General features: G+C 72.5%; 55 protein-coding genes, 1 tRNA gene and 2 pseudogenes (1 of these 58 cut by a window edge). 13 read left to right on the top strand and 45 right to left on the bottom strand.

Annotated features, from left to right (window positions below):
* Together ACWCV3_RS04885 and ACWCV3_RS04880 are read left to right on the top strand one after the other, a co-directional pair.
* A protein-coding gene (locus ACWCV3_RS04885) for a universal stress protein (RefSeq protein ID WP_451218407.1) crosses the window boundary here: on the top strand, window positions 1-827 show its 3' portion. 100 nt of this gene lie to the left of the window's left edge; only the last 827 of its 927 coding nucleotides appear in the window; its start codon lies beyond the left edge, outside the window; its stop codon occupies window positions 825-827.
* Between the two features lie 17 nt (window positions 828-844).
* A complete protein-coding gene (locus ACWCV3_RS04880) occupies window positions 845-1,699 on the top strand; it encodes a universal stress protein (RefSeq protein WP_451218404.1) in 855 nt (284 codons plus the stop codon).
* Between the two features lie 7 nt (window positions 1,700-1,706).
* On the opposite strand, the gene ACWCV3_RS04875 is transcribed toward ACWCV3_RS04880, so the two are convergent.
* The gene (locus ACWCV3_RS04875; protein WP_451218401.1) at window positions 1,707-2,030 is read right to left on the bottom strand and encodes an STAS domain-containing protein; all 324 of its coding nucleotides are present in this window, start codon (window positions 2,028-2,030) and stop codon (window positions 1,707-1,709) included.
* A gap of 198 nt (window positions 2,031-2,228) precedes the next feature.
* Here ACWCV3_RS04875 and ACWCV3_RS04870 point away from each other — a divergent pair, with 198 nt between their 5' ends.
* A complete protein-coding gene (locus tag ACWCV3_RS04870; RefSeq protein WP_451218398.1) occupies window positions 2,229-3,296 on the top strand; it encodes an alcohol dehydrogenase catalytic domain-containing protein in 1,068 nt (355 codons plus the stop codon).
* 108 nt (window positions 3,297-3,404) lie between these two features.
* Here the strand turns inward: ACWCV3_RS04870 and ACWCV3_RS04865 are convergent, their stop codons facing one another.
* Window positions 3,405-3,671 carry a hypothetical protein gene (locus tag ACWCV3_RS04865; protein WP_451218395.1) on the bottom strand — a complete coding sequence of 89 codons (267 nt, stop codon included), beginning with the start codon at window positions 3,669-3,671 and terminating at the stop codon, window positions 3,405-3,407.
* 146 nt (window positions 3,672-3,817) lie between these two features.
* Window positions 3,818-3,973, bottom strand: coding sequence for a hypothetical protein (locus ACWCV3_RS04860; RefSeq protein WP_451218392.1), 156 nt, complete (start codon window positions 3,971-3,973; stop codon window positions 3,818-3,820).
* A 338-nt stretch (window positions 3,974-4,311) separates the two neighbouring features.
* On the opposite strand from ACWCV3_RS04860, the gene ACWCV3_RS04855 reads away from it, so the two are divergent.
* Window positions 4,312-4,575 (top strand): DUF3253 domain-containing protein, encoded by a 264-nt coding sequence (locus ACWCV3_RS04855; RefSeq protein WP_451218389.1) that lies wholly within the window; start codon window positions 4,312-4,314, stop codon window positions 4,573-4,575.
* A gap of 96 nt (window positions 4,576-4,671) precedes the next feature.
* On the opposite strand, the gene ACWCV3_RS04850 is transcribed toward ACWCV3_RS04855, so the two are convergent.
* A complete protein-coding gene (locus tag ACWCV3_RS04850; RefSeq protein ID WP_451218386.1) occupies window positions 4,672-6,303 on the bottom strand; it encodes an alkaline phosphatase D family protein in 1,632 nt (543 codons plus the stop codon).
* A 290-nt stretch (window positions 6,304-6,593) separates the two neighbouring features.
* Here ACWCV3_RS04850 and ctaD point away from each other — a divergent pair, with 290 nt between their 5' ends.
* Both ctaD and ACWCV3_RS04840 read left to right on the top strand, forming a co-directional pair.
* The gene (ctaD, locus tag ACWCV3_RS04845) at window positions 6,594-8,288 is read left to right on the top strand and encodes an aa3-type cytochrome oxidase subunit I (RefSeq protein WP_451218383.1); all 1,695 of its coding nucleotides are present in this window, start codon (window positions 6,594-6,596) and stop codon (window positions 8,286-8,288) included.
* A 14-nt stretch (window positions 8,289-8,302) separates the two neighbouring features.
* Entirely contained in the window at window positions 8,303-8,656 is a 354-nt protein-coding gene (locus tag ACWCV3_RS04840) for a cytochrome C oxidase subunit I (RefSeq protein ID WP_451218380.1), read from the top strand.
* Window positions 8,657-8,781: 125 nt separating this feature from the next.
* Here the strand turns inward: ACWCV3_RS04840 and ACWCV3_RS04835 are convergent, their stop codons facing one another.
* A complete protein-coding gene (locus ACWCV3_RS04835) occupies window positions 8,782-8,973 on the bottom strand; it encodes a hypothetical protein (protein WP_451218378.1) in 192 nt (63 codons plus the stop codon).
* Between the two features lie 108 nt (window positions 8,974-9,081).
* A tRNA-Pro gene (locus ACWCV3_RS04830) sits at window positions 9,082-9,155 on the bottom strand.
* 123 nt (window positions 9,156-9,278) lie between these two features.
* Here ACWCV3_RS04830 and ACWCV3_RS04825 point away from each other — a divergent pair.
* Both ACWCV3_RS04825 and ACWCV3_RS04820 read left to right on the top strand, forming a co-directional pair.
* On the top strand, window positions 9,279-9,977 hold the full coding sequence (locus ACWCV3_RS04825; protein ID WP_451218375.1) for a transketolase: 699 nt from the start codon (window positions 9,279-9,281) through the stop codon (window positions 9,975-9,977).
* 42 nt (window positions 9,978-10,019) lie between these two features.
* Complete coding sequence (locus tag ACWCV3_RS04820) at window positions 10,020-10,925, top strand: transketolase family protein (protein ID WP_451218967.1); 906 nt, start codon at window positions 10,020-10,022, stop codon at window positions 10,923-10,925.
* On the opposite strand, the gene ACWCV3_RS04815 is transcribed toward ACWCV3_RS04820, so the two are convergent.
* The 19 genes from ACWCV3_RS04815 to ACWCV3_RS04725 form a co-directional block, all read right to left on the bottom strand.
* Window positions 10,922-11,284 (bottom strand): MmcQ/YjbR family DNA-binding protein, encoded by a 363-nt coding sequence (locus ACWCV3_RS04815; protein ID WP_451218372.1) that lies wholly within the window; start codon window positions 11,282-11,284, stop codon window positions 10,922-10,924. The two genes, ACWCV3_RS04820 and ACWCV3_RS04815, sit on opposite strands and share 4 nt — an antisense overlap.
* Window positions 11,285-11,324: 40 nt before the next feature.
* Window positions 11,325-12,230, bottom strand: coding sequence for a LysR substrate-binding domain-containing protein (locus tag ACWCV3_RS04810; protein ID WP_451218369.1), 906 nt, complete (start codon window positions 12,228-12,230; stop codon window positions 11,325-11,327).
* 30 nt (window positions 12,231-12,260) lie between these two features.
* Window positions 12,261-13,460, bottom strand: a complete 1,200-nt coding sequence (locus tag ACWCV3_RS04805) for a glycine C-acetyltransferase (RefSeq protein ID WP_451218366.1) — start codon at window positions 13,458-13,460, stop codon at window positions 12,261-12,263.
* Window positions 13,461-13,489: 29 nt separating this feature from the next.
* The gene (gene tdh, locus ACWCV3_RS04800; RefSeq protein ID WP_451218363.1) at window positions 13,490-14,518 is read right to left on the bottom strand and encodes an L-threonine 3-dehydrogenase; all 1,029 of its coding nucleotides are present in this window, start codon (window positions 14,516-14,518) and stop codon (window positions 13,490-13,492) included.
* A gap of 193 nt (window positions 14,519-14,711) precedes the next feature.
* Complete coding sequence (locus ACWCV3_RS04795; RefSeq protein WP_451218360.1) at window positions 14,712-15,275, bottom strand: GAF domain-containing protein; 564 nt, start codon at window positions 15,273-15,275, stop codon at window positions 14,712-14,714.
* The gene (locus tag ACWCV3_RS04790; RefSeq protein WP_451218358.1) at window positions 15,272-15,895 is read right to left on the bottom strand and encodes a GTP-binding protein; all 624 of its coding nucleotides are present in this window, start codon (window positions 15,893-15,895) and stop codon (window positions 15,272-15,274) included. Before ACWCV3_RS04790 ends, ACWCV3_RS04795 begins: the two co-directional genes overlap by 4 nt.
* Complete coding sequence (locus ACWCV3_RS04785; protein ID WP_030816691.1) at window positions 15,873-16,244, bottom strand: DUF742 domain-containing protein; 372 nt, start codon at window positions 16,242-16,244, stop codon at window positions 15,873-15,875. The genes ACWCV3_RS04790 and ACWCV3_RS04785 overlap by 23 nt, the downstream gene beginning before the upstream one ends.
* 2 nt (window positions 16,245-16,246) lie before the next feature.
* Window positions 16,247-16,681 (bottom strand): roadblock/LC7 domain-containing protein, encoded by a 435-nt coding sequence (locus ACWCV3_RS04780; RefSeq protein ID WP_451218355.1) that lies wholly within the window; start codon window positions 16,679-16,681, stop codon window positions 16,247-16,249.
* Window positions 16,682-16,764: 83 nt separating this feature from the next.
* The gene (locus ACWCV3_RS04775) at window positions 16,765-19,074 is read right to left on the bottom strand and encodes an ATP-binding protein (RefSeq protein ID WP_451218352.1); all 2,310 of its coding nucleotides are present in this window, start codon (window positions 19,072-19,074) and stop codon (window positions 16,765-16,767) included.
* 521 nt (window positions 19,075-19,595) lie between these two features.
* Window positions 19,596-20,150, bottom strand: a complete 555-nt coding sequence (gene ssuE, locus ACWCV3_RS04770) for an NADPH-dependent FMN reductase (RefSeq protein WP_451218349.1) — start codon at window positions 20,148-20,150, stop codon at window positions 19,596-19,598.
* Between the two features lie 35 nt (window positions 20,151-20,185).
* On the bottom strand, window positions 20,186-21,253 hold the full coding sequence (locus tag ACWCV3_RS04765; RefSeq protein ID WP_451218346.1) for an LLM class flavin-dependent oxidoreductase: 1,068 nt from the start codon (window positions 21,251-21,253) through the stop codon (window positions 20,186-20,188).
* The gene (locus ACWCV3_RS04760) at window positions 21,250-22,575 is read right to left on the bottom strand and encodes an NtaA/DmoA family FMN-dependent monooxygenase (RefSeq protein ID WP_451218343.1); all 1,326 of its coding nucleotides are present in this window, start codon (window positions 22,573-22,575) and stop codon (window positions 21,250-21,252) included. Before ACWCV3_RS04760 ends, ACWCV3_RS04765 begins: the two co-directional genes overlap by 4 nt.
* Window positions 22,572-23,558 carry an LLM class flavin-dependent oxidoreductase gene (locus tag ACWCV3_RS04755; RefSeq protein WP_451218340.1) on the bottom strand — a complete coding sequence of 329 codons (987 nt, stop codon included), beginning with the start codon at window positions 23,556-23,558 and terminating at the stop codon, window positions 22,572-22,574. Before ACWCV3_RS04755 ends, ACWCV3_RS04760 begins: the two co-directional genes overlap by 4 nt.
* An 11-nt stretch (window positions 23,559-23,569) precedes the next feature.
* Window positions 23,570-24,550 (bottom strand): ABC transporter substrate-binding protein, encoded by a 981-nt coding sequence (locus ACWCV3_RS04750; protein ID WP_451218337.1) that lies wholly within the window; start codon window positions 24,548-24,550, stop codon window positions 23,570-23,572.
* A 36-nt stretch (window positions 24,551-24,586) separates the two neighbouring features.
* Entirely contained in the window at window positions 24,587-25,351 is a 765-nt protein-coding gene (locus ACWCV3_RS04745; RefSeq protein WP_451218334.1) for an amino acid ABC transporter ATP-binding protein, read from the bottom strand.
* On the bottom strand, window positions 25,348-26,346 hold the full coding sequence (locus ACWCV3_RS04740; RefSeq protein WP_451218331.1) for an amino acid ABC transporter permease: 999 nt from the start codon (window positions 26,344-26,346) through the stop codon (window positions 25,348-25,350). The genes ACWCV3_RS04745 and ACWCV3_RS04740 overlap by 4 nt, the downstream gene beginning before the upstream one ends.
* An 18-nt stretch (window positions 26,347-26,364) precedes the next feature.
* Window positions 26,365-27,315 carry an ABC transporter substrate-binding protein gene (locus ACWCV3_RS04735; protein ID WP_451218328.1) on the bottom strand — a complete coding sequence of 317 codons (951 nt, stop codon included), beginning with the start codon at window positions 27,313-27,315 and terminating at the stop codon, window positions 26,365-26,367.
* Window positions 27,312-27,875 carry a GNAT family N-acetyltransferase gene (locus tag ACWCV3_RS04730; protein ID WP_451218325.1) on the bottom strand — a complete coding sequence of 188 codons (564 nt, stop codon included), beginning with the start codon at window positions 27,873-27,875 and terminating at the stop codon, window positions 27,312-27,314. Before ACWCV3_RS04730 ends, ACWCV3_RS04735 begins: the two co-directional genes overlap by 4 nt.
* Entirely contained in the window at window positions 27,872-28,996 is a 1,125-nt protein-coding gene (locus tag ACWCV3_RS04725; RefSeq protein ID WP_451218322.1) for an LLM class flavin-dependent oxidoreductase, read from the bottom strand. Before ACWCV3_RS04725 ends, ACWCV3_RS04730 begins: the two co-directional genes overlap by 4 nt.
* 580 nt (window positions 28,997-29,576) lie before the next feature.
* On the opposite strand from ACWCV3_RS04725, the gene ACWCV3_RS04720 reads away from it, so the two are divergent.
* The 4 genes from ACWCV3_RS04720 (at window position 29,577) to ACWCV3_RS04705 (ending at window position 35,474) form a co-directional block, all read left to right on the top strand.
* Window positions 29,577-30,566, top strand: a complete 990-nt coding sequence (locus tag ACWCV3_RS04720; RefSeq protein WP_451218319.1) for an amino acid ABC transporter permease — start codon at window positions 29,577-29,579, stop codon at window positions 30,564-30,566.
* Window positions 30,563-32,560 (top strand): FAD/NAD(P)-binding protein, encoded by a 1,998-nt coding sequence (locus ACWCV3_RS04715; RefSeq protein WP_451218316.1) that lies wholly within the window; start codon window positions 30,563-30,565, stop codon window positions 32,558-32,560. Before ACWCV3_RS04720 ends, ACWCV3_RS04715 begins: the two co-directional genes overlap by 4 nt.
* 498 nt (window positions 32,561-33,058) lie before the next feature.
* A complete protein-coding gene (locus ACWCV3_RS04710; protein ID WP_451218313.1) occupies window positions 33,059-34,993 on the top strand; it encodes a hypothetical protein in 1,935 nt (644 codons plus the stop codon).
* A 34-nt stretch (window positions 34,994-35,027) separates the two neighbouring features.
* Entirely contained in the window at window positions 35,028-35,474 is a 447-nt protein-coding gene (locus ACWCV3_RS04705) for an SRPBCC family protein (RefSeq protein ID WP_451218310.1), read from the top strand.
* A 69-nt stretch (window positions 35,475-35,543) separates the two neighbouring features.
* On the opposite strand, the gene ACWCV3_RS04700 is transcribed toward ACWCV3_RS04705, so the two are convergent.
* Together ACWCV3_RS04700 and ACWCV3_RS04695 are read right to left on the bottom strand one after the other, a co-directional pair.
* Window positions 35,544-36,731 (bottom strand): MBL fold metallo-hydrolase, encoded by a 1,188-nt coding sequence (locus tag ACWCV3_RS04700; RefSeq protein WP_451218307.1) that lies wholly within the window; start codon window positions 36,729-36,731, stop codon window positions 35,544-35,546.
* Window positions 36,732-36,909: 178 nt separating this feature from the next.
* Window positions 36,910-37,695, bottom strand: coding sequence for an SGNH/GDSL hydrolase family protein (locus ACWCV3_RS04695; RefSeq protein WP_451218964.1), 786 nt, complete (start codon window positions 37,693-37,695; stop codon window positions 36,910-36,912).
* 259 nt (window positions 37,696-37,954) lie between these two features.
* Between ACWCV3_RS04695 and ACWCV3_RS04690 the strand changes: the two genes are divergently transcribed.
* Window positions 37,955-38,752 carry a tyrosine-protein phosphatase gene (locus tag ACWCV3_RS04690; RefSeq protein WP_451218304.1) on the top strand — a complete coding sequence of 266 codons (798 nt, stop codon included), beginning with the start codon at window positions 37,955-37,957 and terminating at the stop codon, window positions 38,750-38,752.
* A gap of 10 nt (window positions 38,753-38,762) precedes the next feature.
* On the opposite strand, the gene ACWCV3_RS04685 is transcribed toward ACWCV3_RS04690, so the two are convergent.
* From ACWCV3_RS04685 to ACWCV3_RS04600, 18 genes and pseudogenes are all read right to left on the bottom strand, one after another.
* On the bottom strand, window positions 38,763-38,885 hold the full coding sequence (locus tag ACWCV3_RS04685; RefSeq protein ID WP_451218301.1) for a DUF6126 family protein: 123 nt from the start codon (window positions 38,883-38,885) through the stop codon (window positions 38,763-38,765).
* A complete protein-coding gene (locus ACWCV3_RS04680; protein ID WP_451218299.1) occupies window positions 38,882-39,505 on the bottom strand; it encodes a helix-turn-helix domain-containing protein in 624 nt (207 codons plus the stop codon). Before ACWCV3_RS04680 ends, ACWCV3_RS04685 begins: the two co-directional genes overlap by 4 nt.
* A gap of 85 nt (window positions 39,506-39,590) precedes the next feature.
* The gene (locus tag ACWCV3_RS04675; RefSeq protein ID WP_451218296.1) at window positions 39,591-40,976 is read right to left on the bottom strand and encodes an aspartate aminotransferase family protein; all 1,386 of its coding nucleotides are present in this window, start codon (window positions 40,974-40,976) and stop codon (window positions 39,591-39,593) included.
* Window positions 40,977-41,457: pseudogene (locus ACWCV3_RS04670) on the bottom strand (transketolase C-terminal domain-containing protein); the annotation flags it as partial. It lies immediately after the preceding gene.
* 219 nt (window positions 41,458-41,676) lie between these two features.
* On the bottom strand, window positions 41,677-42,699 hold the full coding sequence (gene hpnH / locus ACWCV3_RS04665) for an adenosyl-hopene transferase HpnH (RefSeq protein WP_130329116.1): 1,023 nt from the start codon (window positions 42,697-42,699) through the stop codon (window positions 41,677-41,679).
* 5 nt (window positions 42,700-42,704) lie between these two features.
* Complete coding sequence (locus ACWCV3_RS04660; RefSeq protein ID WP_451218292.1) at window positions 42,705-43,346, bottom strand: phosphorylase family protein; 642 nt, start codon at window positions 43,344-43,346, stop codon at window positions 42,705-42,707.
* The gene (shc, locus tag ACWCV3_RS04655; RefSeq protein ID WP_451218289.1) at window positions 43,347-45,377 is read right to left on the bottom strand and encodes a squalene--hopene cyclase; all 2,031 of its coding nucleotides are present in this window, start codon (window positions 45,375-45,377) and stop codon (window positions 43,347-43,349) included. It abuts the gene before it with no gap.
* A gap of 118 nt (window positions 45,378-45,495) precedes the next feature.
* Window positions 45,496-46,629, bottom strand: a complete 1,134-nt coding sequence (locus tag ACWCV3_RS04650; protein WP_451218286.1) for a polyprenyl synthetase family protein — start codon at window positions 46,627-46,629, stop codon at window positions 45,496-45,498.
* Window positions 46,629-48,047 carry a hydroxysqualene dehydroxylase HpnE gene (gene hpnE, locus ACWCV3_RS04645; protein WP_451218283.1) on the bottom strand — a complete coding sequence of 473 codons (1,419 nt, stop codon included), beginning with the start codon at window positions 48,045-48,047 and terminating at the stop codon, window positions 46,629-46,631. Before hpnE ends, ACWCV3_RS04650 begins: the two co-directional genes overlap by 1 nt.
* Complete coding sequence (locus ACWCV3_RS04640) at window positions 48,044-48,187, bottom strand: DUF6380 family protein (protein WP_451218280.1); 144 nt, start codon at window positions 48,185-48,187, stop codon at window positions 48,044-48,046. The genes hpnE and ACWCV3_RS04640 overlap by 4 nt, the downstream gene beginning before the upstream one ends.
* Entirely contained in the window at window positions 48,187-49,137 is a 951-nt protein-coding gene (gene hpnD, locus ACWCV3_RS04635; protein ID WP_451218277.1) for a presqualene diphosphate synthase HpnD, read from the bottom strand. Before hpnD ends, ACWCV3_RS04640 begins: the two co-directional genes overlap by 1 nt.
* Entirely contained in the window at window positions 49,134-50,030 is an 897-nt protein-coding gene (hpnC, locus tag ACWCV3_RS04630) for a squalene synthase HpnC (RefSeq protein ID WP_451218274.1), read from the bottom strand. The genes hpnD and hpnC overlap by 4 nt, the downstream gene beginning before the upstream one ends.
* 359 nt (window positions 50,031-50,389) lie before the next feature.
* Window positions 50,390-51,169 carry an ABC transporter ATP-binding protein gene (locus ACWCV3_RS04625; protein ID WP_451218271.1) on the bottom strand — a complete coding sequence of 260 codons (780 nt, stop codon included), beginning with the start codon at window positions 51,167-51,169 and terminating at the stop codon, window positions 50,390-50,392.
* The gene (locus ACWCV3_RS04620) at window positions 51,162-52,091 is read right to left on the bottom strand and encodes an ABC transporter permease (RefSeq protein ID WP_451218268.1); all 930 of its coding nucleotides are present in this window, start codon (window positions 52,089-52,091) and stop codon (window positions 51,162-51,164) included. The genes ACWCV3_RS04625 and ACWCV3_RS04620 overlap by 8 nt, the downstream gene beginning before the upstream one ends.
* A 76-nt stretch (window positions 52,092-52,167) precedes the next feature.
* Window positions 52,168-53,040: a glycosyltransferase family 2 protein gene (locus tag ACWCV3_RS04615; protein ID WP_451218265.1), complete on the bottom strand. Its 873-nt coding sequence runs from the start codon at window positions 53,038-53,040 to the stop codon at window positions 52,168-52,170.
* Window positions 53,041-53,045: 5 nt separating this feature from the next.
* Window positions 53,046-53,825, bottom strand: coding sequence for a CDP-alcohol phosphatidyltransferase family protein (locus ACWCV3_RS04610; RefSeq protein ID WP_451218262.1), 780 nt, complete (start codon window positions 53,823-53,825; stop codon window positions 53,046-53,048).
* Complete coding sequence (locus tag ACWCV3_RS04605) at window positions 53,803-54,864, bottom strand: iron-containing alcohol dehydrogenase family protein (protein ID WP_451218259.1); 1,062 nt, start codon at window positions 54,862-54,864, stop codon at window positions 53,803-53,805. The genes ACWCV3_RS04610 and ACWCV3_RS04605 overlap by 23 nt, the downstream gene beginning before the upstream one ends.
* Window positions 54,852-55,030 (bottom strand): annotated as a pseudogene (locus ACWCV3_RS04600) (phosphocholine cytidylyltransferase family protein); the annotation flags it as partial. The pseudogene ACWCV3_RS04600 and the gene ACWCV3_RS04605, both read right to left, overlap by 13 nt.

Below are 55,030 nucleotides of genomic sequence, written 5' to 3'. Positions count from 1 at the left end.
GGCTCGTGCGGGTGTGGGAGCCGCTGCCGGACCCGCTGGCCCAGGCCCCGCTGCTGGGGGCCGAGGCCGAGCGGGACTGGATCGAGGGGGCGCCGGACGAGAGCGCGGAGGGACTGCGGCTGCGCCATCCCGGCCTGGAGGTGATCACCGAGCGGCGCACCGGCGATCCGGTGGACGTGCTGTGCGAGGCCGCCGGGGCGTCGGAGCTGCTGGCGCTCGGCTCGCGCGGCCTGGGCCGGCTGCACGGGTTCCTCGTGGGCTCGGTCGGCCTTGCGGTCGTCGGCCGTGCCGACTGCCCGGTGGCTCTGGTCAGGGCGGGTGAGCAGGCCGCCGACGAGCACCGGGCGGACCCCGCCGGCATTCCGTCGGCGGCGACCCCGTTCCGGCCGGTGGTTGTGGGCCTGGACATCACCGCGCCGAGCGCGGTCCTGCTGGAGTTCGCCTTCGGCACGGCCGCGCTGCGCGGCGCCCCGCTGCGGGTGGTGTACGCCTGGATGCCGCAGCCCCCGCCCCCGTACAGCAGCCCCGGTTACGCCTACGAGGCGGAGGCGGCCCCGGTGGTCGAGGAGTCGCTGGAGCCGCGTAACGCGTTCATGCTCACCCGGGCGCTCGAGCCCTGGCGGGAGGCGTTCCCGGACGTCGACGTGGCCGAGGCTGCCGTGGAGGGCAGCGCCGGGTCGGTGCTGGTGGACGCCTCCCGCGACGCCTGCCTGGTCGTGGTCGGCAGGCGGGTGCGCAAGGCCCGGTTCGGCACCCGTCTCGGGCATGTCGCGCACGCGATGCTGCACCACTCCCCCGCTCCCGTCGCCGTCGTCCCGCACACCTGACCGAAATGGAGAACCCGATGGACGAGCCGATCGTGGTCGGTGTGGACGGTTCCGGGCCCAGCCTGCGCGCGGTGGACTGGGGCGCCGAGGAGGCCGCGCTGCGCGGGGCGCCGCTGCGCCTGGTGTACGCCTCGCTCTGGGAGCGCTACGAGGGGGAACTGATCGCCCAGGAGCTGAACCGTCCCGTGGAGGAGGTCATGGCGAGGGACGTGGTCGGCACCGCGGAGGCGCGGGCCCGGTCGCGCCACCCCGGGGTGGAGGTCACCACGGATGTGCTGGCCGGCGAACCGGAGTACGCGCTGGTCCGGGAGAGCGCCGTCGCCCGCGCGGTGGTGCTGGGCAGCCGGGGCCGCGGCGGGTTCGCCGAGGCGCTGCTCGGCTCGGTCAGCCTGACGGTCGCCGGGCACGCGCACTGCCCGGTGTTCGTGCTGCGCGACGGACCCGAGGACGAGCCGGTCGGCTCCCCCCGGATCGTGCTGGCGGTCGGCGACAGACTCTCGGACACGGCCGCCGTCCGGTTCGCCGCCCAGGAGGCCGGGCTGCGCGGGCTCCCGCTGGAGGCGGTACGCGTCTGGCGGCGGCCCTCGGGGCCTCTCCCCGGCCACGGCGCGGGCGGGACCGACCCGGAGGAGGCCGCGCGGCAGCTGGTGGCCGAGGCCCTGCGGGACGTGCCGGAGGGGGCGGCGACGGTCGTCCGCACCCCCGAGGGCCACACCCGCGACGCCCTGGTGGAGGCGGCGCGGGGTGCCACCCTCCTCGTGGTCGGCGCACACCACCGGCACGGTGGCTTCGGCCTCCAGCTCGGCCGGGTCGCCCACGGCGTGCTCCACCGCGCCTCCTGCCCGGTCGCGGTGGTCCCGGAACCGGCGTAGCCGTGGCTCAGGCGGCCAGGCCGGCCGGCGCGGGCCCGGTCTGCACCTCGAAGGCGTCCCGCAGACCGGTGGCGTGCAGCAGCCAGAGGAAGGCGTCGCTCTCGCTGAGCAGCCGGATTCTGCCGTGCCGGGCCTCGGCGCGGTTGCGGGCGCGGCACAGCACGCCGAGGCCGGTGCAGTCGATGAAGCGGACCGGGCGCAGGTCAAGGACCAGGTCGGGGTGCGGTTGTGAGGTCAGCGCGTCGAGGGCGGCGATCACCTCGGGGGCGGTCAGCAGGTCGATGTCGCCGCTGAGGGCTACGACGGCCGGCTTGGTGTGGTTCTCGGCCATACGCTGAGCGAACCGTATGTGGCCTCGTACCGGGTAGGGCCGACCGGCCCCGGTCCGGCTACCTGCGGGGCGGGGCGCGGACCGACGCGGCCCGTGCGCGCGGGGGCCGCCGGGGCGAAGCTGGAGGCAGGGGCCGGTTCCGGGCCGTGACGGCAGGCGCGGGGTCAGCAGCGGGCCGGCCGAGAGGTGAGGAGCGTCATGAAGGGCTTCGTCTTTCGCGGACCGGGCGAGGCGTCCTGGGAGGACGTCCCGGACCCCGGCATCAAGGAACCGGCCGACGCGATCGTCAAGGTCGGCATGGTGTCCATCTGCGGGACCGACCTGCACATCCTGGGGGGTGACGTCCCCGAGGTGCCGCCCGGCACGGTGCTGGGCCACGAGGCGGTCGGCGAGATCGTCGAGGTGGGCAGCGACGTGCGTACGGTCCGGCCGGGCGACCGGGTGCTGGTCTCCTGCATCACGTCGTGCGGCCGCTGCCGCTTCTGCCGGGAGAGCCGGTACGGCCAGTGCCTCGGCGGGGGCGGCTGGATACTCGGCCACCTCGTGGACGGTACCCAGGCCGAGTACGTGCGGGTCCCGTTCGCCGATCTCTCCGTGCACCCGTTGCCGGCCGCCGTGCGGAGCGAGGACGCGGTGCTGCTGGCGGACATCTTCCCGACCGCCTACGAGGTGGGCGTGCTCAACGGCCAGGTCAGGGCGGGCGACACGGTGGTGATCGTGGGAGCCGGGCCCATCGGGCTGGCGGCCGTGGCCGCGGCCCGGCTCTACGCCCCCGAGCGGATCATCGTGGTGGACATGGCCAGGGTCCGGCTGCAGGCGGCCCGGCGGCTGGGTGCGGACGTCGTCGCCTTCGCCGGGGAGGACCCGCGGATGCTGGTGGAGGACCTCACGGGCGGGCTCGGCGCCGACGTGGCCGTGGAGGCGGTCGGTGTGCCGGAGAGCTTCGAGCTGTGCACCCAGGTGGTGCGGCCCTGCGGGCACGTGGCCAACGTCGGTGTGCACGGCTCCCCGGCGACGCTGCACCTGGAGAACCTGTGGATCAGGGACGTCACCATCACGACCGGTCTGGTGGACACCTACTCCACCCCGACCCTGCTGCGGATGGCGGCGGCGGGCCGGCTGCCGACGGCGGAGCTGGTCACGCACACCTTCCCGCTGAACCACATGGCGGAGGCGTACGACGTGTTCTCCCACGCCGCCGAGACCGGCGCGCTGAAGGTGGTACTGGGCGCGGACCGGCACGAGGTGGCCGTCCCGATGCCCTGAACGACTCGCGGGGCACACCGGCCCGCCCGGTTCTCGTCACGGAGCCTCTGCAGGGCCGTACGCGGGGCCGATACGGTGAAGCCGCTGCCCGGAGAGGCGTGAGCCGGGTCAGGGGCGCCAGAGGGCGACCAGGGCGGCCACGAGGGTGACCAGGGCTGAGAAGACCACCATGACGGTTCTGAGCCGGGCGGTGGCGGTCCGGCCCCGATCGGGCGATGGGCCGGGGGGCCGGTCGGCCGGCCGCAGGAGCAGCCGGCACCAGGGGCACTCGTCGTGGGGCCTGTGCGGCGTCAGCCACTGGATCTCCCCGCGCGGGGGCGGGCGGCGGTCGTCGGGCGGGTCGCTGTCGTCCCTGTCGTCCCGGTCGTCTCTCATGTCACTCCGTGAGCGCGGTACCGACCGCGTCATGGTTGCGAACCCTGGGCCTTCGCCTCACCTAACAGCCAGGCCCTGGGGAGAGGTTGCGGGTCGCTCCTGCCGCACTGCCGTTCTGCACATGTGCGAGCGACCGGCCCCGGCGGCTACGGCGCGGAGCGGGGCGCGCCACCGATGACGACCCCGTAGGTGACGGCACCGAAGACCAGGTGGGGCACCAGGTCGGACATCCAGTCCGTGGGAGACCACGTCCAGGGGTAGGTGACACCGAACCGCGTCATGGAGGCGTCCGTGGCGGCCATGGCGAGGACGCCGGTGGCCAGGCTCCCGCCGGCCGGATCGCCGTGGCCGCGCCCTGCCCGGGGGTGCTCGAGCCGGGGTGGCCGTCGAAGTCGGTGGCCACCGGGCCCGGGCATACGGAGTTGACCAGGATGCCGGTACCGGATCGCTCTGGGCCGCACGACGGCCGTCTACCCCGAGTCCGCGCGCGCCCGGCCGTGGTCCGAGCACGCCGCCGTACCGCTCACCGACGCGCCCCCGGTCGTCACCCGCACCGCCTGGCCCGAGCACAGCCGCTCGGTCGCCCTGGCCGCACTGATCCGTACGGCGACCCGGCTCCGAACGGTGCCAGACTGGTCGTGTGACGGACGTGGACCAGCGACTCGAGCAGACCATCATGCACCTGCTGGAACAGCGTGCCGACACGTCTTCGATCTGTCCCTCCGAGGCCGCCCGCGCGGCCTACGAGGGTGACGGCGACGGCTGGCGCGACCTGATGGAACCGGCCCGCCGGGCGGCCTGGCGGCTGGTCGCGGCCGGCGAGGTCGAGGTGACCCGGTCCGGGCGGCCGGTGAAGGAGTCCGAGGCACGCGGTCCCGTCCGTATCCGCCGCGCACGCCGGTAGCCCGTTCTCGCCCTTCCGCACCGGAACCGGGCCGTCGGGCCCGGGCACCAGTGCCCGTCTCGACGTCACCCTCCGGTGGAGCGGCCCCGAGTCGCCCTATGACAACTGACGCTCCATCACCTTCTCCAGGCGGGCCCGCTTCCCGTCGGTGGAGCGCGCCTGCTCCAGCAGCAGGCGGGCCGAGCGGCCCTTCAGGTTCAGGGTCATGAGCTGGTTGCCGAACCAGGGGCCGCCGGTGTGCCGCCAAACGACGGGGAGTTGGGCGCAGCGCCCGTGCCGTGCGAGTCCGCGTCCCAGGGCGCGCGCCGTCCGGCTCCAGCCGAAGCGGAAGCCGAACCGCATCGACCGGGGTACCGAGTTGTGCACGGGCGAGCAGGTGAGCTGTGTGACGCGGGAGTCGACCTTCGCGGACCGCCAGGCCGGCTCGGCCACGTAGGCGTGGTGGACGTCGCCGGACAGGACGCTGATCGTGGCCGGTGCCCCGGGGCCCGAGCCGGCCTCGGCGATCAGGTCGGCCAGCGCGGTGAACGAAGCCGGGAACGCAGCCCAGTGCTCCAGGTCCGCCGCCCGTCGCAGCCACTCACCGAACCTGGCCCAGCGCGGGCCGCGTTCACCCCGGCACAGGGCCGCGTCCCATGCCTCCGCGTCGTGCACGAGGTGGGGCATCAGCCAGGGCAGTGAGGTGCCGATCAGCAGGTGGTCGACGGACTCCCGGTCCGCCAGGGCCTGGTCCCGCAGCCAGCTCTCCTCATCCGGGTCGAGCATGGCCCGCTCGTCCTCGGCCAGCACCCGCGCCGCCCGCGAGTCCACGATCAGCACGCGCACCCGGCCGAAGTCGCGGCGATAGCTCCAGCGGGTGGAGGCCGGGTCGGCGTCGGCCTCGGCGGCGAAGGCTCGCAGCGCGTCGGTGCCGTCGGTGGCGGAGGTGACGGCGGTGTACAGCGGGTCGGCGGCCAGGTCGTCCGGGGCGAGGTTGCCGATGTGCTGGTAGACCCAGTAGGACATCAGGCCGCTGAGCAGCCGCTCGCGCCACCAGGGAGTGGCCCGCATGTCGGCCAGCCAGGCGGCGGAGGTGTTCCAGTCGTCGATGACGTCGTGGTCGTCGAAGATCATGCAGCTGGGTACGGTGGACAGCAGCCAGCGCACCTCCGGGTCGAGCCAGGACTCCCGGTACAGCCCGGTGTACTCCTCGTAGTCCGCCACCTGGGAACCGGGAGGTTCGTCCAGGTCGCGGCGGGCGGCGATCCGCTTCTGGGTCTCCTCGGAGGTCTCGTCGGCGTAGACCTGGTCGCCGAGCAGCAGAAGGACGTCGGGTCGTTCGCCGCCCGCGGCGAGCCGGGTGGCGAGGGTGTCCAGGGCGTCCGGACCGGCCGGGTCGTGGCCGCCGTCGGCGGGTGGCGCGGCCCAGCGACAGGAGCCGAAGGCGACCTTCAGGCCGTCGTCGGGGCCGGGCACGCGGATGCGGGACGGCGGGAAGGGCGAGTCGGGCAGCGGCCACACGGACTCGCTCTCCAGCAGCACCTCGTACTCCGCCTCGGTGCCCGGCGTGAGGCCGGTCACGGGTATCAGGGCGTAGTGGTGGCCCGCGATCCGGAAGGTGCGCGCGGCGCCCTTGGCGCCGTCGGAGCAGCGCACCTCGACGGTGCACGGCCCGCTCGTCTCGACCCAGACGGTCGCGGACGAACCGTCGACGTAGCGCAGCAGGGGACCCAGCGTCAGGCTCGGCAAGATGTCCTCCGTCCCGCCCCGGCCGGTGCGGGCGGGGCGGATCGTACGGTAGTCAACGAAGAACGGGGGCCGACAGTCCCCCCTCCTGAGCAGGCCGTGACAGCCGGCCGCCCGGTGCGCGGCTGTGCCGGCGGCGCCCTGCGGGCCCACTACTCCATGCGGGTGTCAAAACCCCCCGATCGGCGGCGTGTCGGCCGCACAGGAAGCCGGGGTCCGGCCCGAGCCGCAAGGATGGCCGTCACTGACGCCACGGCGCGGGTGGAACTCGAGCACCAGGAGAAACAGGACCTGTGACAATCATCAATCAGCCCGAGCCGGCGGCTGAGGACTCGAGCGAGAACGAGCTTCTCATCCACCGCAGGCAGCCCGGCAACATCATCGTGAAGTGGCTCACGACCACCGATCACAAGACGATCGGCACGCTGTACCTGTCGACGTCGTTCGCGTTCTTCCTCATCGGCGGCGTGATGGCCCTGGTCATGCGGGCCGAACTGGCCCGCCCGGGGCTTCAGATCATCTCCAACGAGCAGTACAACCAGGCGTTCACGATGCACGGCACCGTGATGCTGCTGATGTTCGCCACCCCTCTGTTCGCGGGCTTCACCAACTGGATCATGCCGCTGCAGATCGGCGCGCCCGACGTGGCGTTCCCCCGGCTGAACATGCTGGCCTACTGGCTCTACCTGTTCGGGTCGCTCATCGCGGTCAGCGGCTTCATCACTCCGCAGGGCGCGGCCGACTTCGGCTGGTTCGCCTACTCCCCGCTGACGGACGCGGTGCGCTCCCCCGGTGTCGGCGGTGACCTGTGGATCATGGGTCTGGCCTTCTCCGGCTTCGGCACGATCCTCGGCTCGGTCAACTTCATCACCACCATCGTCTGCATGCGTGCCCCCGGCATGACGATGTTCCGCATGCCGATCTTCGTGTGGAACGTCATGCTGACCAGCGTCCTGGTCCTGTTCGCGTTCCCCGTGCTCGCGGCGGCGCTGCTGGCGCTGGAGGCGGACCGCAAGTTCGGCGCCCACGTCTTCGACGCGGCCAACGGCGGACCACTGTTGTGGCAGCACCTCTTCTGGTTCTTCGGCCATCCGGAGGTGTACATCATCGCGTTGCCGTTCTTCGGCATCGTCACCGAGATCATCCCGGTGTTCTCCCGTAAGCCGATCTTCGGTTACATGGGTCTGATCGCGGCCACCATCGCGATCGCCGGTCTCTCGGTGACGGTGTGGGCGCACCACATGTACGTCACCGGCGGTGTGCTGCTGCCGTTCTTCTCCTTCATGACGTTCCTGATCGCGGTTCCGACAGGCGTCAAGTTCTTCAACTGGATCGGCACGATGTGGAAGGGCTCGCTGTCCTTCGAGACGCCGATGCTGTGGACGGCCGGCTTCCTCGTGACCTTCCTCTTCGGTGGTCTGACCGGTGTCATCCTGGCCTCGCCGCCGATGGACTTCCACGTCTCGGACTCGTACTTCGTGGTGGCCCACTTCCACTACGTGGTGTTCGGCACCGTGGTGTTCGCGATGTTCGCCGGCTTCCACTTCTGGTGGCCGAAGTTCACGGGCAAGATGCTGGACGAGCGGCTCGGCAAGATCACCTTCTGGACGCTGTTCATCGGCTTCCACGGCACCTTCCTGGTCCAGCACTGGCTGGGCGCCGAGGGCATGCCGCGCCGGTACGCCGACTACCTGGCGGCCGACGGCTTCACCGCCCTGAACACCGTTTCCTCGATCTTCTCTTTCCTGCTCGGCCTGTCGATCCTGCCGTTCTTCTACAACGTCTGGAAGACGGCGAAGTACGGCAAGCCGATCGAGGTGGACGACCCGTGGGGCTACGGCCGCTCGCTGGAGTGGGCGACCTCCTGCCCGCCGCCGCGCCACAACTTCGTCACCCTGCCCCGCATCCGCAGCGAGTCCCCCGCGTTCGACCTGCATCACCCGGACATCGCGCGTGCGGAGCGCGAGGCGTACGCCATCGAGCACTGAGTCCGGAGACCGCCATGACCAGACTGCCGGGGCAGGAAGCCGAGGGCGCCGGCCTCGGCAACGAGGTCGAGGGGTACCTGCTGTGGCAGGCCACCGTCGCGGTGGCCGAACAGCGGGCGCGGGAGTTCGTCGAGCGCATGGACTGGCTGACCACGGCGCAGCGCGAGGAGATCGAGCAGCTACACGTCTCCGACAGCCTGTGCCGTGCCAAGCAGGACCTGGAGCGCATCGCGGCCCGCTGCCGGTCGCTGCGGGGCGAGTACGAGGAGCGCTACCGCGTGCTGCGGCTGCGGTGTGTCGGATACACGCTGGGCGCGGCGGCCGTTCTCACCTCCGCTGCGGCCGCCGCGCTGGCGCTGAGCCGCTGAGCCGCTGAGCCCCTGAGCCCCTGAGCCCCTGAGCCCCTGAGCCCAGGGTGATTCCTCGGTGATCGGCGGAGCCGGACGGGGACGCCCAGGCGGGGCCGGAGGGGCGACTCGACGCCGCAGCCGGATCAGGTGCCGGTGGGCCGCTGGATACTGTCGCCGCTGTTGCCCACCGCGACAGCGGTGCCCGGACGCCGGGCGTTTCCGTCAATCGGTCCTGGCAGTCGCTCCGGCCCCGGGGAATTGATCATCCAGGCGGCGGGGGCCATGGCCAGGTCGGCGTCCGCGACCACGGCGGCGCCGTTGGCTTCGGTCTCCACCTCGCCCGAGTCGCCCGAGTCGCTCGGATCGGTCGGATTCGCTCGGGAAAGACCGAAGGCCGGCTGCGGATTTCTCCGTAACCGGCCCTGACCTGCGACTCTCGCGAGTCGGGACGACAGGATTTGAACCTGCGACCCCTTGACCCCCAGTCAAGTGCGCTACCAAGCTGCGCCACGTCCCGATGCCGTTTGACCTGGGGTTTCCCTGGCCGAAACGCGCAGGGAAACTCTACCGCACTCGGGTCGGTGCTCGCGCACGGCCGGCTGTTGACCTCAAGTGGGCTTGAGGTTGCAGGATCGTCGGCATGACGATCACAGCGGACCACGGCTACGACGATCTGCCCCGGCTGATGAGCCTGATGACCGGCGACGAGAAGCACGACTTCGCCGCCACCTCCACGCTCGACGTGCTCTGGGTGCTCTACGACCGGGTGCTCGACGTCACCCCCGGGCGGTCGGGGGCGGCGGACCGGGACCGGTTCCTGCTGAGCAAGGGGCACGGGCCGATGGCGTACTACGCCGTGCTCGCGGCGAAGGGTTTCGTGCCCGAGGAATGGCTGCCCGGCTTCGGGTCGTACGAATCGCCGCTCGGGCACCACCCGGACCGGGTGCTCGTGCCGGGGGCGGAGATCGGCAGCGGGTCGCTCGGGCACGGGCTGCCCATCGCGGTCGGCAGCGCGCTGGGGCTGCGGGCGCAGGGGCTCACCGACCCGGCGGTGTGGGTTCTGATCGGGGACGCCGAGCTGGACGAGGGCAGCAATCACGAGGCCATCGCCTACGCCGGGGCGGCCGGCCTGGACCGGCTGCACACCGTGGTCGTGGACAACGCCTCCGCCAGCCACGCCCTGCCCGGCGGGATCGCCGCCCGGTTCGAGGCCGCGAACTGGTCCACCGCCACCGTCGACGGACGCGACCACGCCGCGCTGTACGAAGCCCTGACCGCCCCGCACCCCGGCCGCCCGCACGCGGTCGTCGCCCGGGTGGAACCGAAGAACGCCCGCTGACCGGAAAAGGAAAGGTTCATCCTCGTGGAAACCACGGAAACCATGCGCGACCGGTTCGGCGCCGTCGCCTCCCGGCTGCTGGACGAGGACCCGCGGGTCGCGGTCGTCCTCGCCGAGATCGGCCGGGACGCATTCACGGGCGCCGCCCGCCGCCACCCCGACCGGCTGATCAACGTCGGCATCCGCGAACAGCTGCTCGTCGGCGCCGCCGCCGGGCTGTCGCTCACCGGGATGCGGCCCATCGTGCACACCTTCGCCGCGTTCCTCGTGGAGCGCCCCTTCGAGCAGGTCAAGCTGGACCTCGGCTACCAGGACACCGGCGCGGTACTGGTCAGCGCGGGCGCCTCCTTCGACTGGCCGGCCGGCGGCCAGACCCACATGTCACCCGGCGACGTCGCCCTCCTCGACACCCTGGACGGCTGGACCGTGCACGTCCCCGGCCACCCGGACGAGGCCGAGACCCTGCTCCGGCACGCCGTCGCCGCGGGCGACGACAAGGTGTACCTACGCCTCTCCCTCCAGCGCAACCGGCTCCCGCGACCGGTCGACGGCGCCCGCTTCCACACCGTGCGCGAGGGCCGCGCCGGGGTCGTGGTCGCGGTCGGCCCGATGCTGGACGCCGTCCTCGCCGCGACCGAGGGCCTGGACGTGACGGTGCTGTACGCGACGACCGTGCGCCCCTTCGACACGGCCGCCCTGCGCCGCGCCACCGAGGCGGCCGGCACCGACGTGGTGCTCGTCGAGCCCTACCTCGCCGGAACCTCCACCCGTGCCGCCGCGGAAGCCCTGTCCGACGTGCCGCACCGGGTGCTCGGACTGGGCGTCGGCCGCCGCGAGCTGCGCCGGTACGGCACGCTCGACGAGCACCTCGCGGCGCACGGCCTGGACCCCCGTGGCCTGCGGGAACGCATTGGCGCGTTCGTCAGGGCAGGCGCGGTCAGCGCCTAGTGGCGCTCCTGCGGCACCCCCAGCCCCGGATGCTCCTCCAGCAGCTGTGCGGGGGCCGCCTGGCGCCAGGAGTCGGCGAGGATGTCCCGGAGTTCGTCCTCGCCGTCCAGCGCCGAGAGTCTCGCCCGCACCCAGGCGAAGCCCGCTTCGTGGGCCGCGATCCAGAACTTCTCCGGCTCGGCCAGCACCAGTTCGTCCCGCTCCTCCTTCGGGCAGCGCACCGCCAGGGAGGTCTCCTCCTCCGGGAGCGTGGCGAACATCTTCCCGGCCACCCGGAAGGTGGGCATGCTCCAGGCCGTCTTCTCGGTCGTGTCCGGCAGGGACAGGGCGATACGGCGTACGTCTTCTGCGTCCGGCATGCGACGCACCGTAACCCCCTGCACTGACAACGGCCCCGGCTCAGCCCTCCGCCGCGGCCTGTCCGAGAGCCTCCAGCACCGGCCGGATCAGCGGATGCCCCTCCGCGCCCCGGCGCACGGCCGCGAACACGCGCCGGGTCGGGGCCACCCCGTCGACCGGCCGGACGACCACGCCCGTCAGGTCCATGCCGCGCAGCGCGGAGCGGGGCACGAGGGCCACTCCCGCGTCCGCCGAGGCCAGCGCGACCACCGCGCGGAAGTCGTCGGAGGAGTGCTCCAGGCGCGGCTGGAACCCGGCGCTCTCGCAGGCCAGCACCACCACGTCGTGGCAGGGGTTGCCGGGGTACGGGCCGATCCACGGGTCCTTGGACAGCTCCGCGAGCGGCACCTCCGCGTCATCGGCGAGCCGGTGCCCGAGCGGGACCACTGCGTCGAACGGCTCGGCGTACAGCGGGAGATGGGTCAGCCTGGGGTCGTCGGCGGGCGGAGCACCCCGGTACTCGACGGCCACCGCCACGTCGACCTGGCGGTCCAGCAGCATCCGGAGGCTCGCGTCGCCCTCGGCGTCCCGGACCCGGATACCTATGCCGGGCGCCGAACGGCCGAGCCGGGCCAGGGCGGGCGCCACCACCTGGGCGATCCCGGTGGCGAAGGCGGCGACGGTGACCGTGCCGGCCTCGCCCTTGCCGTACGCCGCCAGCTCCGCCTCGGCCCGCTCCAGCTGGGCCAGGACCGCGTTGGTGTGGCCGAGCAGGATCTCGCCGGCCGGGGTGAGCCGTACGCCCTTCGCGCCGCGCTCGACCAGGCGGTGGCCGGTCTCCTGTTCCAGCGAGGTGAGCTGCTGGGAGACGGCGGAAGGGGTGAGGTAGAGCGCGGCGGCCGCCGCCGTGACCGTGCGGTGGTCGGCCACCGCACGGAGGATGTGGAGCCGCCGCGCCTCGATCATGCCGCCATTATCGCAAGGCGGCCTCGCAGGTCAGCCCCGCAGTGCGGCACGGGCCGCGATGAAGGCGTCCACGGCGCGGTTCACGTCCTCGGTGGAGTGCGCGGCGGAGAGCTGGACGCGGACGCGCGCCTGGCCCTGCGGGACCACCGGGTACGAGAAACCCGTCACGTACACGCCGCGCTCCAGCAGCAGATCCGCCATGCGGCCCGCCTCGGACGCGTCGCCGATCATCACCGGGGCGATGGCGTGGTCGCCGGGGAGGATGTCGAACCCGGCCTCGGTCATGCGGGAGCGGAACAGCGCGGTGTTCTCGGCCAGCCGTACCCGCAGGTCGTCGGCGGACTCCAGCAGGTCGAGGACCTTCAGGGAGGCGGCGGCGATGACCGGGGCGAGGGAGTTGGAGAACAGGTAGGGGCGCGAGCGCTGGCGGAGCAGGGCGACGATCTCGGCGCGGGCCGCGACGTAGCCGCCGGAGGCGCCGCCGAGGGCCTTGCCGAGGGTGCCGGTGATGATGTCGACGCGGTCCATGACGCCGTGCAGCTCGGGCGTGCCGCGGCCGCTCGCGCCGACGAAGCCGACGGCGTGCGAGTCGTCGACCATGACCATCGCGTCGTAGCGGTCGGCCAGGTCGCAGATGTCGGCGAGGGGGGCGACGTAGCCGTCCATGGAGAAGACGCCGTCGGTGACGATCAGCTTGCGCCGGGCGCCGCCCGCGTTCGCCTCCTTGAGCTGGGTCTCCAGGTCGGCGAGGTCGCGGTTGGCGTAGCGAAAGCGGCGGGCCTTGGACAGGCGGATGCCGTCGATGATGGAGGCGTGGTTGAGGGCGTCGGAGATCACCGCGTCCTCGGGGCCGAGCAGGGTCTCGAAGACTCCGCCGTTGGCGTCGAAGCAGGAGGAGTAGAGGATCGTGTCCTCCTGGCCGAGGAACGCCGACAGGCGGGCCTCCAGCTCCTTGTGGACCTCCTGCGTGCCGCAGATGAAGCGCACGGAGGCCATGCCGTAGCCCCAGCGGTCGAGCGCCTCGTGGGCGGCGGCGATCACCTCGGGGTGGTCGGCCAGGCCGAGGTAGTTGTTGGCGCAGAAGTTGAGGACCTCACCGGGGCGGCCGCCCTGGGTGACCTCGACGGTCGCGGACTGCGGGGTGGCGATGACCCGCTCGGGCTTGTGCAGGCCGGCGGCGCGGATCTCGTCGAGGGTGGCGCGGAGGTCGTCGCGGACGGAGTCGAACATGGGGGCTCCTTCGAAGGTGCTGACGGGGGTTACGCGGTCCAGTCGAGGATGACCTTGCCGCCCTTGCCGCTGGCCGCGTCCTCGAAGGCCGCCTCGTAGTCGCGGTAGTCGTACCGGCCGGTGATCACGGGGGCGAGGTCGAGGCCGCCCTCCAGGAGGACCGACATGGCGTACCAGGTCTCGAACATCTCCCGGCCGTAGATGCCCTTGATGGTGATCATCGAGGTGACGATCCGGGACCAGTCCACCGGGAACTCCTGCGACGGCAGGCCCAGCATGGCGATGCGGCCGCCGTGCGTCATGTTGGCGATCATGTCGCGCATCGCCTCGGGGCGGCCGGACATCTCAAGGCCGATGTCGAAGCCCTCACGCAGACCCAGCTCCCGCTGACCGTCCGCGATGGTGGAACGCGAGACGTTCAGGGCCAGGCTCACCCCTATCTTGCGGGCCAGCTCCAGGCGCTCCTCGCTGACGTCGGTGACGACGACGTTGCGGGCGCCCGCGTGCCGGGCGACGGCCGCGGCCATCAGGCCGATCGGGCCCGCGCCGGTGATCAGCACGTCCTCGCCGACCAGCGGGAAGGAGAGCGCGGTGTGCACCGCGTTGCCGAACGGGTCGAACACGGCGGCGATGTCGAGGTCCACGGGGACCCGGTGCACCCATACGTTGGACGCGGGCAGCGCCACGTACTCGGCGAACGCGCCGTCGCGGCCCACGCCCAGGCCGACGGTGGAGCGGCACAGGTGACGGCGGCCGGCGAGGCAGTTGCGGCACTTGCCGCACACCAGGTGGCCCTCTCCGCTGACCCGGTCGCCCACTCGGATGTCAGTGACGTCGCGGCCGAGGGACACGACCTGCCCGACGAACTCGTGGCCGACGATCAGCGGGGTGCGGATCGCCTGCTGCGCCCAGCCGTCCCAGGCCCGGATGTGCAGGTCGGTGCCGCAGATACCGGTCCGCATGACCTTGATGAGCACGTCACCGGGACCCACTTCGGGCTCGGGCACGTCCGTGAGCCGGAGACCGGGCTCCGCCTTCTCCTTGACCAGCGCCTTCAACGCTACGGCTCCTGTGGGTGAGGCCCGGCCGTACGGGCTCGCCGAAGCGTCCGCACCGGGTCCGAGGGGTGGAATCACCTCGCAATCTGCCGTATGCGCCGACCGGAATCCATCGAGCTTTTCTTAACCGGCGCCACAGGTTTCCTTCACGCTTCGTGTTATCCGGCTCAACTCTGTTCGTATTTAAGTTCGTTCAGATAGGCAGACCGTCGTCGGCGGCCCGTTCGATGCGTGCGGCGAGTTCGGCCGCCATCCCCTTGATGGCCTCAAGCCCGGACCTGCCCCAGGTGCGCGGCTCGGTGTCGGCGGCACACACGGTGCCGAGCACCATGCCGGAGCTGTCGATCAGTGGGGCGCCCAGATACGAGCGGACGCCGAGGTCGTCGACTATCGGGTTGCCCGCGAAGCGGGGGTAGTCGCGGACGTCCTCCAGCACCAGGGCTTTGTGGCGGACGACCACATGGGGGCAGAACCCGTGTTCGCGGGGCAGTACCCGGCCGGTGCCGTCCTCCCGGGTGAGGGGCCCGGTGGGCGGGACGCTCAGGCCCGCGAAGAACTGCTGCTGCTCGCCGATGAAGTTGACCATGGCGTACGGCGCGCCGGTCACCTGGGCGAGGTGGTCGGCGAAGGCGTCGAGCGCCGGCTCGGCGCGTTCCCCGAGGCCGAGGCGGCGCAGCCGGGCGGTGCGGGCCGGGGCCTCCTTGTCCTCCGGGGTGAGCAGCAGACCCCGGACCCGGCGGGCCGGCTCGTACATCATGACCGCGCTCCCTGGACGGGGGCTCCCTGCAGGGGCGCCGGGACGTGGGCGAGCAGGTGGCGTACGAGGGTGAGCAGGGCCTGCACGCCGGAGCTGGAGATACGGGCGTCACAGGGGACGACGGGGACGGCGGGGCTCAGGTCGAGGGCGGCCCGCACCTCGTCGGGGTCGTACCGGAAGGCGCCGTCGAACTCGTTCACGGCCACGACGAAGGCGACGCCGCGTTCCTCGAAGAAGTCGACGGCAGCGAAGCACTCCTCCAGGCGGCGGGTGTCTGCCAGGATCACCGCGCCGAGGGCGCCCTCGGACAGTTCGTCCCACATGAACCAGAACCGCTCCTGGCCGGGCGTGCCGAACAGGTACAGGACGTGCCGGGGGTCGAGGGTGATCCGGCCGAAGTCCATGGCGACGGTCGTCTCGACCTTGTTCTCGACGCCGTCCAGGTTGTCGGTGGCCGCGCCGGCCGTGGTGAGCAGTTCCTCCGTGCTGAGCGGCGCGATCTCGCTGACCGCGCCCACGAAGGTCGTCTTGCCCACCCCGAACCCGCCCGCCACCAGGATCTTGAGCGCGGTGGGGAACGGGTCGGAGCTGTACGGGTCAGAGCTGTCGTCGTAGTCCATCGAGCACTGCCTCCAGCAGAGACCGGTCAGTGGGGTTGTGGTGGAACGCGGGGGGCTTGGTGGTCAGCGCCCCGCAGTCGACGAGGTCCGAGAGCAGCACTTTGGTGACCACGGCGGGCAGCCTGAGGTGCGCGGCCACCTCGGCCACCGAGACGGGCGCGCGGGACAGGTCGAGCGCCTGCGCGTGCTCGGGGCCGAGGTAGCCGAGCGGGGAGACTCCGGTGGCCATCACCTGGGAGATCAGGTCCAGCGCGACGCTGGGTTCGGTGCGGCCGTTGCTGACCGTGAACGGCCGCACCAGCCGGCCGGCCGCGTCGTCGAGCCAGGGCCCGTCGCCCACGGCGGCCACGCTCACGGCCTCATCGCCGTCGGGTCGGCGGCGGGCTGCCGGGGCGCGGTGACGAGGTACGGGCGGACGCTCTTGACCAGCATCGCCATCTCGTAGCCGAGCACGGCGGCGTCGGCCTCGCGGCCGGCGAGCACGGCCAGACAGGTGCCGGAGCCAGCGGTGGTGACGAACAGCAGCGTGGAGTCGAGTTCCACGACCACCTGCCGGACCTCCCCGCCGTCCCCGAAACGGACACCCGCGCTACGGCCCAGCGAGTACAGACCGGAGGCGAGCGCGGCCATGTGGTCGGCGCTGTCCGGGTCCAGCCCGTGCACGGCCCTCACCAGCCCGTCGCAGGACAGCAGCACCGCGCTGCCGGTGTGCGGCACGCGTTGCACGAGGCCGCTCAGCAGCCAGTCGAGGTCGGATGCGTGGGCGGTCGGCGCATCGCTCGCCATGGTGGATCGACTCCTTGGGGTACGGGGGGCTGTGGGAGCGGTGGGGGTCGCGGGGAGGGTGTGGGTCGGGGCGGGAGCGCGGGTCATACGGGGGGCGCGCTCCTGTCGAGAGGGCCGGGGGGCATGGGGTCCGGCTCCCTGTGGTCCGCCGACGTGGGGTGGGGCCCTGGGAGGGGCGGCACCGGGTGGTCCGACGACAGGTGGGACGACAGCAGGAGGCCCGACGCCAGGTGGTTCGGCTTCGGAGGGGGCGGCGCGGTGTGGTCGGGATCCATGGGCGTGGGGGCCATCCGGTCCGGCTCCATGAAGGGCGACGCCATGTGCTCCGGCTCCATGGGATCCGGTTCCATGGGGTCTGCGTCCATGTGGCCGGCTTCCATGTGTCCAGGCCCTGCGTGCCCAGCCTCCGAGTGGCTGGCCCCCCTGGACGCGGCATCCATATGGGGCGTTTCCACGGAGCCTGCCTCCCTGTGCGCGGCAGCCATGTCCCCGGCGCCCATGTGCGCGGGCTCCGTGTGCGGGGGCTCCGTGTGCGGGGGCTCCGTGTGCGGGGGCTCCGTGTGCGGGGGCTCCGTGTGCGGGGGCTCCGTGTGCGGGGGCTCCAGGTAAGCCGTCTCCACCGGCGTCCCCTCGTCACCGGTTACCGGTTCCCCGAAGTCCTCTCCCGCGGCCTCAAGACTCTGCTGGGACTCCGCGAGCCCGATCCCGCGCCGGAAGGCGGCCATCAGACCGGGGTCGTGACCCACGTGAGACTCGTTGTCCTGACGCGTCACGGGCCCGCCCCGGAGCTGCGGAACGATGTGCTCCTGGGCGCGGCGACGCGGCAGGGAGGGCCTCTGAGGACTCAAGGGTGCCGCACCGGCTCGCGGGGGCGGCAGCACTCCGGCGCCGGCGTCCACCACGCCGCGGTGCCCGGCACCGGCCCCGGGCACCGTCTCGGCGGGATCGGGCCGCTGCTCCTGAGCCCCGCGCAGGGGCAGCGGAGGCTGCGCGGCGGCTCCCGGGTCTGCAGCGGCGTCCCCACTCCCCCGCCGGGCCACCTGCCGATGCCGCCCCGTGGCCCGAGCGCTCGGCGTACTCGGCGTGGCGGTCCCCACCGCACCGGCCACCTCGGCCCCCGGGCCGGCGGCCGCGTGACCGGGTCCCGCCGCGGCCACCACCCCTTCGATCCCCGGCACAGTTCCCGCCGCGGTGCCCAACAGCCCCTGCGGCACGACCAGTACCGCCTGGACGCCGCCGTAGATGTTGGTCTGGAGGCGCACCGAGATCCCGTGCCGGCGGGCCAGTTGGGAGACCACGTACAGGCCGATGCGACCGTCCGCCAGCAAGCTGGCGACGTTGACCTGGTCGGGGTCGGCGAGGAGGGCGTTCATCCGGTGCTGTTCCCCGACCGGCATGCCCAGCCCGCGGTCTTCGACCTCGACGGCGAGTCCGGAGGTCACCAGGTTGGCGCGGAGCAGGACCTGGGTCTGCGGGGCGGAGAACACCGTGGCGTTCTCCACGAGTTCGGCGAGGAGGTGGATGACGTCGGCGACGGCGTGCCCGCGCAGTTCTCCCTCGACCGGCGGAACGAGTTTGACCCGCGAGTACTGTTCGACCTCCGCGATGGCGGAGCGCAGTACCTCGGTCATGTCGACGGGGTTGCTCCACTGGCGCCGGGAGACGGCACCGCCGAGCACGGCGAGGTTCTCCGCGTGGCGTCGGATGCGCGTGGCGAGGTGGTCCACGTGGAAGAGCCCCTTGAGCAGATCGGGGTCCTCGATCTCGTTCTCCAGCTCGTCGAGGATGGAGATCTCCCGGTGCACCAGCGACTGGAGCCGCCGGGCGAGGTTGACGAAGACCTCCAGTTTCTGTGCGTTGGCGGCCTGGCTGGACAGCTGGGCCGCGCGGACGACGGCGGTGACGGCGCCGTCGTGCGCGCGCGCCAGGTCGGCGGCGAGGAGCTCGAAGTCGTCGGCGTCCTCGGGTGGCCGGCGGCGCGGCTTTCCCCGTGGCGGCGGTTCGCCCCGGCGCAGCGCGTCGACCAGGGCGCGCAGGTCGGCCTCGCCGCGGGCGGCGTTGCGGCGCAGGGCGCCGACCCGGTCGCCGACGGAGCGGGCGGTGCGGTCGGCGGCCACGGCGGCGACGGCGACGGCGGCCCCGGCGACCACGACGGTGAGGGCGAGCACAGCCCAGAGGGCCAGGCCGGTGTGGGCGCCGCTGGAGCGCACCGTGAACACGACGGCCGCGGTGGCGGCGAGGGCGACCGCGACGGGCGGGAGTACGGCGAGCCGCACGAGCTGGAGGCGAATGAGCGTCTCGGGCAGTGCGGGAGCGGGTCGGGCGACCGGTCTCCCGTGTCGGCCGCCCTCTCGACGGTCGGCACGGGCGGCCGGTGCGCGGAGGTGAGACATCTGCGTCCTCGTACTGGTCCGGCGGGCCTGGCGTCGGAAAGAAAAAGGGGAAGGAAAGGGGCCCTGAGTTGTCCGACGGGAATTCACGTTAGTTGCCTGCGCGGCAGGAGCGGCGGGCAGTTGACAAAGTCTCCCGGCCTGCGTCCTGCTCTGGTATGAGGGGTCGTACACCCGATCGATAAAGCCCGTGAATTCCCGCGTCAGGAGAAAAGGAAAACGATCCTTATCGATCAGAAGAAATCGTTCCGCGTGACCCGTACATGATCGACATCGCGTACGCTCCCGTCCGACCGATGTGCACGATTACGCGGCAACTGGGTTGGACGAAGCACGACTTGGGGACGCACGGCGATACCGGCGCTGATCGGTGGACTGCTGCTGGCGGCGTTGCCGTGGTGGTCGCGCGGCCGGCCGGGCCCGGCACGACGGTCGGGATCGCCGGTCGGGGCGAGCGCGGTGCCCGCCCGCGCAGCGCCCTGGCCGGCGAGCCGGCGGGCGGGAGCGGAGCGGGCGCGGACCCGTCACCCGGTCGCGGCAAGCAGGGTGCGGCCGCCCAGCGCGACGGAGAACTGGTCGGTGATCTGGGCCAGTGCCTCGCCGGTGCCGGGGGCGACGGCCAGGGTGCCGTCCTCGCGCACCACTATGTCCTTGTCGAGAGTGAACCAGCCCTGGACTATATGAGCCGCGCCCATGGAGCTGAGCACCGGCCGCAGGGCGTAGTCAATGGCGAGGACATGGGCCGTGGTGCCGCCGGTGGCCAGCGGCAGCACCGTCTTCCCGGTGAGCGCGTACTGCGGAAGCAGGTCGAGGAAGGACTTGAGCAGTCCGGAGTACGCGGCCTTGTAGACGGGGGTGCCGATCACGACGCCGTCGGCCCGGTCGACCAGTTCGACGGCGGCCGCGATGGCCGGGTGCCCGGGATCGGCGCCGAGGAGTGCCTCGGCGGGCAGCCCGCGCACGTCCAGCGGGACCACCTGGTGCCCCTGGCGGCTCAGCCGCTCGTCCAGGTGGCGCAGCAGACGGCCGGTGCGGGAGGTGGCGGAGGGGCTGCCGGAGACGGACAGGACGGTTGCCATGGGGGACCTTTCGGGCGGGGTTCGGTGGGCGGGGGCTACGCCTGCTGCCACAGGGTGGTGGGCGCTTCCTTCCGCACAACGGGTGCGATCTCCTCGGCGAACCAGCGGAGCTGGTCGATCTGCCGGGGCAGGGACAGGCCGGAGCCGTCGACGGTGACGGACTGCAGGTCGTGCCGGTAGGCCGCGTGGAAGCGGAGGATCTTGTCGATGACCTGCTGAGGGCTGCCGATGAGGTGGGGCCCGTCCGCGACGGCCTCCTCCACGGTGCGGAACGGCGTGTTGTAGCCGGGCTTTCCGGCCAGGTGCGGCTTGTACGACTGGCGGACGCGGGCCTCGTAGAAGTCCTTGAACTCGGCGACGGCCTGCTGGCTGGTGCGGGCGATGAACAGGCCGCCGGAGCCCGCGCCGACGTAGGCGCCGGCCGGGTCGTGGCCGTGGGCGGCGAACCGTTCCCGGTAGTGGTCGACGAGCCGGGTGTACGCCTCGCGGGGCTGGACGGCGTTGGCACTGAACAGCGGGTCGCCGTGGCGGGCGGCCAGTTCCGGGGAGTTGAGGCTGGTGGCGGAACCGTGCCAGACACGGGGCGGGCGGCCCTCATAGGGGCGCGGCAGGGTGGTGACGCCGGTCAGCGGCGGGCGGAACCTGCCTTGCCAGGTGACGTCCTGCTCGTGCCAGAGCCTGCGCAGCAGCTCGTACTTCTCTTCCTGGTAGTCCCACTGGAGGCCCTCGTCCAGGCCGAAGAGGCCGAAGTGGCCGGCCTCGGCGCCCTTGCCGATGACGAGTTCGAGGCGGCCGCGGGAGAGCTGGTGGAGGGTGGCGTAGTCCTCTGCGATCCGTACGGGGTCGAGGATGGCGAGGACGGTGACGCCGGTGAGCAGCCGGATGCGGGAGGTGCGGGCAGTGAGCGCGCCGAGCAGCACGGTGGGGCTGGAGGAGAGGAAGGGTCCGGCGTGGCGCTCCCCGATCGCGTACGCGTCGAAGCCCAGTTCCTCGGCCGCGACCCCGGTGTCGACGATTTCGGTCAACCGGTCCGCGGCCGGTACCTGTTCGCCGGTCAGGGGGTGGGGGGCGTGACCGCCGATGGTGAGGACCTGGAACCTCATGTGGAGCCGTCCTCACGCGGTGCCGGACGGCTGAGGCCGAGATGGTCGCGCAGGGTGCGCCCCCGGTACTCGGTGCGCAGGACACCGCGTTCCTGGAGCAGCGGGACGACGCGGTCGACGAACTCGTCGAGGCCGCCGGGAGTGAGGTGGGGGACGAGGATGAAGCCGTCGGCCGCGTCGGTCTGGACGTGTTCGTCCATGGCGGCGGCGACCGAGCCGGGGGTGCCGATGAAGGACTGGCGGGCGGTGAGTTCGACGGCCAGTTCGCGGATGGAGAGGTGCTTCTCGTCGGCGAGGGCCCGCCAGCGGGCCGCGACGCCGAAGCGGTCGGCCATGTGGGCCCAGCCCTGGGCGAGTTCGCCGTCCGGCACCGGTTCGACATCCGGGAGCGGTCCGTCCGGGTCGTAGCCGGTGAGGTCGCGCCCCCAGACGTTCTCCAGCGTGGCGATGGCGGTCTGCGGGCTGACCTGCTGCTGCCGGATGTGCGCGGCGCGTTCCTGCGCGTCGGCCTCGCTGTCACCGAGGACGACGGTCGCGGCGGGCAGGATCCTGAGCTGGTCCGGGGTGCGCCTGTACCGGGCCAGGCGGCCCTTGACATCGGCGTGGAAGGCGCGGCCCGCCTCCAGGGTGCCGTGCCTGCTGAAGACGATGTCGGCGGTGCGCGCGGCGAACTCCCGGCCCTCGTCGGAGTCCCCGGCCTGGATGAGGACGGGGTGCACCTGGGGCGAGTGGGGCAGTGTGGCGCGGGCGGTGATGTCGAACTGGGGTCCGCTGTGCCGGACGGTGCGCGGGGTGCCGCCGGTGGGCCAGGAGCCCCAGAGGGCGCGGGCCGCCTCGACGAACTCGGCGGCGCGTGTGTAGCGGTCGGCGCGGTCGAGGTAGCCGCCGCGCCGGAAGTTCTCACCCGTGAAGGCGTCGGAGGAGGTCACGATGTTCCACGCGGCACGGCCCCCGGAGAGGTGGTCCAGCGAGGCGAACCTGCGGGCGAGTTCGTAGGGCTCGTTGAAGGTGGCGTTGACGGTGGCGGCCAGTCCCAGGTGCTCGGTGACCGCGGCGAGCGCGTTCAGCACGGTCAGCGACTCGGGGCGGCCCACCACGTCCAGGTCGTGGATGCGGCCCTTGCGTTCGCGCAGCCGCAGCCCCTCGGCGAGGAAGAAGAAGTCGAACCGGCCGCGCTCGGCGGTGCGGGCCAGGTGCCGGAAGGAGGTGAAGTCGATCTGGCTGCCCGAGTCGGGGTCACGCCAGACGGTGGTGCTGTTGACGCCGGGGAAGTGCGCGGCCAGGTGTATCTGCTTGCGCTGGGCTGGACTCGAGACGCTCACAGCGCGGCCTCCGTCCGTATGGTGTAGCGGCTTGCGGGGCGGGTCAGGCCGAGGTGGTCGCGCAGGGTGCGACCGGTGTGGGTGGCGCGGAACAGGCCGCGGGCGCGCAGCGCGGGTACGACGTCGTGGATCACGGCAGGCAGTTCCTCCGTGGGGTCGGTGAGGGCGAGGTGGAAGCCGTCCGTACCGGCCTCGGCATGCCAGTCGGCGAGCAACTCCGTGAGCCTGCCGGGGCTTTCGGCGATCCGTATCAGCACCCGCAGGTCGTCCCGGCCGGCTCGGCTCAGCAGCTCGGCGCGGGCCTCTCGGGCAGCGGCCGGGCTGTCCGCGTCCAGCAGGACGATCTCGGCGTGCTGGACGGCCGGCTCCCACCGCGGGTCGCGGCCCCGGGCGTCGAGCGCGATCGCGATCGGTGGCCGGCCCTGCGGTGGCCGGGGCACGATGGCGGGTCCCCGGACCGAGAAGTGCGGTCCCTCGAAGTCGGCGTAGTGCAGCTTGTCGCGGTCGATGAAGCGGCCGGTGCCGGTGTCCCGTATCTCCGCGTCGTCCTCCCAGCTGTCCCAGAGCCGGGCGGCGACCTCGGCGGCGTCGGCCGCCTCCGCCCACAGCTCGGCGTCGGGTGCGGGGGCGCGGCGTCCGACGGCGCGGGCCGCGTCCTCGGTGGTGGAGACATCGACGAGCCACCCCGCCCGGCCCTCGCTGACGAAGTCCAGGGTGGCGAGGGCGCTGGAGGTGTGGAAGGGCTCGGTGTGGGTGGTGGTGACGGTGGGGATCAGGCCGACGCGGCTGGTGCGGGCGGCGGCGTGGGCCAGTACGGCCACGGCGTCGAGCCGGCCGTCGCCGTCGGCGGGGTCCAGGGAGTCGTCGAGGGTGACGAAGTCGAGGGCGCCGAGTTCGGCGAGCTGGACCAGGCCGGTCCAGTGGGCGGCGGAGCGGGGCCCGGCGCTGCCGAGGCCGACGGAGAGATGGAGTTCGCGGGTCATGCTGTCCTCGCCTACTTCCCGGCCTTGGGCAGGCCGGGCGGGTTGATCTCGGACTTGGTCACGGCCTCGTCGGACAGTCCCCAGCGCTTGAGCACCTCCGCGTACGTGCCGTTGTCGATGACGTGGTCGAGGGCGTCGGCGAGCGGCTTGGCGAGACCGCTGTCCTTCTTCGTGGTGGCCGCGATGAGGCCCTGGAGGGTGGCGCCGGCGCCGGAGTAGGTGCCGACGACCTCGGTCTGGCCGGTGGTCGCCGCGTGGTAGGCGGCGGTGGGGTTGGGGCCGACGTAGACGTCGATGCGGCCGGAGCGGAGGGCGAGGTAGGTGTCGCTCTCGTCCTGGTAGTACTTGATGTGGATGGGCTCGCGGCCCGCCTTCTCGTTCTCCTCGCTCCACTCGACCAGGAGCTTCTCCTGGTTGGTGCCGCTGGAGACGGCGACGTTCCGGCCGGCGAGGTCGGCGGGGCCGGTGGCCTTCAGTCCGCTGCCCTTCTTCGTGGCGAAGCCGAGGTTGTCCTCGCGGTAGGTGGCGAAGTCGTACTTCTCCTTGCGTTCCTCGGTGACCGTGATGTTGCTGAAGCCCACGTCGTACTTGGCGCTGTCGAGGCCGACGAAGATGTTCTCCCAGGAGACGTTGTTGAGGTGCGGCTTGAGCCCGAGCACCCCGGCGACCAGGTAGGCGATGTCGGGTTCGACGCCGATGACGGTCTCGTTGTCAGTGGCGTGGAAGCCCAGTGGCGCGGCCGAGTTGGAGGAGTCGACGATCTCCAGGGTGCCTCTCTTCCGGATCTTCTCCGGTACCTCGGCGGCGATGGAGGCGACCTCGGGGGTGGTGATCCGGTGCTGGTCGGGGCTGAGGTTGATCTTCGTGGTGGTGCCCTTGCCGGCCGCGACCTCGGCAGTGCCGCCGTCGGTGGGGTTGGCGCAGGCGGCCAGGACGAGGGCGGAGGCGAGGCCGAGTGCGGGGACGGCGATACGGCGGGCAGTGGTGGGCACGCGTGAATCTCCTTAGAGAAAAGCGAGTTGGTGAGCTCAGAGGACCTTGGCGAGGAAGGCGCGGGTGCGTTCGTGCTGCGGGTCGTCCAGCACGGCCGCGGGCGGCCCCTGTTCGACCACGGTGCCGTCGTCCATGAAGACCACGGTGTCGGCGACCTCGCGGGCGAAGCCGATCTCGTGGGTGACGACGATCATGGTGGTGCCGGTGTGGGCCAGGTCCTTGATGACGTCCAGGACCTCGCCGACCAGTTCGGGGTCGAGCGCCGAGGTGGGCTCGTCGAAGAGGAGCACCTTGGGCTCCAGGGCGAGCGCGCGGGCGATGGCGACGCGCTGCTGCTGACCGCCGGAGAGCTGGCGCGGGTAGGCGTCGGCCTTGTCGGCGAGGCCGACCCGGTCCAGCAGTCGGCGCGCGGTCGCCTCGGCCTCCTTCCTGGGGCGGCGCAGCGCGGAGACGGGGGCTTCGAGGAGGTTGTCCAGCACGGTGAGGTGCGGGAACAGGTTGAAGTTCTGGAACACGAACCCGATGTGGGTGCGCTGCCTGAGGACGTCCCGTTCCTTCAGTTCGTGCAGCTTGTTCCCGGCACGGCGGTAGCCGACGAGTTCGCCGTCGATGCTGATCCAGCCGCTGTCGACCTTCTCCAGATGGTTGATGGTCCGCAGCAGGGTGGATTTGCCGGAGCCGGAGGGGCCGAGGATCACGGTGACCTCGCCCGCCCGTACGGTCAGGTCGACGCCCCGCAGGACTTGAAGCGGGCCGAAGCTCTTGCGGACGCTCCGTACGTCCACCATGACGTCGTTCATGAGCTCTCTCCGGGGTGAAGTGCGGTGACCGGTGCTTCGCGCCGGGCGGCGGCCGCGCGCAGGTCGCGCAGGAAGCGGCGGATCCGCTGGAACGGGGTGGGCGGTGGGGTGCGGTCGGCGCCACGGGCGTAACGGCGCTCCACGTAGTACTGGGCGACCGACAGCAGCGAGGTCAGCAGGACGTACCAGGCGGTGGCGACGAGCAGCAGCGGGATGACCCGGCCGTTGCGGCCGTAGACGACCTGGACCTGGTAGAACAGCTCGCCGATCGCCATCACGTAGACCACCGAGGTGCCCTTGAGCAGGCCGATGATCTCGTTGCCGGCGGTGGGCAGGATGGCGCGCATGGCCTGGGGCAGGACGATCCGGCGGATCTGCCGCAGCCGGGGTATGCCGAGCGCGGCGGCGGCCTCACGCTGTCCGGAGTCGACGGAGAGGACTCCGCCCCGGACGATCTCGGCGGCGTAGGCGGCCTGGTGGAGGGTGAGGCCGATGACGGCGGCGCCGATGGTGCCGATCAGACTGTCGCTGTCGACGGACCACAGGACGGGCCCGAACGGGATGCCGACGCCGAGGCGTTCGTACAGGGCGCTCAGATTGAACCAGAACACGAGCTGCACGATCATCGGGATGGACCGGAAGACCCAGGTGTAGGTCCAGGCGACGGTCTGCAGCACGGGGCTGCGCGAGAGCCGCATGAAGGCGAGCACGGTGCCGAGGAGGAAGCCCAGCACGGTCGCGTAGGCGGTGAGTTGGAGGGTGACCCAGACGGCCTGGACGATCGTCTCGGACAGTACGTACTCGCCGAAGACGCGCCACTCCCATACCGGGTTGGTGGCGAGCCCGTGCGTGAACTGGGCGACCAGCACGAGGACGGCGGCGGCGCCGGCCCAGCGGGCGGGGTGCCGGGCGGGGACGACCTCGAAGGCGGCCGGGTCGGCGGGGGGCGGCACGCGGGGCGCCGCCGGGGCGGTGTCGGGGGCGGCGGTGGTCATGGTGGGTTCCGTCGCTTCTCAGGCGTGCTCGGGCGGGCTGATCCGCGAGCTGTCGATGGCGGAGCCGGTGGTGCCCCACTTCTTGAGGATGCGGTCGTACGTGCCGTCCTTGATCAGCTCGTTGACGGCCGCCTGGAACGCCCTGGTCAGCTTCGAGCCCTTCTTGAAGGCGAAGCCGACGTCGAGGCGGTGGTACTCGCCGAGGAACGTGGTGTGGGCGGCAGGCTGGGCGGCCTGGTGGCGCAGTCCGTTGATGGTCGACATGATCACGTCGATCCGGCCCTGCTGGAGCGCGGTGACGGTCGCCCCGTTCTCCGAGTACACCTTCACCTCGTACGGCTTCCTGCCGGCCCTGGCGCACACCCCCTTCCGCGCGGCGAGCGTGGCCTCGAAGGTGGTGCCGGCGTTGATGCCGACGGTGCGGCCGCAGAGCTGGGTCAGCTCGGTGATCTTCCTGCCGAAGGAGGTGTCGCCCTGCTTCACGGCGAAGCCCTGGCCGTCGTCGATGTAGGTGACGAAGTCGATGGTCTTCAGCCGCTCGGTGGTGACGCCGAAGTTGCCGGTGCCCACGTCGTACTTGCCGCTGCCGAGGGCGGGCAGGATGGTCTCGAAGGAGGCGTCCTGCCGCTCCAGCCTGATCCCGAGCACCTTGGCGACCGCCGAGGCGATGTCGATGTCCTGGCCCTGGGGCGTGCGGGAGCCGTTCGGGTAGTACGCGGAGGGCGGCGCGCCGACCGAGCTGCCGATGCGCAGGGTGCCCGCGGCGCGTACGTCGGCGGGCAGCAGGGCGGCGGCGGAGCCGACCTTGCGGACGGCGGCCACGGGGTCGGCGGTCGGGGCGGGCGAGCCGCCCGCGGTGGTCGTGTCGGCGGGGTCACCGGAGCCGCATCCGGTCAGGGCCAGCAGGGGCAGGAGCGTGGCGGCGGCCACGAGCGGGCGCGTGCGGCCTGGGATGCCGGGGAGCTTCATTGGGCGGTGGCCTTTCCGGTGCGGTGGTCTTCCTCGGGGTGTCCGAACTCGGGGTGTCCGGTCCCGGCGGGCCTTTCGAGGTGTTTCTCGAAGGGCAACGGGCCGATGGACTCCGGGTCGGCCTCGGTGTCGAAGAGCGGTCGGTAGCCGGTGTTCAGGTACAGCGCGCGGGCCTCGGGCTGGCGAGGTCCGGTGGTCAGGTGGATCCTCCGGTAGCCGCGGGCGCGCGCCTCGCGTTCCAGCTCGGCGACGACCTCGCGGGCCAGGCCCCGGCGGCGGTGGCGGGAGTGGGTCCAGATCCGCTTCAGCTCGGCGGTGTCCGCGTCGTACCGGCGGAAGGCGCCGCCCGCGACGGGTGCGCCGCCCTCCAGGATCAGCAGCAGGACACCGCCGTGTGGCGCGGTGAACTCCTCGTCGGGGTAGCGGGCGAGTTCGGCGTGGGCGTCCCTGCCGTAGCGGGCGGAGTACTCCTCGCCGAGTTCGCGCAGCAGGGGGCGTACCCGCGGATCGGAGACGGCCACGTGGACGACCGACCGGGCAAAGAGGGCGGGCGGGCTCACTCGCCCACCGCCGTGAGCGGGCCGGTGCCGGCCGCGCGGGCGGCGTCCCGCTTGGCGACCTCCTCGCGGACGAGGGGGATGACGTGACGGCCGAAGTCGATGGCGTCGCCGAGGAGGTCGTAGCCGCGCGCGGAGAGGATGTCGACGCCGAGGTCGTAGTAGTCGAGCAGCGCTTGGGCGACCGTCTCCGGGGTACCGACCAGGGCGTTGGAGTTGCCCGCGCCGCCGGTCGCGGCGGCGGTCGGGGTCCACAGGGCGCGGTCGTAGCGCTCACCCGCCTCGGCGATGGCGATCAGGCGCTGCGAGCCGGCGTTCTCGGGGGCGCCGCCGCGGTGGTGGCGCACGAGACCGCCCTCGCGGCGCTGCTTGATCGCGCCGACCGTACGGTGGGCCTTCTCCCAGGCCAGCTCCTCGGTGGGGGCGATGATCGGGCGGAAGGCGACCTGGATGCGGGGCACGTCGGTGCGGCCGGCCTCGCGGGCGGCGGCCTTGACCTTCTCGATCTGCGCGGCGGTCTCGGCCAGGGGTTCGCCCCACAGGCAGTAGATGTCGGCCTCCGCGCCTCCGGCGGCGTAGGCGGCGGGCGACGAGCCGCCGAACGAGACGCCGGGGCGCGGCTGCTGGACGGGGAAGACGTCGCTGACGAAGTCGTGGAACCGGTAGTGCTCGCCCTCGTGGTCGAACGCCTCGCGGGTGGTCCAGATCTTCTTGACGATCCCGATGTACTCGCGGGTGCGGGCGTACCGCTCGTCCTTGGTGAGCGTGTCGCCCTCCCGGCGCTGCTCATGGTCGTTGCCGCCGGTGATGAAGTGGACGGTGAGCCGGCCGTCGCTGATCTGGTCCAGCGTGGCGAAGGTCCTGGCGGCGAAGGTGGGGTACGAGACGTTGGGCCGGTGGGCGAGCAGGAGCTGCAGCCGGTCGGTGCGGGCGGCGATGTACGCGGCGGCGGGCGCCGGGTCCGGGGAGCCGGAACCGTAGGCGAACAGCACCCGGTCCCAGCCGTGGTCCTCGTGGGCCCGGGCCAGGCGGAGGGTGTAGTCCTTGTCGAAGGCCGCGCCCGAGCGCGGGGTGGTTTCGGAGCCGTCGTTGGTCGCGGCTATGCCGAGGAACTCCACTGGCATGAGTGAGCCTTTCCGGCGAGAGAGCGCAGGCAGGCATGGCTGAACTGCTCTACGCGGCAGACAAGTTGATGAATCGTCAGAATTGACGTCAGAAATGCGGCGTGACGACGGCAGGCGTCGGGTGAAACGGTGCGGCGGCAGCGCGCGGAAGGGTGGGCATCGGCCCGCGCCGGGGTTGCGCCGGCGGAGGGAAAGGGCCGGTCAGACGGCCCGCTGCCGAGTCAGGCGCAACACGAGGACGACCACACTCGACCGAAGTCGATGTGATCGCGCGTGACCAAGCGCTGCTGGGCATCCATGCGGTCAATTGAGCAGTGCGTCTCGCTGTTCGTCAACCCATGACCGCATGCCGGACCACAACCGAGGCGGCGCCGGGGGCGGTTACCGGAGGTGTGGTTGACAGACGTGTGCCGTACACCCATACGATCGACGGCGGACGGGTCTGCCACGCGGCGGGCACCTCCGGTCGCGTTGAGGGACGCGGCACGTGACGACGCAGGCCACCGGCCGCACCGTACGCGAGTACGTGTGCCACCGGACGGTCGCCCACGTCCGCACCTCCCTACCGGAGCGTCTACCGATGGCCACGCCTTCCGATGTCACCTCCCCCTCCCTGCCGAAGCTCCCGGCGGCCGCACCGCCCTGCGACGGCGCCGAACTGCCCCGGATCGTGCCGCGCCGCCGTCCCGGCCGCTGGGCGGCCGCGGCCGTCGCGCTGCTGGCCCTGGCCATGGTCCTCAACTCCGTGGTGCGCAACGACGCCTTCCAGTGGCACGTGGTGGGGCAGTACTTCACCACCGCGGCCGTGCTCGACGGGCTGCTGCTCACCCTGTGGCTGACGGCCGCCGTGATGGTGCTGGCGTTCCTGCTCGGCACCGGCATCGCAGTGCTCCGCCTCTCCACCAACCCCGTGCTGCGCACCCTGAGCTGGGGTTATGTATGGATCTTCCGCTCGACCCCGCTGCTGGTGCAGTTGCTCTTCTGGTTCAACATCGGCGCGCTGTACCCGACGCTCGGCCTGGGCGTCCCCTTCGGCCCCGAGCTCGTCACGGTCAGGACGGTGAACCTGCTCGGGCCGACCCTGACCGCGCTGATCGGTCTCACCCTGCACGAGACGGCGTACGCGGCCGAGGTGATCCGGGGCGGCATCCTCTCCGTGGACTCCGGACAGACCGAGGCGGCGCAGGCGCTGGGCCTGGGCAGATGGCGCACCCTGCGCCGGATCGTCGTTCCCCAGGCGATGCGCTCCATCGTGCCGACGGCGGGGAACATGCTGATCGGCACCCTGAAGGGCACCAGCATCGTCAGCGTACTGGCCGTGCACGACCTGCTGTTCTCCGTCCAGTTGGTCTACAACCGGACCTACCAGGTCATCCCGCTGCTGCTGGTCGCCACCCTCTGGTACATCGCGGTGACGTCGGTGCTCGGCGTGGGTCAGTACCACGTAGAGCGGTACTACGGCCGGGGCGCCGCCCGCGCCCAGGCGCCGGGTCCGCTCGCCCGGCTCGGCCCCCGGCTGACCGCGCTGCGCGCCCGGACCCGCAGCGTCTCCCTGGGCGGTGACCGGTGACCACGCGCACCCTGGTGATCGTCGGCGCGGGACCGCGCGCCACCGGGCTGCTGGAGCGCGTCGGCGCCAATGCACCCGAACTCTGGTCTGGGGCAAACGAGTTGCGCATCCATCTGGTGGATCCGCATCCGCCCGGACCGGGCCGGGTCTGGCGGCACGATCAGTCACCGCTGCTGCGGATGAACTCCATGGCCGAGGACGTCACCATGTTCACCGACGAGACCTCCACCGTGGACGGCCCGGTGCGCCCCGGCCCGTCGCTGGCCGAGTGGGCGGCTCAGTTCTCCGCGCCGGACACCCCGCGCTTCGCCCCGTACGCGGAGCCGGCCGACCCGGAGGTGCTCGCCGAACTCCGCACCCTGGACCCGGCCGGCTTTCCGACCCGGCGCACCCAAAGTGCCTATCTGGACTGGGTGTTCCGCCGGGTGCTGGCCGATCTGCCGCCCTCGGTGACCGTCGAGTGGCACCGCACCACCGCGACCTCGGTCACCGGTCCGGCGGACGGTCCCCAGGAGGTCGGTCTGGCCGGCCGGAGCGAGCCGCTCCGCGCCGACCTGGTGATCCTCACCCAAGGCCACCTGGGGTCGACTCCCGCTCCGGCACATCGCGTTCACGCAGACTTCGCCCGCCGGCACGGGCTCTTCCATCTGCCGCCCGCCTTCTCCGCCGACGCGGGCCTCGCGGGACTGCGGCCCGGTGAGGACGTCGTACTGCGCGGCTTCGGGCTGGCGTTCGTCGACCTGACGGTGCTGCTCACCGAGGGCCGGGGCGGCTCCTACCGGGCCGGGCCGGACGGCACGCTGACCTATCTGCCCTCGGGCCGCGAACCCGTGCTGCACGTCGGATCGCGGCGCGGTGTGCCGTACCACGCCAAGACCGGCTACCGGCTCCAGGGACCCCGGCCGCCGCTCCCCCGCTACTTCGGCCCGGAGGCGGTCGACGTGCTGGCCGCCGGGAGCGGTGCGCTGGACCTGCGACGCGACGTGTGGCCGCTGATGGCCAAGGAGATCGGGTTCGGCCACTACCACGAACTGTTCCACGCCCACCCCGGACGCACGGCGATGCCCTGGCCCAGGTTCCTGGCCGCCTACGACCGATCCGGCTGGTACTCGGCCGAGTTGGCCCGGCTGGTCGCCACCGCCGTACCCGACCCGGCGGACCGGCTGGACTTCGAGGCGCTGGACCGCCCGCTGGACGGCCTCGTCTTCGACACCCCGGACGCCTTCCAGGAGCATCTGCGCGCCTACGTCCGCCGGGACGTGGCCCGCCGCGAGGACCCGGAGCACAGCGCCGACCTCGGCGCGTTCCTCGCGCTGCTCTCGATATACGGCCAGCTGCCCGGCCTGGTCGCCTCCGGACGGCTGACGGCACGCTCCCTGGCGGACGGGCTGGACGGCTGGTGGCAGGGGTTCTTCAGCTTCCTCGCCTCCGGTCCGCCCGGCTTCCGGCTGCGGGAGCTGGACGCGCTGTCCCGCGCCGGTGTGGTGCGCTTCCTCGGCGCGGACATCAGGGTCGGCACGGACGAGGCCACCGGCACCTTCACGGCGACGAGTCCCACCGTGCCGGGTCACACCGTGCACGCGACCGCCCTGATCGAGGCGTATCTGCCGGGTCCGAACCTGGAACGCACCGAGGACCCGCTGCTGCGGCACCTGCACCGCACCGGCGCGCTGGCGGAGGAGGAGGTGGCGGACGCCACGCACCGGCACCGGTCCGGCCGGATCACCGTCTCCCTCGCCGACGGCCATCTGATCGACCCCGGCCTGGGGCGGCCGCACCCCCGCCGGATCGCCCTGGGCGCCCCGACCGACAGCAGGGCCGTCGCCGCCTTCGCTCGGCCCCGCACCGACGCGCCCGCCTTCCGGCAGAACGACACGGTGGCCAGGGCGGTGCTGCGGGCGCTGGACACCGAACCCGAGCCACATGTGTGCGGGCCACATGTGCCGGAGCCGCAGGTGGCGGGTCCGGTCGACCGTGCCCGCGTCGGAGGCTGACGGACGAGCGGGCTGTCCGGACGATGACCGGGCAGCCCGTTTCCGTACCTGCGCCCGCGGCGCCACCGGGATGTCGCCGCGCAGGATGATCCTGTGCGTCACCCGGTGCCGGTCGTCGTGGTCGCGGTCGGCGTGGTGCGCGGTGCTCCGGTCGGCCCGCGGGGCACCTCGTCCGGCTGCCGGGGGTGCCGGACCACTCGTTCCGGCCCTGCTGGGCGGGCGGCACTTCGAGGTCGGCGGCAACACGCGGCCGGGCGTCGGCACGGGTATGACCGGGCGACGCGTCAGCGGCAGGGGAACCATGGGGACTCTTTCCGCCTCAGCGGGGACTCACCACCAGTAGGTGCCCACGAAGCGGCCCCGAGGGTGAGCAGGCAAGCACGGAAAGAGACGTCTGCCCGGACAGGCCGCCGGCCCGCTCGGTGACCCGAGCGGGGGGTCACTCGTTTGCCGTAACACCAGCTCCGAACGCCCCCGGTCACGGAAGGCAGTCGCCCGATGGTCCTGTCCTCGCTCAGTCGCTCCCCGCACGGTCCGCGCAGCCGGCTCTTCCACGCCGAGCGCAGACTCACCGCGCGGTACGACGAGCTGGTCCGCCTGGCCTACCTCGTTCTGCCGGCCTCCCTCGGCCGGCACCGCCGGGTGCTCGCCGCGCACTCGCTGGTGCAGCGCAGCCTGCCCGTCGCCGGGCCCGCCGTTCCGGCACCCCGCTCACCGGGGGCCCACCAGGACCGGTCGCTCCGGGTGGCGGTGGTGCGCGGGGCGCTCGCCCAGTGCCGGCGGCCCCGGCTGTGGCCGGAGGGGGCCCGTCCGCCCCGGCTGCTGCTGCCGCGGCTGCCGGTCGTGCTCGGGCTGCGGCTGGCGCCGCGCTCGGGCGGGGCCGAGGAGATGGCGCTCGGCCAGGCCCTCGCCGACCTCTCCGCCCCGGCCCGCGCCGCCTTCGTCCTGCTCCGTGTGGAGGGCCTCACCGCCGACCACGCGCGCGGGGTGCTGGAGGCGGCCGGGGTGGCGGATGCCCGGGTGGCGGTACGTGAGGCGGCCCGGCTCGACACCTCGCTGGGCACGGCCGCCGCGGCGGTGCCGACCTCGGACGAGTTCGACGCGTGCACGCTCCGCGCCCGCCCCACCGACCTGGTCCGCCGCCGTCGCCGGGTGCGCCTGGCCGCGCTCGCCGTGTGCTCCGGCGCCGTCGCGGTGGGCGGACTGGCAGCCGTGACGCACTCGGCTCCGGACACACCGGGGTCCTCCGCGCGGGGGCCCCGGGCCGCCGATCTGGTGCGGGTCGGGCCCGGGGAGTGGGCGGACACCTCGCGGGTGGACTTCACCGCCTGGTCCGCGCGCGGGGACCGGGTGCGCGACCGCGCGCTGCTGGACCGGGCGCTCGCCGTCTGGTCCGACCCGCCGTCCGGCACGCGGGTGGACCGCGCGCCCGGCACCCCGGACGATCCCCCGCCGCGCGCGCCACGGCTGCTGTACGCCGGATCGGTGGGCGGGCACGCGGTCGTGGTGTTCCACGACGGCCAACGCCTGGTGCGGTACGGCGAGTCGGGCACGGGTGAGCGGCTGACCCTGGCCCGCGTGGACGACGCCGACGTGACGACGGCCGCGGCCGTGGTGCTGGAGGAGCGGGCCGGCTCGGTGCGGTACCTGCTGGCGCCGTGGGTGGCACAGTCCTCGGTACGCGACCTGACCCGGCCGGACGCACCCGCGCGACCGCTCCCGGTGGCGCGGGACGGGGTCACCTCGCCGGTGCCACGGTGGACGGGCGGCGGCTGCGGACGCCGCCCGGCGCTCCAGTTGCGGTCGTCCCCCGCGATCGCCGAGCACCACGCCTTCCTGCTGGCCGACCTGGGCGGACTCACGCCCGCGCATCTGACGTACACCCCGCTGCCGGGCCACGGCTCACCGCCGGCCCGGGAGCCGCGTGAGGCGACCGGGCCGGCCGCGCTTGTGGCCTGGAGCCGGACGGGCTGTGACCTGGACTCGGCGGGTGGCGCGGCGGTGCGGGCGGTGAACGCCTGGGACTTCGCCGGGCAGCAACTCCCGGACGGCGGGGGCCACGCCGTGTGGACGTGCGCGCGGGCGGACACCTGGCGGGGTCCGGGGAACGTCACCGTCTCGCTGCGCGGGCCGGGAGAGGGCGCGCGGGTGGTGACGCGGGTGCCCTCGACGGCCGCGTGCAGCAGGTTCGGCCGGCATGTGGTGGCGCGCACGCTCTGGAGGTCGCCGCACGGGCACTGGTACGTCCTGGCGGCGGGCAGCCGCGCCGTCACCTCGCTCACTCTCACGGGCGACGTGAGCGCCACCCGGAGCGGGCGCACCCTGGCCGTACGGGTCCCCGGGGACGCCTCCACCGAGGTCCGGGGCGAGCTGGTCTCGGGTGAGGAACTGCCGGAGGTCGGGTCCGGGCCATTGGGGGGTACCCGACCCTAGCGGCGACCCGCTGCCCGACCCCTGGAGATCGACCATGGTCCACGTCCGACGTTCCTTCACCGTCCCCCGCCCGCTGCCCGCCGTGAACGCCTACCTGGCCGACTTCGCGAACGCCGTGGACTGGGACCCCGGCACCCGGGAATGCGCCCGTACGAACGGCACCGGCACCCCCGCCGAGGGCGCCACCTGGCACAACGTCTCCGAATTCCGGGGTCGTAGCACCGAGCTCGAGTACCGCCTCGACCACCGCTCCGACGACCGTCTCACCTTCGTCGGCACCAACAAGACGGCGACGTCCACCGACGACATCACCCTCCGCCCCACCCCCGAGGGCACCGAGATCACCTATGACGCCGACATCCGGTTCCACGGCCTGGCCCGCCTCGCCGACCCCTTCCTCCGCAGCGAGTTCGAACGCCTCGGCGACGAGATCACCCACACGATGCCGAAGGCCATCGAGTCGGCGGTGCCGCTGAGCTGAGGGCAGCGCCGAAGGGCCCCCGCCGAACGGTTGCTGACGACCGATCGGCGGGGGCCCGTTCGTGGGCTGTCACGAGCCGCTGTAGTCGAGATCCTCGCTGGGACGTTCCGCGGACGTCACCGCCGCGGTCTCTTCCCAGGTGTGGGCGATCGGCCCGGAAACGGAGCGCCACCACGCGTCGGACGGCACCCGGCCGCCCGGCTCGAAGGGCTCGCCGGGGCGGGGAGAGGCCACTACCTGGCCCACCGCCTCACCCGCCTCCTTCGTCCACTCCCCCGGTTCCGCCCAGGCGTGCATCGCCAGGTTGAAGGTGCCCCAGTGGATGGGGAGGAGGACGCCGCGGGGGGTGCCGGACTGGAGGTCGAGGTGGGCGCGGACGCCCTCCTCGGGGGTCATGTGGATGTCGGGCCAGTAGGGGCTGTAGGCGCCGATCTGGATCATCGTGACGTCCAACGGGCCGTGGGCCGCGCCGATGTCCCTGAAGCCGTCGAAGTAGCCGGTGTCACCGCTGTGGTACACCCGGTGCCGCTCGCCGGCGACGACCCAGGAGGCCCAGAGGGTGTGCTGGGTGTTGCGCAGGCCGCGGCCGCAGAAGTGGCGGGCCGGGGTCGCGGTCAGTGTCACCCCGCCGACCTCGGTGGACTCGTGCCAGTCCAGCTCGCGCAGCCGGTCCGGGGAGACCCCCCAGTGTTCGAGGTGCGCGCCGACGCCCAGCGGGACGGCGAACAGGGTGCCGGTGCCGGCCAGCGCCTTGATGGCGGGCAGGTCCAGGTGGTCGTAGTGGTCGTGGGAGATGACCACCACGTCGACCGGGCCGAGCGCCGCCAGGGGCAGCGGGACGGGGTGCAGCCGCCGGGGCCCGGCGAAGGGGAACGGCGAGCAGCGCTCACCCCACACCGGGTCGAACAGCACCCGGCGTCCGTCGATCTCCACCAGCACGCTGGAATGGCCGAGCCACGTCACCCGCAGGCCGCTCACCGGCGGCTTGGCCAGGTCGGCCACCGTGGTCGGGTGCACCGGGACGGTGCCCTGCGGTGCGCGGAGGGGACGCGTGTCCTTGTCGAAGAACGCCTTGGCGAGGTCCAGCGTGGAGCCGGAGGGCCGGGTACGGGCCGTGCCGCCGGGGTTCTGGAAGACGCCGTCCTTGAAGTGCGGGGAGCGCCGGATGCGGGCGAGGCGCTCACCGCTCGGTTCCGCGCCGAAGGCTTCGGGCTGTAGCGCGAGGAGCCCGGAGCTCAGGGAACGCAGACCGGACACGGTACCTCCAGGTGGAGTCGCTGGGGGGGCTCCACGGTCGACGGCGAGTGCGGCGGCCCGGAGCCGCCGCGGGCCGGAGGGCCCGGCCACATGTCCCAACGCCCGCGCGGGCCCCGCTGTTCCCGAACGGTGTTCCGGATGATCCGCCGCCCCCACGGTACGGGGGCGGCGGCGGACCTCATGCCACCGACGCGATCCGCATCCGGATGTCGCTCGGCGACAGCGCGCCCTTGGCCACCACGTGGTCCCCGGAGGACTCGCCGCGCAGCCGGCGGCCGATCCACGGCACCAGATGCGTACGCGCCCAGTGCACGTCGTCGCGCCGGATCTCCAGCGTGCCGCGCGGCGGCAGCAGCGGCCACTCCTGCTCGGGGTCGGCCGGGATCTCCAGGCCCAGGGCCTGGCCCGCGCGCAGCGCGACGCGGGTGTGGCCCTCGGGCGAGAGGTGCAGCCGGTCGCCGTCCCACGCCCGGCGGTCCTGTACGGACTTCAGGGACCACAGGTCGAGCACGGGGCAGCCGTACCGGTCGGCGATGGCCCTCACATGACCGTTGTACGTGGCGATCTTGCCGCGCAGGTGCTTGAGCAGGGGGACGCCGCGGGTGTCGAAGCCGGTGGCCACCAGTACCGTGCCGGCGCCCGCCGCGAGCTGGGCCACGGCGCGCTCGAATCGCTCGGCGGTCTCGTCCGGGTCGGTGCCGGGGCGGATGATGTCGTTGCCCCCGGCACAGATGGAGACGAGGTCCGGGGCGAGCGCCGCCGCCCTGGGCACCTGGTCCTCCGCGATCTGGTCGAGCAGCTTCCCCCGCACGGCGAGGTTGGTGTATCCGAAGTCGCCCTCGGGCCGCCGGTCGGCGAGGAGCACCGCGAGCCGGTCGGCCCAGCCGACGAACGCCCCGTCGGGGCCGGGGTCGCCGACGCCCTCGGTGAAGCTGTCCCCCACCGCCACGTACGACCCGATCACTGTCCTGTCGTCATTCTCCATATCGTCTGCCACGTCGGACCATGATTCACCTCGGGATGTGACCTACGCGACCGTAAGCAGGGGTTGACGGGCGGTGAGATAAGCCACTCCTAAAGAATTTGCCAATCGCGGAATAGCCCTGTCGGCAGCCCTGTTGGAAGGGCGTCCACGGGGCCCGGGGCGCGGATTTCCGATGTCGTATCGTCGGCGGTGCGCCCGTCGACGAGCCGCGGCGGGGCGGAGCCTTGAAGGAGCACCCGTGACGCAGCAGGTCCCGTCGACCGAGCCCGAGCTGTCCGCAGTCCGCAACTTCCGTGACGTGGGCGGCCTTCCCACGGTGGACGGGCGCCGGGTACGGCACGGGGTGCTGTTCCGCAGCGGCCATCTGGCGCACGCGACCGAGGACGACGCGGCCTACCTTTCCTCGCTCGGCCTGCACACGGTCTTCGACTTCCGCAACTCGGCCGACCAGCGCCTCGAAGGTCCCGACGTCGACCTGCCCGGAGTGCGGAACGTGAACGTGCCGCTGAGCGACCCCGCCGACGGCGCCGAGTTCTGGCGGATGGTCCGCGACGGCGACCTGGACCAGTTGCGGGACATCCTGGCCGACGGCAAGGGCGCGGGCCGCATGATCGCCTCGTACCGGCGGATCGTCACCGAGCGCACCGCCGAGCACTCCCGCGTGCTGCACGCGCTGGCCGAGGACAGTGTGCCCGCGCTGATGCACTGCGCGGCGGGGAAGGACCGCGCGGGCATCTCGGTGGCGGTGACGCTGCTCGCGGTGGGCGTGGAGCGGGACGCGATCACCGCCGACTACCTGGAGTCCAACGCCAAGCACCGGCGCTACAAGGTCCGCCGCAGCGGCGACCAGGCCAGCGCGTACACGCCCGAGGTGATGGAGCTGCTCAGCCCGCTCTTCGACGCCCGCGCGGAGTACCTGGCGGCGGCGTTCGACAGCATCGAGGACACCTGGGGCGGCGTGGACGCTTATCTGGAGCGGGGGCTGAGGCTCTCGGGCTCCGCGAGGGAGCGGCTGCGCGAGCGTCTCGTCCGCTGACCTGCGTGTCTCAGCTCTTGGCGCCCAGCGAGAACAGCAGGAAGAGGAAGGCGGCCAGGACGTGGCCGAGGGCGACGTACACGACGAGCCGGACCCACAGGGAGCGCGGCAGCTTGTCTTCCATGTCACTCATGACGGGTCTCCGGTCGGATGGCCCAGGCACAGGGTGGCCGTGGGGCTCTGGAGCAGGGTGTGGACGAACAGCAGCTCGACGCCGTCGCGTTCGTCGGCGTTGAGGCGGTGCGGGGTCAGCGAGTCGAAGTGGGCGCTGTCACCGGGTGCCAGCAGATGCGCGCTGCCCCCGAGCCGCAGCCGCAGCCGGCCGCTGAGGACGTAGAGCCACTCCTCGCCGGGGTGGACGCGCACGATGTCGCCCTCGGCGCGGTACGGGACCCGGACGCGCAGGGCCTGCATGCCGCGGCCGGGGGCTCCGGCCTGGAAGTAGGTCCAGCCGGCGGCGCGGGTGGGTTCCATGTCGGCGGCGCGCACGACGGCGTCCCGGTCGGCGGCCGTCTCACCGAGCAGGTCGGAGACCGTCGTACCGTAGATGCGGGCGAGGGCGAGGAGCATCGGCAGCGAGGGCTGGCGGTGCCCGGTCTCCAGCCGGGAGAGGTGCGCCGGGGAGAGCGCGGCGGCCCCGGCCGCGGCCTCCAGGGTGAGGCCGGCCCGGCGGCGCAGGGCGCGCAGTCGCGGTGCCACGACGGGCAGTTCGTCGCCCTGGCCCGCCGGTGAGGCCGCTTCGGAGGCGTTCATACCTCCATTGAGCCGGACTTTTGCCCGCCAGGCAATTTTGTTGCCTCAGAGGCAAAAAGCCCGTCAGAAGGCCAGGCGAAGGGCCTCAGCGTCCCGCGACCGCCTGTTTGATCAGGGTCCGCCCGAAGTCCCACATCAGCCCGCCGCCGCTGTGCGCGTCGTCCATGACGGCGGTGAAGGCGTCCACGAACCGGGCCACGTCCGCCTCGTCGATCACCAGCGGCGGGATCAGCTTGATCACCTCCAGGTGGTCGCCGGACACCTGGGTGAGGATCCGGTGCCGCTGGAGCAGCGGGACGACGACCATCTGCGCGAACAGTCCCTTGCGGGCGGCCTGGAGCATGGTCCAGCGGCCACGCAGTTTCAGCGAGTCGGGACGGCCGAACTCGATGCCGATCATCAGGCCCCGCCCGCGCACGTCGGCCAGCAGCTCGTACTTCCCGATGAGCGCGGCGAGCCGGGACTTCAGCAGTTCGCCGGTGGTCCGCGCCCGGGCGACGATCTGCTCGTCCTCCATGACGGAGAGCACCGCGAGCCCGGCGGCCATGGCCTGGGCGTTGGAGCCGAAGCTCGCGGAGTGCACCAGCACCCGGTCCATGGACGAGTAGACCTTCTTGAAGATCCAGTCCTTGCCCAGCGTGGCGCTGACCGGGACGTAGCCGCCGGAGAGCGCCTTGGCGACGCACACCAGGTCGGGCTCGACGCCGTCCTCGTGCTGGTAGGCGTAGAAGTCGCCGGTGCGGCCGAGTCCGGTCTGCACCTCGTCGGCGATGAGCAGCGCCTTGTGCCGGTGCAGCAGTTCCTGGGCGGCGCGGAGATAGCCGGGCGGGCTCTCGTGCACGCCCTTGCCCTGGATCGGCTCGACGATGAGGGCGGCGACGTCGCCCTTCTCCAGCTCCCCTGCCAGGGCGTCGAGATCACCGAGGGGCACGGCGGTGTCGGGGAGCAGCGGGGCGAAACCGTCGCGGAAGCCCCTCTCGCCGTTGACCGACAGCGAGCCGGTGGTGAGACCGTGGAAGGCGTGGTCGCAGTAGAGGACGCGGGGGCGGCCGGTGGCGAAGCGGGCGAACTTCAGCGCGGTCTCCACGGCCTCGGTACCGCTGTTGCCGAAGAACACCCGGTCCAGGTGCGGGCTGTGGGCCAGCAGGCGTTCGGCGAGCAGGCCGGGCAGCGGCTGGCAGTCGAAGCGGGTGAGGTCGGCGAGGTTCAGGTCGAGCACGTCGTGCAGGGCCTTGCGGACGACCGGGTGGTGCCGGCCGAGGCCCATGACACCGAATCCGGCGAGCATGTCGAGGTGGTCGTTGCCCTCGGCGTCCCAGAAGTGGGCGCCCTCGGCACGCTCGTAGACCTTGTCGAAGCCGATGGTGTGCAGCATGCGCGGGAGTTGCGGGTTGAGGTGGCGCGCGTGCAGGTCGTAGCGCTCGGCTCCGCGCGCGGCGAGGAGGGCTCCGAGGTCGAACTCCGTGCTCATTCAGCTCTCCTGGTTCTGCCGTGCGGTTACGTCCTTGACGGCGAGGCTCGCGCCGATCCGCCCGGCGATCTCCACCGGCGTGAGGCCGATGTCGGCCGGCACCTCGCTCCGTTCGGCGTGCGCGAGGAACTGGTCCGAGATGCCGGACCGCCGTACGGGCACGTCCACGTCGGCGTCCCCGAGGGCCGGCGCCACGGCCGAACCCACCCCTCCCGCCCGGCTGTTGTCCTCGACCACGGCCGCCAGCCGGTGCCTGGCGGCGAGCCGGGGCAGGGCGGGGTCGACGGGCTTGACCCAACGCGGGTCCACCACCGTGCAGCCGACGCCCCGCGCGCCGGGCAGCGAGGCGACCTGGAGGCAGACCGGCGCCATCACGCCGACGGCGACGAGGAGGACGTCCGGCTCGTCGTCCCGGCGGAGCACGTCCGTGCCGCCCACCTGGCCCCAGGGCCGGGATCTCGGGGCCGGCGGACTGTGTTGGCGACGATCGCGCGGAAGTCGCAGATCCCGGTGCTCGCGGACATTCACTTCCAGCCGAACCCGACGTCCGAGATACGGGTCGTCGTCATCGACCGCACCGACACGGGGGCGTCTCCGCCGACCGCCACCGGCCCCACCTGGATCCGCCGCGACACCCGGCGGGTGGCGACAAGGACGGGCCGGTACCTCGGGGACGCCCGGAAAGGCGGCGATCATGGCCTCACTCCCGGTTTCCCGAGACGGTCTCGCGCATGGCCCGCAGCGACTCCTTCAGGGAGCCCATGGTGGCGAGGACGGCGGTCGGCTCGTAGCCGCAGTGCGCCATGCAGTTGGCGCAGCGCGGGTCCTTGCCACGGCCGTACTTGTCCCAGTCGGTGTCCTCGACCAGCTCGCGGTAGGTCGGCACGTAGCCGTCGCTCATCAGGTAGCAGGGGCGCTGCCAGCCGAACAGGGAGTAGTTCGGGATGGCCCAGGCGGTGCAGGGGAAGTCGACCTTGCCCTCGAGGAAGTCCAGGAACAGCGGGGAGTGGTTGAGCCGCCACCGCCTGCGGTTGCCGCCGGAGAACGCCTTCTTGAACAGCTCGCGGGTCTGCTCGACGCCGAGGAAGTGCTCCTGGTCGGGAGCCTTCTCGTAGGCGTAGGCGGGCGAGATCATCATCTCGTCCACCTCCAGGTCGTCGTTGAGGAAGTTCAGCACCTCGACGATGGTCTGCGGGGTGTCGGTGTTGAAGAAGGTGGAGTTGGTGGTGACCCGGAAGCCGCGCTGCTTGGCCTCCTTGATCGCCGCCACCGCCTCGTCGAACACGCCCTCCTTGGCCACGGACTCGTCGTGCCGCTCGCGCAGTCCGTCGATGTGCACGGCGAACGCGAAGTACGGGGAGGGGGTGAACTTGTCCATCTTCTTGCGCAGCAGCATGGCGTTCGTGCAGAGGAAGACGTATTTGCGCCGGGCGACGAGCTGGCGCACGATCTCATCGATCTGCGGGTGCATCAGCGGCTCACCGCCCGCGATGGACACCATCGGCGCACCGGACTCCAGCACCGCGCCCACCGCCTGGGCGACCGGCATGCGCTGCTTGAGCACGCCGGCCGGGTGCTGGATCTTCCCGCAGCCCTCGCACTTGAGGTTGCAGGCGAACAGCGGTTCCAGCTCGACGATCAGCGGGAACTTGTCCCGCTTGCGGAGCTTCTGTTCGGCCAGGTATGTAGCGACCTTGATGGACTGACGCAACGGCATGGCCATCTGGCTCACCTCCGGGGGAGCGGCAAGGAACGGTGCCATTCGAAAAACGCGGGAAGGACGGAACGGAGAACGCGGAAGGCCGATATTCCACCGCGTACCGTTCCGATCCGGACAAGTTCATGTTCAGGAGCGTCCACGACCACCCGTACGGCCGCAACCGGGCGGGCGCCCGTGCCGACGGCGGTGCGCAGGGTGGCCGCCGATTCCATGTCGACCGCGATCGCGCCGGTCGCGAGCAGAGCCGACCGTTCCGGACCCCGGACCACGTGGTCGGAGCCGGTCAGGGGGCCGGTGTGGACGGTGCGGCCGGGGACGGCGCGTCTGAGTTCCTTCACCAGCAGGTCGGTGCCCGTGCAGGGGACGGTCCCCCGGGGGTCGCGGGTCTCCTCGGCGACCACCAGGTCACCGGGGTGCATGCCCGGTGCCAGCCCGGCGCAGAAGCCGGTGGCCAGCACGGCGGTGTCCACGGCCCCCGGGCCGGCGAGCCGCTCGGTGACGGACCGTTCCGCCGCCCTGGGGCCCATGCCGGTGCGCAGGACGGCGAACCGCTCCCCGGCTCCGCCCCGGTCGCCGGTGCGCAGGGCGAGGTGCTCGATGCCGAGCGCGCAGACGACCAGCAGCGGTGCCGGGGCGGGCCGGGATCTCATTCAGCTCCCTCCGGCCGCGGCGCGGACGCCTCTGCGGGCGGCCAGGGGCGCCCTGTCGAAGGGGTCCCCGTGCAGGTACCGGCCGAGCGCGGTGAGCGGGAACACCTGCCGGTAGAGGTGGTAGTTGATGGAGAAGTCCCAGGGGAAGCCGGTCCCGGTGAAGTACGGCTCGTCCCAGGAGCCGTCGTCCCGCTGGGTGTCGGCCAGCCACCGCACTCCGCGCTCGACGGCCTCGGAGTCCCGCTCTCCCGCCGCGAGCAGCGCCATCAGCGCCCAGGCGGTCTGGGAGGCGGTGGAGGCACCTCGGCCGCTCCACTCCCTGGCGTACTTGTACGAGCGCAGGTCCTCGCCCCAGCCGCCGTCGTCGTTCTGCGCCTGCCGCAGCCAGTGCACCGCGCGGCGGATCGCCGGGTGGGAGAGTGAGAGCCCGGCGGCGGTCAGTGCGGGCACCACCGAGCCGGTGCCGTAGACGTAGTTGACGCCCCAGCGGCCGAACCAGGAGCCGTCCGCCTCCTGTTCGGCGAGCAGCCAGGTGATGCCGCGCCGGGTGCGCGGGTCGTGGGCGAGACCTTCGGCCGCCATCATCTCGACGACGTGCGCGGTGACGTCGGCGGAGGGCGGGTCGATGACCTCCCCGAAGTCGCAGAACGGCAGCCGGTTGGGGAACCGGCTGGTGTTGTCGGCGTCGAAGGCGCCCCAGGCGCCGTTCTTCGACTGCATGCCGAAGTTCCAGCGCACCGCCCGCGCGATCGCCCCGTCCACCCGGTCGGGTTGGGGATGGCTGACCCGGCGCAGGGCGAGGGCGACCTCGGCGGTGTCGTCGATGTCGGGGTAGTTGTCGTTGTGGAACTCGAACGCCCAGCCGCCCGGCGGGAGTTCGGGACGCTTGACGGCCCAGTCACCAGGACGGCGGATCTCCTCGGCCAGCATCCAGTCGGCCGCCTTGAGCAACTGGGGGTGATCGGCGGCGACTCCGGCGTCGGCCAGCGCGATGACGGCGAGGCAGGTGTCCCACACCGGGGACTGGCACGCCTCGATCATCCGGGACCCGTCGTCGCGCCAGATGGCGAACCGGTCCAGCGACTCAAGGCCGGCCCGCATCACGGGGTGCTTCAGGTCGTAACCCATCAGGTGCAGCGCGATGACCGAGTACACGGCCGGCGGCTGGATGCCTCCCCAGCAGCCGTCGTTCTCCTGGCGTTCGACGATCCAGCGGGCGGCGGCGTTCATCGCGGCCCGGCGCAACCGGCGCGGCACCGCCCCCCGCAGCCGGTGCACCAGCTGGTCGAGCCGTGCGAAGGCGCCGTCCCAACTGGCCCACGACGCCATAGGCTTGGGCGGGTTGGGGTTGGCCGGGTCGGTGTGCAGCTCGTCGAGCGGGAAGGGCGCGGGGCGGACCGGCCGCTCGGCCGAGACGATGGTCAGCGGCACGATGGTCTGCCGGGCCCAGCAGCCGAAGTCGTAGATGTTGAGCGGCAGCCACGTGGGGAACCAGATGAGTTCCGGAGGGAGTTCGGGCAGGTCCTCCCATTTCCACCAGCCGAACAGCGCGAGCCAGATGCGGGTGAAGACGCGTGCGGAGGCGATACCGCCCCGCTCGCGCACCCAGGCCGAGGCCCGCGCCATGTGCGGGGCGTCCGGGGCGTCCCCGGCCAGCCGCAGGGCGACGTACGCCTCGACGGTGGCGGACAGGTCGCCCGGGCCGCCGTAGAAGGTGGACCAGGCGCCGTCCTCGCGCTGCTCGCCCCGGATGAACAGGGCGGCGGCGCGGGTGGTCGCCTCGTCGCGGATGCCGAGGAACTGGCGCAGCAGCAGGTCCTCGGCGTCCATGGTGACGTTGGTCTCCAGGTCGCCCTTCCACCAGCCCTCGGGGTCCTGCCGGGCCAGCAGGAACTCGGTGGCGCGCGCGGCGGCGCGTTCGGCGGCCCCGGGTACCCCGGCCGCCGGGGGGACGGTGCTGTCGGTGTCGCTGGCCGCGGCAGCGCGGGGCGGGATGGTGGCCCCGGTGCTTCCGTCGGTCGTCGCTGTCATGGCTTCCCCTTGGTGCAGTCGTTCGAGTCCTGCTGCTGTGGGTCCGCCGTCGGCCGGTGTGCCGCTGGTCGCGTCGCACCGGCCGGCGACTACGCGAGGATTATTCGGCCGATAGTGATCATCTCTTCCTGACGACGACGAAATCGGCGAGCGCCGTGAAAGCGTCCCGCACCCGGTCGGGCATGTCGACGGCGTGCAGGGCCCCGATGGCGACGGTGTGCTGGCGCCGCGCCTCGTCCGCCGTCCACTCGCGGCCGCCCGCCTCCTCGATGAGGGCGGCGCGGGCCGCGAACTCCTCCTCGGAGAACGCGGCGAAGTCGCTGCTCTTGGCGTCGGCGGCGAGGATCTCGCCGAGCCGCTGGGAGGCGGTGCCCCCGGCGGCCAGGGCCGCCACCACGGGCAGGGACTTCTTGCGCTGGCGCAGGTCGCTCCAGGTCTGCTTGCCGGTGGACTCCGGGTCGCCCCAGATGCCGAGGAGGTCGTCGACGGCCTGGAAGGCCAGGCCGAGGTGGTAGCCGTAGCGCTCCAGCGCGTCGGCGGTGCGGTCGTCGGCGCCGCCGAGGACCGCACCGATGGAGGAGGCGCAGGCCAGCAGGGCGCCGGTCTTGTTGCCCTCCATCTCCAGGCACTCCTCGACGCTGACGCGGTCGCGGTGCTCGTAGGAGATGTCCTGGGCCTGGCCGTCGATCAGGGCGCGGGTGGCGGCGGTCAGCCGGCGGGTGGCGCGGCCGGCCTCGACGGTGCCCAGCTCCAGCAGGACCTCGTTGCCGAGGGCGAACAGGGCGTCGCCGACCAGGATGGCCTGGGCGGGTCCGTGCACCTTCCAGACGGTGTCGCGGTGGCGGCGCTGCTCGTCGCCGTCCATCAGGTCGTCGTGCAGCAGCGAGAAGTTGTGCACCAGCTCGACGGCGACCGCGCCGGGCACGCCCGCCTCGGGGGCGGCGCCGGTGACCTCGGCGGAGAGTACGGCGAGGGCGGGGCGGACGGCCTTGCCGCCGTCACCGGCGGCCGGGTTCCCGGCGGCGTCGATCCAGCCGAAGTGGTAGGCGGCGACGGTGTCCATGGGGGGCGCCAGCCGGTCCACGGCGGCGCGCAGCACCGGGGTGGCCAGGGTCCGGCCGCGCTCCAGCAGTGCGGTCACGTCCACCGCGTCGGCGGCTGTCGAGGCCGGGGGCGGCACAGTGGGCACAGTCTCTCCTCTTGTTGCGGTACCGGAGGTGCGGGGCCCCTCCGGGCTGTGCGAAACGAGCATCAGGCCGCCTCCTCGAACTGGAAGAGGTGGCGGGGGCGGGGGCGGCCCAGGGCGTCCAGAGCGGCGTCGGCCGCGCTCACGCCACTGCGGACCGCGCTCTCCATGGTCGCGGGCCAGCCGGTGGCCGTCCACGCGCCGGCCAGGCAGAGGCCGGGGGCATCGGTGCGGGCGCCGGGGCGCAGCCGCCCGACGCCGGGGGTGGGGGCGAACGTCGCGGTGCGCTCGCGGGTGACGAAGAAGTCCCGCACCTCCGCGGCGCGGGTGCCGGGGATCAGCCGTTCCAGCTCCGGCAGGTATCGCGCGCGCAGGTCGGCGACGGGGGCGTCGATGTCGTCGTGGGCGGCCGACTGGGACAGCGCCAGGTACTGGCCCTCGCGCAGCCCGGAGGCGGCGGTGCGGTCGAACACCCACTGCACGGGCGTGCCGAGCGCGGCGAGGAAGGGCCGGGCGAGCACCGGGCGGTCGTACACCACGTGCACGTTGAGGGTCGGCGCGGTGCCGATGCGCAGCAGCCGCCCGGGGTCGTCGAGCGCGCCGGCGGGCAGCAGGTCGTGGGCCTCGCGCTGGGGCACGGCCAGGACGACGGCGTCGGTGTCGATCGTCTCGCCGGGGATCTGAACGCTCCAGCGTCCGTCCGCGCCTCGGGAGAGGGAGGTGACGCGGCTGCGCAGCTCGGTGCGGACGCCCGCGGAGTCGAGCGCCTTGCGGGCCAGCCGGTCGTGCAGGTCGCCCAGCGGGACGTGCGCCCAGCCGATGTCGGCCGCGCCCGGCTCGGACAGCAGACCGGTCTTGAACACCATCGCGGCGAGTCCGAGCGAGGCGTCGCCCGCGACCGCGTTGAGCGTGGCGACCCCGACCAGGTCCCACAGCGCCTCTACCGCACGCGCCGACTGTCCGTGCCGGGCCAGCCAGGTACCGAAGTCCTGGTCGTCCAGCGCCGGGTCGGCGGGGTCGAGCCCCCCCAGCGCGAGCGCCGCCCGCCCCACGGCGGCACGCTCGGCGAGCGAGAGGTGCGGGTAGGCGGCCAGGCTGCGGCCCAGGTGCAGCGGTACGGGCAGCGGGTCGCGCCGCAGCCGGCCGAGCCGCCGCCCCTCGGGCTTGCCGACGTCCACCACGGGTACGTCGAGCCGGTTCTGCAGCGGCGCCAGCGAGGTGCCCTCGATCCGGTCGAGGAACCAGCGGTAGGCGGTGCAGCAGCGCAGGTAGACGTGCTGGCCGTTGTCCACGGTCAGGTCGCCGCGCTGGAAGGAGAAGGCGAGCCCGCCGAGCCGGGGCCTGCCTTCGAGCAGGGTGACGCGCACGCCGGCGTCGGCGAGCGCGAGGGCCGCGGTGACCCCGGCGAGTCCGCCCCCGACCACGACGGCGTCCCGGCCGGTGCCGCCGGAGTGCGCCCGTGCCGGGCGTGGGGTCTCGCTCATGCCGCGTCCTTCCGTGCGTGCCGCGCGTGCTGGTTGAACGGTGCACGTCCGGCCGTCGCAGTCAGGGACGCCACGCCGGGGGCGAGGGTTGCCCGCGGCGGCCGGGCCGCCGGAGCCGCCCCCTGGGCCTCGGCCGTCATCAGGCGCGCCCCCTGAGCGTGTGCCGCGAGACGTGCCGTGTGTCGAGGCCGGACAGGCCGCGCACGGCGACGTACGCCTTCTCACGGCCGGGCAGCGAGACGCGGCCGCGCAGCACGGCCTCCGGGTCGCGCTCGATCCGGTCCAGCAGGCGGCGGTAGATCCCGGCCATGGCGGCGACGCAGGCGCCGCTGCGGCGGTCCAGCATGGGCAGCAGCCGGTAGCCCTCGGCGAACAGGGCGCGGGCGCGGCGGACCTCGAAGTGGACGAGGCCGGCGAAGTCGGAGCCCTCGGGCGGCATGGGTCCGTCGAACCCGGCCGAGCAGCCGAACTTGGCCAGGTCGTCGGCGGGCAGGTAGGTACGGCCGCCCTCGGCGTCCTCGCGGACGTCGCGCAGGATGTTGGTGAGCTGGAGGGCGAGACCCAGCGTGTCGGCGTACTCGGAGGCGCGTTCGACGCCGCGTGCGCCGGGTTCGGTGCCGAACACGCCCAGCGAGAGGCGTCCGATGGCACCGGCCACGCAGCGGCAGTAGACCTTGAGGTCGTCCCAGGTCTCGTAGGTGGCGCCGCGCACGTCCATCTGGACGCCGTCGATCAGCTCGTCCAGGCCGCCGAGCGGGATCGGGAAGACCCCGGCGGCATGGGCGAGGGCGACGGCCACCGGGTCGGTGTCGTCCTCCTCGACCGCGCCCGCCCGGACCCGGTCGAGCAGTGCCCGGGTGTCCTCCAGGCGTTCCACCTTCACCGCGCCGGGCAGCTCGCCGTCGCCGATGTCGTCGACGCGCCGCGAGAAGGCGTAGAGCGCCGACATCGCGCGGCGCTCGGGCGTCGGCAGCAGCCGGATGCCGTAGGCGAAGTTGCGGGCCTGCTGGCCGGTGACCGTCTCGCAGTAGCGATAGGCGGCGAGTACCGGTGCGGACACGGCTTGCGAAGCCTCCACTGCCCGGATCACCCCTCTCCTCGCAGGGTCGTGGCCGCCTCACGCAGCAACTGGAGCTTGCCGGGCTCGGGCGGGCCGGGAAGTACGTCGAAATCGGCGGCGGCGATCGCCCGGACCGCCGCCTTTCCTCCCGCCACGAATCCCGCGAGCAGCAGCTTGAGTCTGCCGTGGACGCTACCCACGAGGGGCGCGCCTTCCTTCAGCAGATCGTGTGCGCGCCGGGCCTCGAACGCGACCAGGGCGCGTACGGACGCGCCGGCGCTCGGGGCGGCGAGGTCGCTCTCCTGGACATGGAATCGCTTCATGTCCTGGGCGGGCAGGTAGATGCGGTCGCGGCCGAGGTCCTCGGCGACGTCCTGGAGGTGCTCGACGATCTGGAGCGCGGTGCACACGGCGTCGGAGCGGCGGATGCGCTCGGGGGTGGCGGTGCCGGTCACTTCGAGCACCAGGCGGCCGACCGGGTTGGCGGAGAGCTCGCAGTAGGCCAGCAGGTCGTCGTAGGTCTCGTACCGGGTGACGAGCTGGTCCTGGCGGTTGGCGGCGACCAGGCCGAGGAAGGGTTCGGGGGTGAGGCCGCGGCGGCGCACGGTGGGCTGCAGGCGGCGCAGCAGGGGATGGCGCGGGGTGCCGTCGAAGACGCGGCCGAGGTCGGCCTCGAAGGCGTCGAGCAGGGCGAGCGGGTCATGGGCGCGCTCCGGGGAGACGCCGAGAGCGCCGGCGTCGGCGCCGCCGGGGGCCAGGTCGCCGTCACCGATGTCGTCGACCAGGCGGGCGAAGCCGTAGACGGCCATGAGGTCGTCGCGCCAGGCGCGGGGCAGGAAGAAGGGAGCCACGGGGAAGTTCTCGCGCGCGGCCTTGTCCAGCGTGGCGCGTTCCAGTGCCGTCGCCGTGTCGGTTCCCGTCACTGCGCGCTGCCCGGCGCAAGGACGGCGCGGCTCGCGGTGAGCTGGGGAGTTTCCGTAGCCATTGCCGTCACATCTCCCGTTCTACACTGCCGACCCGATACACACTATTTCGGACACGCCGCCGACCCTCCGGGGGGCGTCCCGGCGGAGGGTGTCGCGCATTATCGCCCCGATTGCCGGTTTCCGGCACCGGTACAGCTTACGTTGCGCGACGCGCCGGTGTTCCCCGGGGTGTCCGGCGCATCACGACAACCGGCCGATGGACGTCAGGATTCCTGCGCGCCAACGGAGTTGACGCATCCTTTGCAGGCGCCGGGCCCCGCCGGAGGTACGCCGGCAGGGCCCTGGCGGAACGCGGGCTACTTGCCCGTGAACTTCTCGTACTCCTTGAGGACCTCTTCGGTGGGCCCGTCCATGCGGAGCTCGCCGCGTTCCAGCCACAGGACGCGGTCGCAGGTGTCGCGGATGGACTTGTTGTTGTGGCTCACCAGGAAGACCGTGCCGGCCTCCTTGCGCAGTTCCCGGATGCGTTCCTCGGAGCGCTTCTGGAAGGCGCGGTCGCCGGTGGCCAGAGCCTCGTCGATCATGAGGACGTCGTGGTCCTTGGCGGCGGCGATGGAGAACCGCAGCCGGGCCGCCATGCCCGAGGAGTACGTGCGCATCGGCAGCGTGATGAAGTCGCCCTTGTCGTTGATGCCCGAGAAGTCGACGATGCGCTGGTAGCGCTCCTTGATCTGCTCGCGGGACATCCCCATGGCGAGACCGCCCAGGATGACGTTCCGCTCACCGGTCAGGTCGCTCATCAGCGCCGCGTTCACGCCCAGCAGCGAGGGCTGGCCGTCGGTGTAGACCTTGCCCTTCTCGGCCGGGAGCAGGCCGGCGATGGCCCGCAGCAGGGTGGACTTGCCGGAGCCGTTGGAACCGATCAGGCCGATCGCCTCGCCCCGGTAGGCGGTGAAGGAAACCCCGCGCACGGCGTGCACCTTGCGCACCCCGCGCGGCTCGCCCCGCTTGACGATGCGGCTCAGGGCGGCGGTGGCGCTGCCCCTGCCGGTCTTGGCGCCGTTGACCCGGTAGACGATGTGCAGCTCGTCCGCGATGACGGTGGGCCGGCGCTCGCCGGTGTTCTGCTCAGCCACGGCCGTACCGCTCCTCAGCCTTCCAGAAGTACACGAAGCCGCCGCAGAAGACGACCACGGCCCAGGCCAGGGCGAGGGCCCACACGTGCGGGGGCAGGTTCGAGGCGCCGTAGCCGTCGATCAGGGCGTAGCGCATCAGGTCCATGTAGACGGCCGCCGGGTTCGCCTGGAGCACCCGGACGATCCACTCGGGCTTGTCCTCCAGCATGTGGTTGATGGAGAACATCACGCCGGAGGCGTACATCCAGGTCCGCAGCACGAACGGCATGAGCTGGGCGAGGTCCGGCGTCTTCGCGCCCATGCGGGCCACGATCATCGCGAGCCCGGTGTTGAACAGGAACTGCAGCACCAGCGCCGGGAGGATCAGCAGCCAGGACAGCCGCGGATAGTTGCCGAAGCCGATCACCACCAGGAACACGACGATCATCGAGAACAGCAGCTGCTGGAGCTGCTGCAGCGAGAACGAGATCGGCAGCGCGGCGCGCGGGAAGTGCAGGGCGCGCACCAGGCCGAGGTTGCCGGAGATCGCGCGGACGCCCGACATCAGCGAGCTCTGCGTGAAGGTGAACACGAACACGCCGGTGACCAGGAAGGGCACGTACGTGTCGTGCGACATGCCCCGGCTGGCCTTGAGGATCAGGCCGAAGATCGCGTAGTACACGGCCGCGTTGAGCAGCGGGGTGGCCACCTGCCAGAGCTGGCCCAGCTTGGCCTGGCTGTACTGGGCCGTCAGCTTCGCCTGGGAGAACGCCAGGATGAAGTGGCGGCGGCCCCAGAGCTGCTGGACGTACTCGGCGAGCGAGGGGCGGGCACCGCTCACCGCGAGCCCGTACTTGGCGGCGAGGTCTGCCGCCGGCAGGCTCTCGTCGGGCGACGGTGCCGCGGTCACCGCGACACCGCCGTCATGGGTTCTCTCACTCACAGGGGGAAACTTTCGTCTTCGAGTACATCGTCCGGTTCACCTGCGCGGGGCCGCTTCCCCGCCCCACCCGAGCTTCTCAGATCACCGGGGGACGGCCCAGCCGGGTCAGCCGCCACACCGTACGCCAGCGCATCGGACGGCGGGGGCCGCAGGGGGTCGCCCAGCCCTCCTTGAAGCCGCCGAACCACGCCTTCAGCGCAGGTCCGGAGGGACGGCGGGCCAGCGTGAGGAGCAGCCAGACGCCGAGGTAGACCGGGACGAGCGGCAGGGGGAGGTTGCGCCGGGCCAGCCAGACGCGGTTCCGGGCCACCATGCGGTGGTACACCGCGTGCCGTGAGGGCGCGGTCGTCGGGTGGTACAGCACCATGTCCGACCGGTAGTCGATCATCCAGCCGGCGTCCAGCGCCCGCCAGGCGAGGTCGGTCTCCTCGTGGGCGTAGAAGAACTCGTCCGGCAGCCCGCCGACCTCGCCGAGCACCTTGGTGCGGACCGCGTTGGCGCCGCCGAGGAAGGTGGTCACGCGGGAGGAGCGCATCGGGTCCGAGGCGCGCAGCCGGGGCACGTGCCGGCGCTGGGTCTCGCCGGTCTCCGGGTCCGCGATGCGGAAGCTGATGATGCCCAGCTCCGGGTCGGCGGCGAACGCGGCCCGGCACAGCTCGGCGGTGTCCTGCCGGGCGAGCAGGCCGTCGTCGTCCAGGAACAGCAGGATGTCGACGTCGCCGCCGCCGGGGCCGAACGCCTCGATGCCGACGTTGCGGCCGCCGGGGATGCCGAGGTTCTCGGGCAGTTCGACGGTGCGCACGCCCTCGGGCACGTCGGGCACCGGTGAGCCGTTGCCGACGACGACCACGGCGACCTTGTCGCCGTCCTGCTTGGCGACGGAGTCGATGAGCGCCCGGAGCTCCTCGGGGCGGTTGCCCATGGTGATGATGACCGCGCCGACCTTCATTCCGTTCACCTCAGCCTGCTCGACGCGAGAATGGACACCAGGTGCAGCAGGGTCTGCAGCAGCGCGATGCCCGCCAGCACGGCGGTGCCGAGCCGGGTGAAGAACAGGTCGCCGCGTACCTGGTCCACGATGGCCAGCACCAGGATCAGCAGCGACGCCTCGATACCGAGGATCAGCCGGTGGAACTTGAGCGCGGCGGCGGCGCGCCGGGCCAGCGCCATCCCGGAGGAACGCGGCTCGGCGGCGGACTCCTTGACAGGAGGCAGCCCGCTCTGGTGCCGGGCGACCCCGACCAGGTCGGTCTCCGCCTTGATCAGGATCGCGCCGAGCGCGGCCAGCGTGCCGAGGAACGCCCACAGCCAGTCGATACGGCCGCTGCCGAACAGGTCGGCGGCGCGCAGCCCGAGGCCGACCAGCACGGCGGCGTCGGTCAGGTAGGCCCCGACCCGGTCCAGATAGACCCCGGCCAGCGAGTACTGCTTGCGCCAGCGGGCGATCTCACCGTCGACGCAGTCCAGCAGCAGGTAGAGCTGGGTGGCGACGATGCCGAGCACGGCGCCCGTGATCCCCGGCACCAGCAGGGCCGGGGCCGCGAGCACACCGCAGACGGTCATCAGGTACGTGAGCTGGTTGGGCGTGATCCTGGTGTTCACCAGGTAGCGGTCGATGCGCAGGGACACCTCGCGCATGTAGAGGCGTCCCGCCCAGTGCTCACCGCTGCGCCGGTCCTTCACCCCCGCGGGGTGGACGACCGGACGGAGTTCAGCTACCGATGGCCTTGACATAGTCGGCGTAGGTGTCCTTGATCTGGTCAGTCTTGAGGTCGAGGTGTTCGAGGATCGTGTAGCGGCCGGGGCGGGTCTCCGGGGCGAACTCCACGACGCGGACGAACTCGTCCGCGGTGAAGCCGATGTCCTCGGCCAGCACCGGCAGCCCGTGGCGGCGCAGGACGCCGGCCATGTGCGCCGACTCCTCGTGCGCCCCGCGCAGGTACATGGCGAAGGCGGCGCCGAGGCCGCACTGCTCGCCGTGGCTGGCCGCGCGCTGCGGGAAGAGCAGGTCGAAGGCGTGGTTGATCTCGTGGCAGGCGCCCGAGGACGGCCGCGAGTCACCGGAGACGGACATGGCGATGCCGGACAGCACCAGCGCCTCGGCGAGGACCTGGAGGAAGTCGTTGTCCTCGATCCCGCCGGGGTGCCGGAGCACGGCCTCACCGGCCTGACGGGCCATGGCTGCGGCGAGGCCGTCGATCTTCTCGCCGTTGACCCGGTTGGCCAGCTCCCAGTCCGCGATGGCGGACACGTTGGACACCGCGTCGCCGATGCCCGCGCGCACGAAGCGTGTCGGGGCGGCCCGGATGACGTCCAGGTCGATCAGGACGGCGATCGGGTTCGGCACGCCGTAGGAGCCCCGGCCCGCGTCGTTGTCCAGGGTGGCGACCGGCGAGCACAGGCCGTCGTGCGCGAGGTTCGTCGGCACGGCGACCAGCGGCAGTCCGACCCGCGCGGCGGCGTACTTGGCGCAGTCGATGATCTTGCCGCCGCCGAGGCCGATCAGCGCGTCGAAGTGCCCGGCGCGGATGTCGTCGGCCAGTCGCACGGCGTCGTCCAGCGTGCCGCCGCCGACCTCGTACCAGGTCGCGCCCGGCAGCTGCGGGGCGACCCGCTCGCGCAGCCGGGCGCCCGAGCCGCCGCTGACGGCGACGGCCAGGCGGCCCGAGTGCGAGATGCGTTCGTCGGCGAGCACGGTGGCCAGGTCGGCGAGGGCACCCGGGCGGATGTCGACGACGACCGGCGAGGGGATGAGCCTCGTCAGTACTGGCACGCGATCTTCCGTCCCTTGGCGAGGTCGTCGTGGTTGTCGATCTCGACCCAGGAGACGTCGCCGATCGGCTGCACGTCGATCTTGAAGCCCCGGTTCACCAGCTCCTGGTAACCGTCCTCGTAGTAGAGCTGCGGGTCGCGCTCGAAGGTCGCGCGCAGAGCGTCGG

It is taken from the genome of Streptomyces sp. NPDC001781, assembly GCF_053596035.1.
Note: the sequence above shows the minus strand (reverse complement) of the source record. Positions and strands in the feature narration are given on the sequence as shown.

Excerpts from the sequence above, each read along its gene's own strand:
- ACWCV3_RS04880 (WP_451218404.1), top strand. The coding sequence starts at position 845 with ATGGACGAGCCGATCGTGGTCGGTGTGGACGGTTCCGGGCCCAGCCTG.
- ACWCV3_RS04875 (WP_451218401.1), bottom strand. The coding sequence starts at position 2,030 with ATGGCCGAGAACCACACCAAGCCGGCCGTCGTAGCCCTCAGCGGCGAC.
- ACWCV3_RS04870 (WP_451218398.1), top strand. The coding sequence starts at position 2,229 with ATGAAGGGCTTCGTCTTTCGCGGACCGGGCGAGGCGTCCTGGGAGGAC.
- ACWCV3_RS04865 (WP_451218395.1), bottom strand. The coding sequence starts at position 3,671 with ATGAGAGACGACCGGGACGACAGGGACGACAGCGACCCGCCCGACGAC.
- ACWCV3_RS04860 (WP_451218392.1), bottom strand. The coding sequence starts at position 3,973 with ATGGCCGCCACGGACGCCTCCATGACGCGGTTCGGTGTCACCTACCCC.
- ACWCV3_RS04840 (WP_451218380.1), top strand. The coding sequence starts at position 8,303 with ATGACCAGACTGCCGGGGCAGGAAGCCGAGGGCGCCGGCCTCGGCAAC.
- ACWCV3_RS04825 (WP_451218375.1), top strand. The coding sequence starts at position 9,279 with ATGACGATCACAGCGGACCACGGCTACGACGATCTGCCCCGGCTGATG.
- ACWCV3_RS04820 (WP_451218967.1), top strand. The coding sequence starts at position 10,020 with ATGCGCGACCGGTTCGGCGCCGTCGCCTCCCGGCTGCTGGACGAGGAC.
- ACWCV3_RS04815 (WP_451218372.1), bottom strand. The coding sequence starts at position 11,284 with ATGCCGGACGCAGAAGACGTACGCCGTATCGCCCTGTCCCTGCCGGAC.
- ACWCV3_RS04810 (WP_451218369.1), bottom strand. The coding sequence starts at position 12,230 with ATGATCGAGGCGCGGCGGCTCCACATCCTCCGTGCGGTGGCCGACCAC.
- ACWCV3_RS04805 (WP_451218366.1), bottom strand. The coding sequence starts at position 13,460 with ATGTTCGACTCCGTCCGCGACGACCTCCGCGCCACCCTCGACGAGATC.
- ACWCV3_RS04795 (WP_451218360.1), bottom strand. The coding sequence starts at position 15,275 with ATGATGTACGAGCCGGCCCGCCGGGTCCGGGGTCTGCTGCTCACCCCG.
- ACWCV3_RS04790 (WP_451218358.1), bottom strand. The coding sequence starts at position 15,895 with ATGGACTACGACGACAGCTCTGACCCGTACAGCTCCGACCCGTTCCCC.
- ACWCV3_RS04780 (WP_451218355.1), bottom strand. The coding sequence starts at position 16,681 with ATGGCGAGCGATGCGCCGACCGCCCACGCATCCGACCTCGACTGGCTG.
- ACWCV3_RS04775 (WP_451218352.1), bottom strand. The coding sequence starts at position 19,074 with ATGTCTCACCTCCGCGCACCGGCCGCCCGTGCCGACCGTCGAGAGGGC.
- ssuE (WP_451218349.1), bottom strand. The coding sequence starts at position 20,150 with ATGGCAACCGTCCTGTCCGTCTCCGGCAGCCCCTCCGCCACCTCCCGC.
- ACWCV3_RS04765 (WP_451218346.1), bottom strand. The coding sequence starts at position 21,253 with ATGAGGTTCCAGGTCCTCACCATCGGCGGTCACGCCCCCCACCCCCTG.
- ACWCV3_RS04755 (WP_451218340.1), bottom strand. The coding sequence starts at position 23,558 with ATGACCCGCGAACTCCATCTCTCCGTCGGCCTCGGCAGCGCCGGGCCC.
- ACWCV3_RS04745 (WP_451218334.1), bottom strand. The coding sequence starts at position 25,351 with ATGAACGACGTCATGGTGGACGTACGGAGCGTCCGCAAGAGCTTCGGC.
- ACWCV3_RS04740 (WP_451218331.1), bottom strand. The coding sequence starts at position 26,346 with ATGACCACCGCCGCCCCCGACACCGCCCCGGCGGCGCCCCGCGTGCCG.
- ACWCV3_RS04735 (WP_451218328.1), bottom strand. The coding sequence starts at position 27,315 with ATGAAGCTCCCCGGCATCCCAGGCCGCACGCGCCCGCTCGTGGCCGCC.
- ACWCV3_RS04725 (WP_451218322.1), bottom strand. The coding sequence starts at position 28,996 with ATGCCAGTGGAGTTCCTCGGCATAGCCGCGACCAACGACGGCTCCGAA.
- ACWCV3_RS04720 (WP_451218319.1), top strand. The coding sequence starts at position 29,577 with ATGGCCACGCCTTCCGATGTCACCTCCCCCTCCCTGCCGAAGCTCCCG.
- ACWCV3_RS04710 (WP_451218313.1), top strand. The coding sequence starts at position 33,059 with ATGGTCCTGTCCTCGCTCAGTCGCTCCCCGCACGGTCCGCGCAGCCGG.
- ACWCV3_RS04705 (WP_451218310.1), top strand. The coding sequence starts at position 35,028 with ATGGTCCACGTCCGACGTTCCTTCACCGTCCCCCGCCCGCTGCCCGCC.
- ACWCV3_RS04685 (WP_451218301.1), bottom strand. The coding sequence starts at position 38,885 with ATGAGTGACATGGAAGACAAGCTGCCGCGCTCCCTGTGGGTCCGGCTC.
- ACWCV3_RS04680 (WP_451218299.1), bottom strand. The coding sequence starts at position 39,505 with ATGAACGCCTCCGAAGCGGCCTCACCGGCGGGCCAGGGCGACGAACTG.
- ACWCV3_RS04675 (WP_451218296.1), bottom strand. The coding sequence starts at position 40,976 with ATGAGCACGGAGTTCGACCTCGGAGCCCTCCTCGCCGCGCGCGGAGCC.
- hpnH (WP_130329116.1), bottom strand. The coding sequence starts at position 42,699 with ATGGCCATGCCGTTGCGTCAGTCCATCAAGGTCGCTACATACCTGGCC.
- ACWCV3_RS04660 (WP_451218292.1), bottom strand. The coding sequence starts at position 43,346 with ATGAGATCCCGGCCCGCCCCGGCACCGCTGCTGGTCGTCTGCGCGCTC.
- shc (WP_451218289.1), bottom strand. The coding sequence starts at position 45,377 with ATGACAGCGACGACCGACGGAAGCACCGGGGCCACCATCCCGCCCCGC.
- ACWCV3_RS04650 (WP_451218286.1), bottom strand. The coding sequence starts at position 46,629 with ATGCTCGTTTCGCACAGCCCGGAGGGGCCCCGCACCTCCGGTACCGCA.
- hpnE (WP_451218283.1), bottom strand. The coding sequence starts at position 48,047 with ATGAGCGAGACCCCACGCCCGGCACGGGCGCACTCCGGCGGCACCGGC.
- ACWCV3_RS04640 (WP_451218280.1), bottom strand. The coding sequence starts at position 48,187 with ATGACGGCCGAGGCCCAGGGGGCGGCTCCGGCGGCCCGGCCGCCGCGG.
- ACWCV3_RS04615 (WP_451218265.1), bottom strand. The coding sequence starts at position 53,040 with ATGAAGGTCGGCGCGGTCATCATCACCATGGGCAACCGCCCCGAGGAG.
- ACWCV3_RS04610 (WP_451218262.1), bottom strand. The coding sequence starts at position 53,825 with ATGTCAAGGCCATCGGTAGCTGAACTCCGTCCGGTCGTCCACCCCGCG.